The organism is Streptomyces sp. NPDC006309 (assembly GCF_040613095.1).
Lineage (GTDB): Bacteria > Actinomycetota > Actinomycetes > Streptomycetales > Streptomycetaceae > Streptomyces.
This window is the reverse complement of sequence record NZ_JBEXRO010000027.1, coordinates 1-56,542: the sequence shown is the minus strand read 5'-3', so window position 1 is coordinate 56,542 and position 56,542 is coordinate 1. Positions and strand designations below refer to the sequence as shown.

The 56,542-nt window shown below is 72.8% G+C and carries 51 protein-coding genes, 7 tRNA genes and 2 pseudogenes (1 of these 60 cut by a window edge); 44 read left to right on the top strand and 16 right to left on the bottom strand.

Annotated features, from left to right (window positions below):
• The 3 genes from ABZ117_RS28465 to ABZ117_RS28455 all read left to right on the top strand — a co-directional run.
• A protein-coding gene (locus ABZ117_RS28465; RefSeq protein WP_356824658.1) for a glycerophosphodiester phosphodiesterase crosses the window boundary here: on the top strand, positions 1-452 show its end. Its footprint begins 724 nt before the window's first position; 452 of the gene's 1,176 nt are visible here — the last part of the coding sequence; the start codon falls outside the window, past its left edge; the stop codon is at positions 450-452.
• Between the two features lie 92 nt (positions 453-544).
• Positions 545-1,051 carry a sigma-70 family RNA polymerase sigma factor gene (locus ABZ117_RS28460; protein WP_356824657.1) on the top strand — a complete coding sequence of 169 codons (507 nt, stop codon included), beginning with the start codon at positions 545-547 and terminating at the stop codon, positions 1,049-1,051.
• A 45-nt stretch (positions 1,052-1,096) separates the two neighbouring features.
• Entirely contained in the window at positions 1,097-1,594 is a 498-nt protein-coding gene (locus ABZ117_RS28455) for a GNAT family N-acetyltransferase (RefSeq protein WP_356824701.1), read from the top strand.
• Between the two features lie 68 nt (positions 1,595-1,662).
• Here ABZ117_RS28455 and ABZ117_RS28450 read toward each other — a convergent pair whose 3' ends face one another.
• On the bottom strand, positions 1,663-2,082 hold the full coding sequence (locus ABZ117_RS28450; protein WP_356824656.1) for a hypothetical protein: 420 nt from the start codon (positions 2,080-2,082) through the stop codon (positions 1,663-1,665).
• Position 2,083: 1 nt separating this feature from the next.
• A complete protein-coding gene (locus ABZ117_RS28445) occupies positions 2,084-2,443 on the bottom strand; it encodes a hypothetical protein (RefSeq protein WP_356824655.1) in 360 nt (119 codons plus the stop codon).
• A gap of 69 nt (positions 2,444-2,512) precedes the next feature.
• Here ABZ117_RS28445 and ABZ117_RS28440 point away from each other — a divergent pair, with 69 nt between their 5' ends.
• The 9 genes from ABZ117_RS28440 to ABZ117_RS28400 all read left to right on the top strand — a co-directional run bounded on the left by ABZ117_RS28440 (position 2,513) and on the right by ABZ117_RS28400 (position 15,437).
• Positions 2,513-3,163, top strand: a complete 651-nt coding sequence (locus ABZ117_RS28440) for an HAD family hydrolase (RefSeq protein ID WP_356824654.1) — start codon at positions 2,513-2,515, stop codon at positions 3,161-3,163.
• 386 nt (positions 3,164-3,549) lie between these two features.
• Complete coding sequence (locus ABZ117_RS28435) at positions 3,550-4,593, top strand: ATP-binding cassette domain-containing protein (protein WP_356824653.1); 1,044 nt, start codon at positions 3,550-3,552, stop codon at positions 4,591-4,593.
• Positions 4,590-5,327: a methionine ABC transporter permease gene (locus ABZ117_RS28430; protein WP_356824652.1), complete on the top strand. Its 738-nt coding sequence runs from the start codon at positions 4,590-4,592 to the stop codon at positions 5,325-5,327. The genes ABZ117_RS28435 and ABZ117_RS28430 overlap by 4 nt, the downstream gene beginning before the upstream one ends.
• A 66-nt stretch (positions 5,328-5,393) precedes the next feature.
• The gene (locus ABZ117_RS28425; protein WP_356824651.1) at positions 5,394-6,224 is read left to right on the top strand and encodes a MetQ/NlpA family ABC transporter substrate-binding protein; all 831 of its coding nucleotides are present in this window, start codon (positions 5,394-5,396) and stop codon (positions 6,222-6,224) included.
• Between the two features lie 170 nt (positions 6,225-6,394).
• Positions 6,395-7,033, top strand: coding sequence for a GNAT family N-acetyltransferase (locus tag ABZ117_RS28420; RefSeq protein WP_356824650.1), 639 nt, complete (start codon positions 6,395-6,397; stop codon positions 7,031-7,033).
• Between the two features lie 100 nt (positions 7,034-7,133).
• On the top strand, positions 7,134-8,345 hold the full coding sequence (cbiE, locus tag ABZ117_RS28415) for a precorrin-6y C5,15-methyltransferase (decarboxylating) subunit CbiE (protein ID WP_356824649.1): 1,212 nt from the start codon (positions 7,134-7,136) through the stop codon (positions 8,343-8,345).
• A gap of 341 nt (positions 8,346-8,686) precedes the next feature.
• A complete protein-coding gene (gene cobT / locus ABZ117_RS28410) occupies positions 8,687-13,132 on the top strand; it encodes a nicotinate-nucleotide--dimethylbenzimidazole phosphoribosyltransferase (protein ID WP_356824648.1) in 4,446 nt (1,481 codons plus the stop codon).
• A 169-nt stretch (positions 13,133-13,301) separates the two neighbouring features.
• Positions 13,302-14,534 carry a uroporphyrinogen-III C-methyltransferase gene (gene cobA, locus ABZ117_RS28405; RefSeq protein ID WP_356824647.1) on the top strand — a complete coding sequence of 411 codons (1,233 nt, stop codon included), beginning with the start codon at positions 13,302-13,304 and terminating at the stop codon, positions 14,532-14,534.
• 84 nt (positions 14,535-14,618) lie between these two features.
• Positions 14,619-15,437, top strand: coding sequence for an RNA methyltransferase (locus ABZ117_RS28400; RefSeq protein ID WP_356824646.1), 819 nt, complete (start codon positions 14,619-14,621; stop codon positions 15,435-15,437).
• A 565-nt stretch (positions 15,438-16,002) separates the two neighbouring features.
• Here the strand turns inward: ABZ117_RS28400 and ABZ117_RS28395 are convergent.
• Positions 16,003-17,460, bottom strand: coding sequence for a serine/threonine-protein kinase (locus ABZ117_RS28395; protein ID WP_356824645.1), 1,458 nt, complete (start codon positions 17,458-17,460; stop codon positions 16,003-16,005).
• Positions 17,461-18,063: 603 nt separating this feature from the next.
• Between ABZ117_RS28395 and ABZ117_RS28390 the strand changes: the two genes are divergently transcribed.
• The 3 genes from ABZ117_RS28390 to ABZ117_RS28380 all read left to right on the top strand — a co-directional run bounded on the left by ABZ117_RS28390 (position 18,064) and on the right by ABZ117_RS28380 (position 20,523).
• Entirely contained in the window at positions 18,064-18,240 is a 177-nt protein-coding gene (locus ABZ117_RS28390; protein ID WP_356824644.1) for a hypothetical protein, read from the top strand.
• Between the two features lie 964 nt (positions 18,241-19,204).
• Positions 19,205-20,146 carry an aminoglycoside phosphotransferase family protein gene (locus tag ABZ117_RS28385; protein ID WP_356824700.1) on the top strand — a complete coding sequence of 314 codons (942 nt, stop codon included), beginning with the start codon at positions 19,205-19,207 and terminating at the stop codon, positions 20,144-20,146.
• An 80-nt stretch (positions 20,147-20,226) separates the two neighbouring features.
• Positions 20,227-20,523: a zf-TFIIB domain-containing protein gene (locus ABZ117_RS28380; RefSeq protein ID WP_356824643.1), complete on the top strand. Its 297-nt coding sequence runs from the start codon at positions 20,227-20,229 to the stop codon at positions 20,521-20,523.
• Between the two features lie 52 nt (positions 20,524-20,575).
• Here ABZ117_RS28380 and ABZ117_RS28375 read toward each other — a convergent pair.
• From ABZ117_RS28375 to ABZ117_RS28355, 5 genes are all read right to left on the bottom strand, one after another.
• A tRNA-Val gene (locus ABZ117_RS28375) sits at positions 20,576-20,647 on the bottom strand.
• A 29-nt stretch (positions 20,648-20,676) separates the two neighbouring features.
• A tRNA-Val gene (locus tag ABZ117_RS28370) sits at positions 20,677-20,748 on the bottom strand.
• 35 nt (positions 20,749-20,783) lie between these two features.
• Positions 20,784-20,855 (bottom strand) — tRNA-Val (locus ABZ117_RS28365).
• A 1-nt stretch (position 20,856) separates the two neighbouring features.
• Positions 20,857-20,930: transfer RNA gene (locus ABZ117_RS28360), tRNA-Cys, on the bottom strand.
• Positions 20,931-20,968: 38 nt separating this feature from the next.
• Positions 20,969-21,041 (bottom strand) — tRNA-Gly (locus tag ABZ117_RS28355).
• 178 nt (positions 21,042-21,219) lie between these two features.
• Here ABZ117_RS28355 and ABZ117_RS28350 point away from each other — a divergent pair.
• The 3 genes from ABZ117_RS28350 to ABZ117_RS28340 are packed head-to-tail and all read left to right on the top strand — an operon-like array spanning position 21,220 to position 23,958.
• A complete protein-coding gene (locus tag ABZ117_RS28350) occupies positions 21,220-22,263 on the top strand; it encodes a chorismate-binding protein (protein ID WP_356824642.1) in 1,044 nt (347 codons plus the stop codon).
• A complete protein-coding gene (locus ABZ117_RS28345; RefSeq protein ID WP_356824641.1) occupies positions 22,260-23,081 on the top strand; it encodes an aminodeoxychorismate lyase in 822 nt (273 codons plus the stop codon). The genes ABZ117_RS28350 and ABZ117_RS28345 overlap by 4 nt, the downstream gene beginning before the upstream one ends.
• A gap of 52 nt (positions 23,082-23,133) precedes the next feature.
• A complete protein-coding gene (locus ABZ117_RS28340; RefSeq protein ID WP_356824640.1) occupies positions 23,134-23,958 on the top strand; it encodes a GNAT family N-acetyltransferase in 825 nt (274 codons plus the stop codon).
• A gap of 250 nt (positions 23,959-24,208) precedes the next feature.
• On the opposite strand, the gene ABZ117_RS28335 is transcribed toward ABZ117_RS28340, so the two are convergent.
• The gene (locus tag ABZ117_RS28335) at positions 24,209-24,733 is read right to left on the bottom strand and encodes a DsbA family protein (RefSeq protein ID WP_356824639.1); all 525 of its coding nucleotides are present in this window, start codon (positions 24,731-24,733) and stop codon (positions 24,209-24,211) included.
• A 205-nt stretch (positions 24,734-24,938) separates the two neighbouring features.
• Here ABZ117_RS28335 and ABZ117_RS28330 point away from each other — a divergent pair, with 205 nt between their 5' ends.
• Positions 24,939-25,376 carry a hypothetical protein gene (locus tag ABZ117_RS28330; protein ID WP_356824638.1) on the top strand — a complete coding sequence of 146 codons (438 nt, stop codon included), beginning with the start codon at positions 24,939-24,941 and terminating at the stop codon, positions 25,374-25,376.
• A gap of 155 nt (positions 25,377-25,531) precedes the next feature.
• Positions 25,532-25,687 carry a hypothetical protein gene (locus ABZ117_RS28325; protein ID WP_356824637.1) on the top strand — a complete coding sequence of 52 codons (156 nt, stop codon included), beginning with the start codon at positions 25,532-25,534 and terminating at the stop codon, positions 25,685-25,687.
• 70 nt (positions 25,688-25,757) lie between these two features.
• Here ABZ117_RS28325 and ABZ117_RS28320 read toward each other — a convergent pair whose 3' ends face one another.
• Positions 25,758-26,318, bottom strand: a complete 561-nt coding sequence (locus tag ABZ117_RS28320) for a CGNR zinc finger domain-containing protein (protein ID WP_356824636.1) — start codon at positions 26,316-26,318, stop codon at positions 25,758-25,760.
• Between the two features lie 280 nt (positions 26,319-26,598).
• Complete coding sequence (locus ABZ117_RS28315; protein ID WP_004002642.1) at positions 26,599-27,012, bottom strand: SsgA family sporulation/cell division regulator; 414 nt, start codon at positions 27,010-27,012, stop codon at positions 26,599-26,601.
• 190 nt (positions 27,013-27,202) lie between these two features.
• On the opposite strand from ABZ117_RS28315, the gene ABZ117_RS28310 reads away from it, so the two are divergent.
• Positions 27,203-27,667: a TIGR02611 family protein gene (locus ABZ117_RS28310; RefSeq protein WP_356824635.1), complete on the top strand. Its 465-nt coding sequence runs from the start codon at positions 27,203-27,205 to the stop codon at positions 27,665-27,667.
• Between the two features lie 85 nt (positions 27,668-27,752).
• Positions 27,753-27,824, top strand: a tRNA-Val gene (locus ABZ117_RS28305).
• A gap of 569 nt (positions 27,825-28,393) precedes the next feature.
• Here the strand turns inward: ABZ117_RS28305 and ABZ117_RS28300 are convergent.
• Complete coding sequence (locus tag ABZ117_RS28300) at positions 28,394-28,741, bottom strand: hypothetical protein (RefSeq protein WP_356824634.1); 348 nt, start codon at positions 28,739-28,741, stop codon at positions 28,394-28,396.
• Positions 28,742-29,034: 293 nt separating this feature from the next.
• Here ABZ117_RS28300 and ABZ117_RS28295 point away from each other — a divergent pair, with 293 nt between their 5' ends.
• Together ABZ117_RS28295 and ABZ117_RS28290 are read left to right on the top strand one after the other, a co-directional pair.
• A complete protein-coding gene (locus tag ABZ117_RS28295) occupies positions 29,035-29,481 on the top strand; it encodes an SRPBCC family protein (RefSeq protein WP_356824633.1) in 447 nt (148 codons plus the stop codon).
• A gap of 39 nt (positions 29,482-29,520) precedes the next feature.
• Positions 29,521-29,592, top strand: a tRNA-Val gene (locus ABZ117_RS28290).
• A 72-nt stretch (positions 29,593-29,664) separates the two neighbouring features.
• On the opposite strand, the gene ABZ117_RS28285 is transcribed toward ABZ117_RS28290, so the two are convergent.
• Entirely contained in the window at positions 29,665-30,390 is a 726-nt protein-coding gene (locus ABZ117_RS28285) for a 3'-5' exonuclease (protein WP_356824632.1), read from the bottom strand.
• A 169-nt stretch (positions 30,391-30,559) separates the two neighbouring features.
• Between ABZ117_RS28285 and ABZ117_RS28280 the strand changes: the two genes are divergently transcribed.
• The 4 genes and pseudogenes from ABZ117_RS28280 to ABZ117_RS28265 form a co-directional block, all read left to right on the top strand.
• A complete protein-coding gene (locus tag ABZ117_RS28280) occupies positions 30,560-31,126 on the top strand; it encodes a DUF4365 domain-containing protein (RefSeq protein WP_356824631.1) in 567 nt (188 codons plus the stop codon).
• Positions 31,123-32,394 carry a hypothetical protein gene (locus ABZ117_RS28275; RefSeq protein ID WP_356824630.1) on the top strand — a complete coding sequence of 424 codons (1,272 nt, stop codon included), beginning with the start codon at positions 31,123-31,125 and terminating at the stop codon, positions 32,392-32,394. The genes ABZ117_RS28280 and ABZ117_RS28275 overlap by 4 nt, the downstream gene beginning before the upstream one ends.
• 98 nt (positions 32,395-32,492) lie before the next feature.
• On the top strand, positions 32,493-34,469 hold the full coding sequence (thrS, locus tag ABZ117_RS28270; protein WP_356824629.1) for a threonine--tRNA ligase: 1,977 nt from the start codon (positions 32,493-32,495) through the stop codon (positions 34,467-34,469).
• A 314-nt stretch (positions 34,470-34,783) separates the two neighbouring features.
• Positions 34,784-34,882: pseudogene (locus tag ABZ117_RS28265) on the top strand (VOC family protein); the annotation flags it as partial.
• Here ABZ117_RS28265 and ABZ117_RS28260 read toward each other — a convergent pair.
• The gene (locus ABZ117_RS28260; RefSeq protein WP_356824628.1) at positions 34,881-35,540 is read right to left on the bottom strand and encodes a potassium channel family protein; all 660 of its coding nucleotides are present in this window, start codon (positions 35,538-35,540) and stop codon (positions 34,881-34,883) included. The pseudogene ABZ117_RS28265 and the gene ABZ117_RS28260 sit on opposite strands and share 2 nt — an antisense overlap.
• A gap of 67 nt (positions 35,541-35,607) precedes the next feature.
• Between ABZ117_RS28260 and ABZ117_RS28255 the strand changes: the two genes are divergently transcribed.
• Positions 35,608-36,168 carry an HIT domain-containing protein gene (locus ABZ117_RS28255; protein WP_356824627.1) on the top strand — a complete coding sequence of 187 codons (561 nt, stop codon included), beginning with the start codon at positions 35,608-35,610 and terminating at the stop codon, positions 36,166-36,168.
• 30 nt (positions 36,169-36,198) lie between these two features.
• Here ABZ117_RS28255 and ABZ117_RS28250 read toward each other — a convergent pair whose 3' ends face one another.
• Both ABZ117_RS28250 and ABZ117_RS28245 read right to left on the bottom strand, forming a co-directional pair.
• Positions 36,199-37,845, bottom strand: a complete 1,647-nt coding sequence (locus ABZ117_RS28250; RefSeq protein ID WP_356824626.1) for a hypothetical protein — start codon at positions 37,843-37,845, stop codon at positions 36,199-36,201.
• 218 nt (positions 37,846-38,063) lie between these two features.
• Positions 38,064-40,265: an elongation factor G-like protein EF-G2 gene (locus tag ABZ117_RS28245; protein WP_356824625.1), complete on the bottom strand. Its 2,202-nt coding sequence runs from the start codon at positions 40,263-40,265 to the stop codon at positions 38,064-38,066.
• Positions 40,266-40,515: 250 nt separating this feature from the next.
• Between ABZ117_RS28245 and pgsA the strand changes: the two are divergent.
• The 15 genes and pseudogenes from pgsA to ABZ117_RS28170 all read left to right on the top strand — a co-directional run bounded on the left by pgsA (position 40,516) and on the right by ABZ117_RS28170 (position 56,443).
• A pseudogene (pgsA, locus tag ABZ117_RS28240) lies at positions 40,516-41,236 on the top strand (phosphatidylinositol phosphate synthase).
• Positions 41,233-42,141, top strand: coding sequence for a phosphatidylinositol mannoside acyltransferase (locus ABZ117_RS28235; protein ID WP_356824624.1), 909 nt, complete (start codon positions 41,233-41,235; stop codon positions 42,139-42,141). Before pgsA ends, ABZ117_RS28235 begins: the two are co-directional and overlap by 4 nt.
• Positions 42,138-43,349, top strand: a complete 1,212-nt coding sequence (locus tag ABZ117_RS28230; RefSeq protein WP_356824623.1) for a glycosyltransferase family 4 protein — start codon at positions 42,138-42,140, stop codon at positions 43,347-43,349. Before ABZ117_RS28235 ends, ABZ117_RS28230 begins: the two co-directional genes overlap by 4 nt.
• A gap of 603 nt (positions 43,350-43,952) precedes the next feature.
• Positions 43,953-44,495, top strand: a complete 543-nt coding sequence (locus ABZ117_RS28225) for a hypothetical protein (protein ID WP_356824622.1) — start codon at positions 43,953-43,955, stop codon at positions 44,493-44,495.
• A 125-nt stretch (positions 44,496-44,620) separates the two neighbouring features.
• Positions 44,621-45,526 carry a pyridoxal 5'-phosphate synthase lyase subunit PdxS gene (pdxS, locus tag ABZ117_RS28220; protein ID WP_356824621.1) on the top strand — a complete coding sequence of 302 codons (906 nt, stop codon included), beginning with the start codon at positions 44,621-44,623 and terminating at the stop codon, positions 45,524-45,526.
• Between the two features lie 13 nt (positions 45,527-45,539).
• Positions 45,540-46,145 (top strand): pyridoxal 5'-phosphate synthase glutaminase subunit PdxT, encoded by a 606-nt coding sequence (pdxT, locus tag ABZ117_RS28215; RefSeq protein ID WP_356824620.1) that lies wholly within the window; start codon positions 45,540-45,542, stop codon positions 46,143-46,145.
• Positions 46,146-46,193: 48 nt separating this feature from the next.
• Positions 46,194-46,946 (top strand): YebC/PmpR family DNA-binding transcriptional regulator, encoded by a 753-nt coding sequence (locus ABZ117_RS28210; RefSeq protein WP_356824619.1) that lies wholly within the window; start codon positions 46,194-46,196, stop codon positions 46,944-46,946.
• A gap of 149 nt (positions 46,947-47,095) precedes the next feature.
• Positions 47,096-47,635 (top strand): crossover junction endodeoxyribonuclease RuvC, encoded by a 540-nt coding sequence (gene ruvC / locus ABZ117_RS28205; protein ID WP_356824618.1) that lies wholly within the window; start codon positions 47,096-47,098, stop codon positions 47,633-47,635.
• A complete protein-coding gene (gene ruvA / locus ABZ117_RS28200) occupies positions 47,632-48,237 on the top strand; it encodes a Holliday junction branch migration protein RuvA (protein WP_356824617.1) in 606 nt (201 codons plus the stop codon). The genes ruvC and ruvA overlap by 4 nt, the downstream gene beginning before the upstream one ends.
• A gap of 24 nt (positions 48,238-48,261) precedes the next feature.
• On the top strand, positions 48,262-49,341 hold the full coding sequence (gene ruvB / locus ABZ117_RS28195; RefSeq protein WP_356824616.1) for a Holliday junction branch migration DNA helicase RuvB: 1,080 nt from the start codon (positions 48,262-48,264) through the stop codon (positions 49,339-49,341).
• Positions 49,342-49,552: 211 nt separating this feature from the next.
• Positions 49,553-50,077: a preprotein translocase subunit YajC gene (yajC, locus tag ABZ117_RS28190; protein WP_356824615.1), complete on the top strand. Its 525-nt coding sequence runs from the start codon at positions 49,553-49,555 to the stop codon at positions 50,075-50,077.
• 144 nt (positions 50,078-50,221) lie between these two features.
• Positions 50,222-52,003 carry a protein translocase subunit SecD gene (secD, locus tag ABZ117_RS28185; protein WP_356824614.1) on the top strand — a complete coding sequence of 594 codons (1,782 nt, stop codon included), beginning with the start codon at positions 50,222-50,224 and terminating at the stop codon, positions 52,001-52,003.
• A 3-nt stretch (positions 52,004-52,006) separates the two neighbouring features.
• Positions 52,007-53,107 (top strand): protein translocase subunit SecF, encoded by a 1,101-nt coding sequence (gene secF / locus ABZ117_RS28180; RefSeq protein WP_356824613.1) that lies wholly within the window; start codon positions 52,007-52,009, stop codon positions 53,105-53,107.
• Positions 53,104-53,652, top strand: coding sequence for an adenine phosphoribosyltransferase (locus ABZ117_RS28175; protein ID WP_356824612.1), 549 nt, complete (start codon positions 53,104-53,106; stop codon positions 53,650-53,652). The genes secF and ABZ117_RS28175 overlap by 4 nt, the downstream gene beginning before the upstream one ends.
• A 253-nt stretch (positions 53,653-53,905) precedes the next feature.
• On the top strand, positions 53,906-56,443 hold the full coding sequence (locus tag ABZ117_RS28170) for a bifunctional (p)ppGpp synthetase/guanosine-3',5'-bis(diphosphate) 3'-pyrophosphohydrolase (RefSeq protein ID WP_356824611.1): 2,538 nt from the start codon (positions 53,906-53,908) through the stop codon (positions 56,441-56,443).
• Positions 56,444-56,542 lie beyond the last annotated feature (99 nt).

Genomic DNA, 56,542 nt, shown 5'->3' with positions numbered 1-56,542 from the left:
CCAGCATCCAGCGGCTGAACCGGCTGGTCGACAACCCGCTGGTCGTCCTGCTCTCCTCGGCGGACAGCCGCCCGTACGACTTCGTCGCGGCCGGCGACCCGCGTACGGTCGCCGACCTCATCACCCCCAGGGGGCTGCGGGAGATCGCCGGCTACGCGCAGGGCATAGGCCCGACCCTGGACCTGGTCATCCCCCGGAACACGGACGGCACCCTCGGCCGGCCCACCACGCTGGTCGCCGACGCGCACAGGGTGGGCCTGGTCCTGCACCCCTACACCATGCGCAACGAGAACCCCTTCCTGCCCGCCGAGTACCGCAAGGGCGGCGCGGCCGACGGGTACGGCGACGCCCTCGGCGCCTTCAGGACGTACTTCGCGACCGGCATCGACGGTGTCTTCACCGACAACGCCGACACCGGGCTCCTCGCCCGCGAGGACTTCCTGAACCGCTGAGCGCGTCAACCTGCGCACGCCCCGGCCCCCCGTCAGGGGTGACTCTGCGCCGCCCCGGCAACCCGCCGCCGGGGCGGCTCGTCGTTCCGCATATGACGCCCGACCTGGTAGCCGCCCTGCACCCCCTGCTCACCGCCGAGGCCTCCGCCGAGGCATATGCCTCCGGGAGCGAGCCGGGCGACCTGGAACAGGCGGTCTGGCTCCGCCTGCTGGAGCGGCTGGAGACCGACGGGCCGCCGCCGGACCCGCAGGGCTGGCTGCGCAGGGCCGTGCGCGCGGAGGCCCGCCGCACCCGCCGCACCATCCGCCTGGAACGTCCGTACGCCGTCGAGCCGGCCGACGACGCCCGTCCCGGCCCCGAGCAGGACGCCCTCACGGCCGCCCGGTACCGCGCGCTGCGGGACGCCGTCCGCCGCCTGCCCGGCCGCTGCCCCCGCCTCCTGGAGGCCCTGCTCTCCCCGAAGGACCCCACCTACCGGGAAATCGCGGGGGAGTTGGGTATCTCACAGGGCAGTCTCGGGCCGGAACGCTCCAGATGTCTGGGATGTCTGCGGCGTTTGCTCAGCCCGGAGGTTGCTTCCCGCGGAGCGCGGGGATAGGAGTGGGGGACGACAGGTGATCAGGTGAGCGGGAGGCGTGCGCACATGGGCATGAGCGTGACCATCTCGGTGGCGACCGGGCAGGACGCGGAGCAGATCTTCAGGCTCCAGTACCTGTGCTTCCAGAGTGAGGCGGCGCTGTACGGCAACTACCGCATCGACCCGCTCGTCCAGACCCTGGAGTCCGTCCGCCAGGAGGTCGACGGCGACTGCGTCTTCGTCGCCCGGCTCGGCGAGGAGGTGGTCGGCTCCGTGCGCGGCAGGGTCACCGACGACGGCGCCGCGGCCATCGGCAAGCTCTGCGTCCACCCGCGCCTCCAGGGCCACGGCATCGGTGCCCGTCTGCTGCGCGCGGCCGAGACGGCACTGGCCGGGGAGCGCGGCGCCACCCGGTTCCGCCTCGTCGCCGGCCACCGCAGCGAGGGCAACCTGCGGCTGTACCGCCGGGTGGGATACCAGACGGTGGGCCGGGCCAAGGGCGCCGACGGCGTCGACATGATCATCCTGGAGAAGCCGGCCGGGGAGTACGCGCAGACGGCCTGAGGCACGGTGCCCCGCGAGGGGTGCCCGGAACCGCGCGGCCGGCCCGCGCGGTCCCCGGGCCGTCGCCCTCAGGCGCCCTTGCGGTCCCGCGCCCTGCGCAGCCAGTACAAGGCGGACAGCGGCAGCAGCACGGGGATGAAGACGTAGCCCATGCCGTAGTCGGACCACACGGTGGCGTCCGGGAAGGCCGAGCGGTCGACCAGCGTCCACGTACCGACGAGCAGCACCCCGGCCAGCTCGGCGGCGCAGCACACCGACGCCGCCCGCCGGGCCGTCTCCCCGCCCCGCACCAGCGTGTACGTGATGAACGCGTACACGACACCGGCCACGGCCGACAGGGAGTACGCCAGCGGCGCCCGGTCGAACTCCGTGGCGATCTGGTACGCCGACCGCGACAGCGCGCCGACCACCATCACGCCGTAGAACCAGACGAGCAGCAGGCCAGGCCCGCTGATCAGCCGGACCGGCTTCTCCTCCACCGCGGTCACCTCAGCCTCCCCAGATGTCGTAGAGCCGCACTTCCAGCACGGCCAGCACCACGGCGCCGGCCGCGACCGTCACCGAACCCCAGCGCGTGCGCTCGGCCAGTGACATGAAACCCGCCGCCGGGACGCACGCGAACGCGCCCAGCAGATACGACACGAAGATCGTCGTGCCCTGCTCCGGCTTCTCGCCCCGGACCAGCAGCACGATCCCGGCCACCAGCTGGATCACCGCCAGCAGCGACACCACCGCCATGCCGATGAAATGCCAGTCCTTGGTCGGCTGGTCGCGGTACGCGGCCCAGCCGCACCAGGCGGCGAGCAACAGCGCGGCGACCCCGGTCACCAGCATCAGGACGTTGAGCATGCCGTGACCCTATTACGGCGGAAAAGGCCCACCGCCGCCGACCCCGGCGTACACCGTAGGGTCGCAACCATGACGATCCACGCACACGCCCTCCTGTTCGACAACGACGGCACCCTCGTCTCCTCCCTCGACTCCGTCGAGCGCTGCTGGACCCGCTGGGCGCGGGAGTACGGGATCACCGCGGAGGAGTTCGGGCGCGTGGAGCTGCACGGACGCACCGCGGTCGAGATAGTCGGCGACCTGCTGCCCGCCCGCCTGGTCCCCGAGGCCGTCGCCCGGGTCGAGCAGCTGGAGGTCGAGGACGTACCCGACGGCGGTGTGCGCCTGCTGCCCGGCACCCGGGCCTTCCTGGACTCCCTGCCGGCCGACCGCTGGGCCGTGGTCACCTCCGCCACCCGCCGCCTGGCCGAGGCCCGCCTGGCCGCCGTCGGCATCTCGCCGAAGGCCCTGGTCTCGGCGGACGACGTCACCCGCGGCAAGCCCGACCCCGAGCCCTACCTGCTCGCCGCCCGGCAGCTCGGCGTGGACCCGGCCCGCTGCGTCGTCTTCGAGGACGCCCCCGCCGGACTCCGGGCGGGCCGCGCGGCCGGCATGACCACCGTGGCATTGGCCACAACGCACCCGGCGCGCGAGCTGGACGCCGACCTGGTGGTGCCGGACCTGTCGGCCCTGTCGGCCCTGGTCACCGACGAAACCGTGGAGATCACCGTCCGCGGCTGAACCCTGTCCGCGGCTGTCCACTATCCGGACAGCGGCGACCGGTCAGGACCGTACGTCTGCTTTACTGATCGCATGACCACGACGAGCAGCCGCATCCTTGCGACCGAGGCGACCAGCACGCCCGGTGCTCGCTGTATGTGTCCGTGTCGAATGTGCGCCTTCTAGAGGGCCCCCGCACCAGCCGAGCCTCGCGCCCCGAAGCGAGAGCCGTGGCCCGTCCCGCGCCGGCACCCCGGCGCACGTGACCGAGGCCGCCGCGCGCACACGCCGTTCTCCCCGGTTCCCCCGCCACCCGAGAACCGTGCCGCGTCCCTGACCGAACGCACACCACGCATTCGTGCCCGGGCACACCCGCGCCCGCGCACTCGACAGTGACGGAAACCCACGTGATCACCACCTCGGGCCTGACCAAGGTCTACCGCTCCCGCGGCCGTGAGGTCACCGCCCTCGACGGCGTCGACCTGCACGTCCGCGAAGGCGAGGTCTACGGCGTCATCGGCCAGTCCGGCGCCGGCAAGTCCTCCCTCATCCGCTGCGTCAACCTGCTGGAGCGCCCCACCTCCGGCACCGTGACCGTCGCCGGGCAGGACCTCACCGCCCTGGCCGGCCGCGGCCCGCGCGCCGGCCGGGAACTGCGCCGCGCCCGCAGCCGGATCGGCATGGTCTTCCAGCACTTCAACCTGCTCTCCACGCGGACCGTCCAGGACAACGTCGAACTGCCGCTGGAGATCCTCGGCAAGTCCGGCAGGGAACGCTCCCGCAAGGCCCTGGAACTGCTGGACCTGGTCGGCCTCGGCGACAAGGCCAAGGCCTTCCCGGCCCAGCTCTCCGGCGGACAGAAGCAGCGCGTCGGCATCGCCCGCGCCCTCGCCGGCGACCCCAAGGTGCTGCTCTCCGACGAGGCCACCAGCGCCCTCGACCCCGAGACCACCCGCTCCATCCTCCAGCTGCTGCGCGACCTGAACCGGCAGCTCGGCCTCACCGTCCTGCTCATCACCCACGAGATGGACGTCGTGAAGTCGGTCTGCGATTCCGCCGCCCTGATGGAGCGGGGCCGCATCGTGGAATCCGGCACCGTCGGCGAACTGCTGGCCACGCCGGGCTCCACGCTCGCCGCCGCGCTGTTCCCGGTGGGCGGCGAGGCCTCCGGCACCGACCGGACCGTCCTCGACGTCACCTTCCACGGCGAGGCCGCCACCCAGCCGGTCATCTCCCAGCTCTCGCGCACCTACAACATCGACATCTCGATCCTCGGCGCCGCCATCGACACCGTCGGCGGCCTCCAGATCGGCCGGATGCGCATCGAACTGCCCGGCCGCTACGAGGACAACGTGGTGCCCGTCGGATTCCTGCGCGAGCAGGGCCTCCAGATCGATGTCATCGGCCACGAGGGCGACGAGTCCCCGCTGGTCAAGGAAGGTGCGAAGTGACCTGGTCCGAGATGTGGGAGCTGCTGGAGCCCGAGTGTTGGAACACCCTCTACATGGTCGGGTGGTCCACGCTCATCGCCGTCGTCGGCGGTCTGCCGCTGGGCATCCTGCTCGTCCTCACCGAACGCGGCGGCCTGCTCCAGAACGTCGTGGTGAACAAGGTCCTCGGGCAGGTCGTGAACATCACCCGCTCGATGCCGTTCATCATCCTCATGGTCGCGCTGACCAACGTCACCCGCTTCGTCACCGGCACCAGCATCGGCCGTGACGCGGCCATCGTGCCGCTGGCCATCGGCGCCATCCCGTTCTTCGCCCGGCTCGTCGAGACGGCTGTCCGCGAAGTGGACGGCGGGCTCGTCGAGGCCGTGCAGTCGATGGGCGGCAGCACCTTCACCATCGTCCGCAAGGTCCTGGTGCCCGAGGCCCTGCCCTCCCTGATCGCCTCGGCCACCACCACCCTCGTCGCGCTCATCGGCTACTCCGCGATGGCCGGCACCGTGGGCGCCGGCGGCCTCGGCGACCTCGCCGTCCGCTACGGCTACCAGCGCTTCGAGACCGGACTGATGTGGGTGATCGTGGCGATCCTCGCCGTCGTCATCACCGTCATCCAGTTCGCCGGCGACCTCGCGGCCCGCTCGCTGCACCGCCGCGGCGCCCGCTCCGGCCCCGGCCCCCGGCTCCGCCTGCTCAAGGCCAAGGAGCCCGCGGCGGCCGACATCGGCAAGGTCGCCTGACCGTCCCCCCGAAGACCCCCGTAACCCGACACGGGGTCGCACCACCCATAAGGAAAGGCACTTTTCGTGCGTAACACCGCCAAGCTCACCACCGCCGTCCTCGCCGCCGGAGCCCTCACCCTCGGGCTCACCGCCTGCGGCTCGGACAAGGGCTCCGGCTCCTCCGACCACAGCGGTCCGCTGGTCGTCGCCGCGAGCCCCACCCCGCACGCCGAGATCCTCAACTACGTCAAGAAGAACCTGGCGAAGAAGGCGGGCCTCGACCTGGAGGTCCGGGAGTTCACCGACTACATCACGCCGAACACGGCGACCGAAGACGGTGACGTGGACGCCAACTACTTCCAGAACCAGCCCTACCTCGACGACTTCAACAAGAAGCGCGGCACGCACATCGTGCCCGTCGTCACGGTGCACCTGGAGCCGCTCGGCCTCTACTCCCACAAGATCAAGAAGGCCGACGCCCTCAAGAGCGGTGCGACCATCGCCGTCCCGAACGACGCCGTCAACGAGGCCCGCGCCCTGAAGCTGCTCGCCTCCCACGGGCTGATCACCCTCAAGGGCGGCGTCGGCACCGAGGCCACCCCGCAGGACATCGCCAAGAACCCCAGGAACCTCAAGTTCAAGGAGGTCGAGGCGGCCCAGACCGCGCGCTCCCTGGACGACGTGGACGCGGCCGTGATCAACGGCAACTACGCCATCTCCGCCGGCATCAAGCCCGCGAAGGAGGCCCTGGTCCTGGAGTCCGCGAAGAACAGCCCGTACGGCAACTTCCTCGCCGTGAAGAAGGGCAACGAGACGGACCCGCGGGTCAAGAAGCTCGCCAAGCTCCTCACCTCGCCCGAGGTCAAGAAGTTCATCGAGGACAAGTACCAGGGTTCGGTCATCCCCTCCTTCTGATCCCCTCCTTCTGACCCTCCTTCCGGTCCGTCGCGCCTGATCCCCCGCTTCCGATCGCGACGGCGGTGGCACCGTCGGCCCCTCGGCCGCCGGTGCCACCGCCGTCCTATGCTGGCACTTCAGCAGGCCTGACGGTCTTTCGAGAACCACCGAAGGTTACGGAGCGGCGCATGACGAGCACCTTCCCCAACATCTCCATCAGCACGGAGCGGTTGGTGCTGCGCCCCTTCGACGAGGACGACGTCCCCGCCCTGGCCGAGATGATGAACGACGAACAGGTCATCGCCTGGACCACCGTCCCGCACCCCTACACCGAGGCCCACGCCCACGAGTGGATCACCCGGTCGGCTCCCGACGAGCGTACCGGGGGCCGGGGCATCGTCCTGGCCGTCACCGAGTTCCTCACCCAGCGGCTCGTCGGCACCGTGCATCTGAAGAACACGGACCGGCGCATCCGCTCCAGCGAGATCGCCTACGTCATCGCCCCCTGGGCCCGCGGCGAGGGATACGCCTCCGAATCCGTCCTCGCCATCGCCGAGTGGCTCTTCCACGACCAGAAGTTCGAGCGCCTCGAACTACGCACCGCCGCCGGCAACACCGCCTCCCAGCAGGTGGCCCAGCGGATCGGCTGCATCAGCGAGGGCGTCCTCCGCAACGCCTGGATAGCACGCGCCAGGACCGGGAACGGTTACTGGACCGAGGTACGCACGGACGTCATCCTCTGGAGCCTGCTGCCGGAGGACCTCGCCGGAGTCGGTGAGCAGCAGGCGGCCGCCGACGGATTCACGTCGTACCCGGACTGGAACTGAGCCCGCCGGCGCCCGGCCCCCGCACCCCACCGGGTACCCTCACGGAGCCCGCCCCGGGCCCCCTTGGAAGAGCCGCACAACCCACTGGAGACTGACGACGATGGCCGACCGGGTCACGGTGATCGGCTGGGACGGCTCGCCGCTGACCGCCGCGGCACGCGCCGCCCTCGGCGCCGCCACACTGGTGGCCGGCGCCGCCCACCACCTGGAACTCCCCGAGCTGCCTCCCACCGCCGAACGGGTCCGCCTCGGCAGCCCCGCCCTGGCCGCCCGCCGCATCGCGGCCCACCGCGGCACCGCGGTCGTGCTCGCCGACGGCGACCCCGGCTTCTTCGGTGTCGTACGCAGCCTGCGCGCGCCGGAGTTCGGCCTCGAGGTCGAGGTCGTCCCCGCGGTCTCCGCCGTCGCCGCCGCCTTCGCCCGCGCCGGCATGCCCTGGGACGACGCGCAGGTCGTCGTCGCCCACCCGCGCACCCTGCGCCGGGCCGTGAACGTCTGCCGCGCCCACACCAAGGTCGCCGTCCTGACCGCGCCGGGCGCCGGCCCCGCCGAACTCGGGCTCCTGCTGGAGGGCGTGCACCGCACCTTCGTCATCTGCGAGGAACTGGGCACCGCACGCGAACAGGTCAGCGTCGTCACCTCCGACAAGGCCGCCGACCACATCTGGCGCGACCCCAACGTCGTCATCGTCATCGGCGGACCGGCCGGCGCCGGCGAGGGCGGCGGCTGGATCGCCGGACGCGACCCGGGCGCCGGCCCGCGCGGCTGGGTGCAGCCCGACGAGACCTACGGCGGCGGACTCGGCGAGGGCGAGACGGAACTGCTGCGCGCCGCCCAACTCGCCCGGCTCGGGCCCCGGGCCGGCGACCTCGTCTGGGACATCGGCTGCGGCAGCGGCGCGTTCGCCACCGAGGCCGCGCTCGCCGGAGCGGCCGTCATCGCCGTCGACCACGACCCGGCGGCCTGCGCCCGCACCGAGGCCGCCGGCCACCGCGGCGGCATCCAGCTCCAGGTCGTCCACGGCAGCGCCCCGCACGTGCTGGAGGACCTGCCCGAACCGGACGTCGTGCGCGTCGGCGGCGGGGGACCGGCCGTCGTCCTCGCGGTCGCCGACCGGCGCCCGCAGCGCATCGTCACGCACGCCGCGACCCGGGACGCCGCCGAACGCGTCGGCCGCGACCTGTCCGAGCACGGATACCGGGTCGAATGCGCCCTGCTCCAGTCCGTCGAACTCGACACCCGGGCCTGGACGGAGACCGAGCGGAGTGTCGCGTTCCTGCTCAGCGGGGTACTTCCGGATCGCGCCCCGTGATCGGGTTGTCGTACCGCGCGCGGTAGGCTGGCAGATCGTTGTACCGCACCGGCGGCCCGAACTTCGTTCGCCAATGTCCGGAACGCACGCCCGTTTTGGGGTGGGTGTGGTACGGCGGACCGGAGGACGCGCAACGTGGCGCAGTCCACAGCGGGCTGTCGCGGATCACGCTGTCGCGACGGCGCGACGACCGGGACAATGCCACTGAATGGCTTTGTCGCCTTTTCCGGCGGGTCGTTCGTGCCGCTGGGCACGGACGCTCGTTCTCACTGCGGGGCGGGCGGTGCGCCGTTCCGGGTGAGCGGGTCGTAGGAGCATCAACCGATGGGCGAGGGGTACGCATGACGGACACCGGCCAGGTCCCGGGCGAGGGGCAGCCGGAGAGCGCAGGCATGGTGGAGCAGCCGGGCGTTCCCCCGCACGGTGCGTACACCTACCTCTCCGAGGCTCCCGCCGAGGACGAAGACCTGCTGCTGCCGGGTGCCCAGGGCGCGTGGGGCAACGAAGTGCCGCCCCCCGCCCCGGAACCGGTGGTGGAGGCCGTCCACGAGCCGGGCCCGCACGAGACGGCCGGCCGGGACACCGGCTCGGTCGACCTCAACGGTGTCCGCCTGCCCAGCTCGGGCCCGGCGTCCGTGCCGCCGTCCCCCATCCTCTCGGCGCCGCACGACCCCGCGTCCGCACCCCAGCCGCCGCGCCGTCCGCTGCACCTCGGCCCGCCGATCCCGGACGCCTCCGCGAGCCCGGTCCGCTCTCTCGCCGACCGCGGCCCCGCAGGAGTCCCGGTACGGCAGCCCGGACCGGCCGTCGCCGCCGGTCCCGAGTACCTCGACGCGCAGCCGCTGCGGGACATGGTTCCCCAGACCGCGGTCCCCTGGGGCGCGGCCCCGGCCCAGGTCCCGGCTGCCGAAACGGTTGACCCGGCCGACGCGGCTCAGGCCGCGATGACCCGCCTCGCCGGCCAGGCCGCGGCCGGGACACAGCCGGCCGACGCCCACTGGAGCCCGGAGCAGGCACCTGTCGTGCACGCCCACGACGTCCTGTCCGCCACGGCCGCCGGACAGGACGGCGGGGACGCACAGGCACCGGTGGCGGCTGGTACCGAGGGTGCGCAGGTGCCCCCGGCGGAGGCTGCCGACGGTGTTCAGGTGCCGGTGGCGCAGGGCGCCGAAGGAGTTCACGCGCCGGTGGCACAGACTGCCGGCGGCGTCCCGGTCCCGGTGGCGCAGGGCGCCGACGCGCCCGTCGCCGAGGCCGCGCACGTGCCGGCGGCGCCGGACGCCGACAGCGCGCACGCCGCCGACGGTGCGCAGACGCCCGTGGCCGGTGCGGAGGTGCCCGACGGCACCCTCCCGGCCGAGGTGTTCCCGCCTGCCCAGGCCGAGCCGGCTGCCGACGGCACCGCGAACGAGGGCCCGGTGTCCGTGCCGGACGAGGCCGCCGAGGCGCCGGGCGGCGCACCCGGCCCGGTGCACGCTCAGGGCGCCGGGACGGCCGCCGGGCAGGAGACCACTGGCCAGCTGCCCCCGGTCGCACAGGCGCCCGTGACGGACCCGGCCGCCCAGTACCTTCATGTCGAGGACCTTCCCGCCGAGGAGGTGCCGGACCACGCCGTACCGGCCGGGGCGCCGGACAGTGCGCTGTCCGCGGAGGCCGTTCCGGTTGCCGCGGACGCCTCGGAGGCGGGCCCGGTGACCGGGACGCCGCCGGCCGCGACGGCCCCGGCCGAGCCGATGGCTGCTGAGGCGCCGGCCGCCGAGGCGGCTCAGCCCGTCGCACCGGCCGAGCCGCACGCGGGCACCTGGCCGGACGCCGGTACCGAGCACGGCGACGCCGCGCCGGCCGAGGCCACCGGCCACATCGACGGTGCCGCGCAGCCCATCGGCGATTTCCAGCCGACCGACGCCGGGCAGACCGCCCACGCCGGGCAGGCCGCCGCAGCCGCGCACGCCGCTGAGGCCGCGCGGCCCCAGCCTCCCGCCGCCGCCCAGGCGCAGGCCGACACGCAGGCACCGCCCGTCGCCGTCGAGGCCGTGGTGGAGCCCGTCGACGCGGCCGGTGCCCGACACGCCGTCCAGGTCCCCGAAGCGCCGGCGGCCCCGGACGGCACCCAGATCCCCGGCACGGCTCCCGCACACGAAGCTGCCGGCGTCGCCGAGCCGACGGCCGCCCAGGCCGTCGAGGCCGTCGCCCCGCAGGGCGCGGCCGGGGGCCCCGGGGCAACCGCTCCGGTCCAGCCGGGTCCGGACGCCCCCGGCGCCGCACCGGTCGCCGAACCCGCCTTGGACCAGGCAGCGGAGGCAGCGGAGTCCGTGGCACCCGCGCCTGCCGCCCCGGCCCAGGACGCCGTACCCCTCCGAGCCGTGGGCGACAGTGCCCCCGAGGCCGCCGCCCCGGCCGAGCCGGTGGAGCCCGAGCCGATGGAGCCCACCGTGTTGCAGGCGCAGGGCCCGCAGGTCGTCGAGCACGCCCCGCACGGCGCCGAGACCCCGGCCGCCCCGGCTGCCGACCGGCCCGCCGGCCCGCAGCCTCTGCCGCAGGTTCCGGACACCGCCGTACCGGACACCGCGCACCCCGAACCGACGGACCCCGCGCCGGCCGCCACGCACACTCAGAACCCGGACCAGCCGCTGCCCTCGGCCGTCCCGGAGCAGCCGCTGCCCCCGGCCGTCCCGGCGCAGCCGCACGCGGAGCAGCCGCTGCCCTCGGCCATCCCGGAGCAGCCGTCGCCCCCCGTCATCTCGGAGCCCACGCACCCGGAGCAGTCGTTCGGGCAGTTCGTGCCGGTGCAGGGGCAGGTGCCCACCACCCCGCACCTGGCGCCGACCCCGCCCCACCCCATCGTCCTGCCCAGGGACGAACAGGCCCCCCAGGGGCCGCAGGAGCAGCCGGAGGCGGTGGCGGCCACCGTGCCCGCGCCCCGCGAGGGCGAGCCCGCCGCACCGGAGGCGGAGCCCGCCCCCGATGTCGTACAGCACGCGGAGGACCTGCCGACCAGGGCCGCCGACCAGGAAGAGAGCACGGCCGCAGTGGCAGAACCACGACAGTCCACCGGCCCGGCCGCACCCGGCTACGCCGACGCCGAGCGCGAGGCCGTCCTGAAGGTGATGCGCGAGCGCCGCGACATCCGCAACGGCTTCCGCAGCGACCCGATCCCGCACGAGGTGCTGCTGCGCGTCCTGGAGGCCGCGCACACCGCGCCCTCCGTGGGGCACTCGCAGCCCTGGGACTTCGTCGTCATCCGGTCCGCCGAGACCCGCCGGACCATGCACGAACTGGCGATGCGCCAGCGCGAGGCGTACGCCAAGTCGCTGCCGAAGGGCCGGGCGAAGCAGTTCAAGGAACTGAAGATCGAGGCCATCCTCGACACGCCGGTCAACATCGTCGTCACCGCCGACCCCACCCGCGGCGGCCGGCACACCCTCGGCCGTCACACCCAGCCGCAGATGGCGCCCTACTCCTCGGCGCTCGCGGTGGAGAACCTCTGGCTCGCCGCCCGTGCCGAAGGCCTCGGCGTGGGCTGGGTCAGCTTCTTCGACGAGCGGGAGATGGTCCGCGCGCTCGGCCTGCCCGAGCACCTGGAGGTCGTCGCCTACCTGTGTGTCGGGTACGTCGACGAGTTCCCGGACGAGCCCGAGCTGATGCAGGCCGGCTGGTCCAAGAGGCGCCCCCTGTCCTGGGTGGTGCACGAGGAGACGTACGGCCGCCGCGCCCTGCCCGGAGAGGACCCCCACGACCTGCTTGCCGAGACCGTCGCACAGATCCGCCCGCTCGACGCCAAGGCGCTCGGCGAGGCGTGGGAGCGTCAGAAGCGCATGACCAAGCCGGCCGGCGCCCTCGGCATGCTGGAGATCATCTCCGCGCAGCTGTCCGGGCTGTCCCGCCAGTGCCCGCCGCCGATCCCGGAGCCCGCCGCCGTGGCGATCTTCGCGGGCGACCACGGTGTGCACGCCCAGGGCGTCACCCCCTGGCCGCAGGAGGTCACCGCCCAGATGGTGGCCAACTTCCTGGGCGGGGGAGCGGTCTGCAACGCCTTCGCCGCCCAGGTCGGCGCCGAGGTGTGTGTCGTGGACGTGGGCGTCGTCGCCGACCTGCCCGCCACCCCCGGCCTGCTGCCCCGCAAGATCCGCGCCGGCACCTCCGACATGACCACCGGCCCCGCGATGAGCCGCGAGGAGGCCAGGGCGGCCATCGAGGTGGGCATCGAGACCGCCCGCGACCTGGTGGCGGCCGGCAACAAGGCGCTGCTCACCGGCGAGATGGGCATCGCCAACACCACGGCGTCCGCCGCGCTGATCTCCGTCTTCACCGGCGCCGACCCGGCGGAGGTGACCGGCCGCGGCACGGGCATCAACGACGAGACCCTGGCCCGCAAGACCGAGGTGGTCCGGCGCGCGCTGGAACTGCACCAGCCGGACCCGGCCGACCCGATCGGCGTCCTGGCCGCCATCGGCGGCTTCGAGCACGCGGCCATGGTCGGCCTGCTCCTCGGCGGCGCGTCGCTGCGTACGCCGGTGATCCTGGACGGCGTCAGCGCCGGTGCGGCCGCGCTCGTGGCCCGCGCCATCGCCCCCGAGGTGCTGGCGGCCTGCATCGCGGGCCACCGCAGCGCCGAGCCGGGCCACGTCGCCGCGCTGAACAAGCTGGGCCTGCGCCCGCTGGTCGACCTGGACCTCCGTCTCGGCGAGGGCACGGGCGCGCTGCTGGCCCTGCCGCTGGTGCAGAGCACGGCCCGGGCGATGCACGAGGTGGCCACGTTCGACTCGGCGGGAGTCACCGAGAAGTAGGCGTCACGGACATCCGAGAAGTAGGCGTCACGGACATCACGGGTGGCCCGGTGCTCAACTGCCGGACCACCCGTGTCGTCTGCTCCGCCCGCACCGTAAAATCCGCACGTCAGGGCCGCTCCGCAGTCGCAGCGGGCCCACCGCACCGCCGCAGGAGGAGCCGCCCCTCATGGCTGAACACCCCGCCTACCCCGTAGGCCTCCGCCTCTCCGGCCGCCGCGTGGTCGTCCTCGGTGGCGGCCAGGTCGCCCAGCGCCGGCTCCCGGCGCTCATCGCGGCCGGCGCGGACATCGTCCTCGTCTCCCCGCAGGCCACCCCGTCGGTGGAGGCCATGGCGGACGCGGGCGAGATCGCCTGGCTCCGGCGCCCGTACGAGGACGGCGACCTCGCCGAGGCCTGGTACGCCCTCATCGCCACCAGCGACACCGAGGCCAACACGCGGGCCTCCGCCGAGGCCGAACGGCACCGTGTCTGGTGCGTGCGTTCCGACGACGCCGAGCAGGCGACGGCGTGGACCCCGGCGACCGGTCACAGCGAGGGCGTCACCGTCGCCGTGCTCACCACCCACGCGCGCGGACGCGACCCCCGGCACACCGCCGCCATCCGGGACGCGGTCGTCGAGGGACTGCGCGACGGCACCCTCGTCGCCCCGCACCACCGCACCCGCACCACCGGTGTGGCCCTGGTCGGCGGCGGCCCCGGCGACCCCGACCTGATCACGGTCCGCGGCCGCCGGCTGCTCGCCGAGGCGGACGTCGTCATCGCCGACCGGCTGGGCCCGCGCGACCTGCTGGCCGAACTCCCGCCGCACGTCGAGGTGATCGACGCGGCGAAGATCCCGTACGGCCGGTACATGGCCCAGGAGGCCATCAACAACGCGCTCATCGAGCACGCCAAGCAGGGCAAGGCGGTCGTCCGGCTCAAGGGCGGCGACCCGTACGTCTTCGGGCGGGGCATGGAAGAGGTCCAGGCGCTCGCCGAGGCCGGCATCCCGTGCACGGTGGTCCCCGGTATCTCCAGCTCGATCTCGGTGCCGGGCGCGGCCGGCATCCCGGTCACCCACCGGGGCGTCGCCCACGAGTTCACCGTGGTCAGCGGCCATGTCGCCCCGGACGACGCACGCTCCCTGGTCGACTGGCCGTCGCTGGCCAGGCTCACGGGCACCCTGGTGGTCCTGATGGGCGTCGACAAGATCGGGAAGATCGCCGAGACGCTCGTCGCGCACGGCAAGTCCCCCGAGACGCCGGTCGCCCTGGTCCAGGAGGGGACCACGGCGGCGCAGCGGCGCGTGGACGCCACCCTCGCCACGGTCGCGGAGACGGTACGGACCGAGGACGTCAGGCCCCCGGCGGTCATCGTCATCGGCGAGGTCGTGCGCGCCGGCTCCACGCCCGGCGCATGACAGCGGTCTGATCCGCCCGACCCGCGGTAGCCCCATCCGTTCCCGGTCGTTCCCACCCCACCCAGGACAAGGCAGTATCACCCTGTGGCCGAGCTCATCACCCTCGACGATCCCGACGACCCGCGCCTGGCCGACTACACGGGCCTGACCGACGTCGAGCTGCGCCGCAGGCGCGAGCCCGCCGAGGGCCTGTTCATCGCCGAGGGCGAGAAGGTCATCCGCCGGGCCAGGGAAGCGGGCTACGAGACGCGCTCGATGCTGCTCTCGGCCAAGTGGGTCGACGTCATGCGCGACGTCATCGACGAACTCCCGGCCCCGGTGTACGCCGTGAGCCCCGAACTCGCCGAACGCGTCACCGGCTACCACGTGCACCGTGGCGCGCTCGCCTCTATGCAGCGCAAGCCGCTGCCGACGGCCGCTGAACTGCTCCGCACCGCCCGCCGGGTCGTCATCATGGAGTCGGTCAACGACCACACCAACATCGGCGCGATCTTCCGCTCGGCGGCGGCCCTCGGCATGGACGCGGTGCTGCTGTCACCCGACTGCGCCGACCCCTTGTACCGGCGGAGCGTCAAGGTCTCCATGGGCGCGGTGTTCTCGGTGCCGTACGCCCGCCTGGAGACCTGGCCGAAGGGGCTGGAGTCGGTCCGCGAGGCCGGCTTCACGCTCCTCGCCCTCACGCCGGACGAGAAGGCCGTCACCCTCGACGAGGCCGCCCCGCACACCAGGGACCGGGTCGCGCTGATGCTGGGCGCCGAGGGCGACGGGCTGTCCGGGCGGGCGCTGGCCGCCGCCGACACATGGGTACGCATCCCGATGTCGCACGGCGTCGACTCGCTCAACGTGGGCGCGGCTGCCGCGGTCGCGTTCTACGCGGTGGCGACAGGCCGACCGAGCGTCTGATCCGTCGGAACGCTGATCCAGGCGGCCCGGCCGTCACCCGCCGCCCGCCTCGGGGCCTCTCCCCGGCGGGCCGCCCTGCCTGGCGTGACGGCATGGAAGCCGGTGTCCGGGTGGGCCGTCGTACCGAGGCGGGCGGTCATGCCCGGCCGGCTGCGTGGGAGTGCGGGCCGGGGCGGTCCGTCATGCCTGCTCCACCGCCTGGAGGTCTCTGCCTGGCGGGCCGTCACGCCTGGGCTTGCCGCTTGGGAGCCGGTGTCCGGGCGGCCGTCGTACCGAGGCGGGCGGTCATGCCCGGCCGGCCGCCTGGGAGTGCGGGCCGGGGCGGTCCGTCATGTCTGTTCCACCGCCTGGAGGTCTCTGCCTGGCGGGCGGGCCGTCACGCCTGGGCTTGCCGCGTGGAAGCCGGTGTCCGGGTGGGCCGTCGTACCGAGGCGGGCGGTCATGCCCGGCCGGCTGCCTGGGAGTGCGGGCCGGGGCGGTCCGTCATGCCTGCCCGACCGCCTGGGGCTTCTCCCCGGCGGCCGTCTGGCGTCCCGCCCCCGGGGGCTGTTGTTCCGGGAGGCGCTCACTTGCCGGCGTCGCGGCTCAGTGTCGAGGTGTACCGGTCGGACATGAGCTTGCCGTTCTCCAGCGGCGGGTAGCTCGGCTGCGCGTCCTGCTGCCGCTGTACGCCGCCGTCACGGCCGTCGCCGCCCAGCCCGCGCGCCGGCCCCTGGCAGCCCTGGGCCACCGCGATCCCGAGCGCCACCAGCAGCGTCACCACCACGAACACGAACAACCGCTGCCGCAGCAGCCGCGGATTGGCCGGCCGCCGCCCGGTCCGCGACGGGCGCTGCCCCGGCCGCCGGGAATCGCCGCGCGGAGCGGGCCGGCCGCCACTGCCTGAGCGCGGAGCACCACCGCGCGGCGCCGGTGTGGGGCGTGCCCTGCCCGGCCGGGCGGCGGCACCCGCGCCGCGCGCACCGCTGCCCCCGCGCGAGGCGACCCCGCCGCGGAACGGCCCGTCACTCCGTGAGGGCATCCCGCCGCGCGACGGCTCACCGCTCCGGGAGGGGGCGCCCGCGCGCGGCAGCGGCGTACCGGAGGAGGTACGCCGCTGGACGCGCTGCTGTTCGGGATAGGTGTCGGCGAGCCGCCCGGTGGGCCGGTCCGCCTCGGCGGCGCGCGGCGCGGGCGGCCGTGCGCCGTCCAGGCCCTGCGCCTCCCGCGCGGCGATCTCCTTGAGCCGCAGCGACAGCTGGAGGGTGCTGGGCCGGTCCTCGGGATCCTTGGCCAGGCAGGCCCGGATCAGCGGGGCCAGCGCGTCCGGTACGCCGTACAGCTGCGCTTCCTCGTGCACCACCCGGTACAGCATCACCTCGGAACTGCCGTGCCCGAAGGGCGAGTCACCGGTCGAGGCGTACGCCAGGGTCGCGCCGAGGGAGAACACGTCCGTCGCCGGGGTGACCGCCGCGCCGCGGACCTGCTCGGGCGCGAGGAAGCCGGGGGAGCCGACCGCGGTGCCCACGTGGGTGAGGGTGGAGGCACCGGTGGCCCAGGCGATGCCGAAGTCGATGATCCGCGGCCCCTTGGGGGACAGCAGAATGTTGGACGGTTTCAGATCCCGGTGGACGACACCCGCCTCGTGCACGGCGACCAGTCCCTCGGAGAGGGCCGCGCCGACCGCCGCGGTGTCCGCCGCGGAGAGGGGGCCCTCGTCGGCGACCTTGTCGTGCAGGGAGGGGCCGGGCACGTACTGGGTGGCGAACCAGGGCCGCTCGGCCTCCAGGTCCGCGGCGACCAGGCGGGCCGTGCATCCGCCGCGGATGCGCCGGGCCGCCGACACCTCGCGCGCGAACCGCGACCGGAACTCCTGGTCCTCCGCGAGGTCGGGCCGGATCACCTTCAGCGCGACGCGCTGCCCCTTCTTGTCGGAGCCGAGATAGACCACGCCCATCCCGCCCGCGCCGAGCCGTCGGTGAAGCCTGAACGAGCCGACGACGCGCGGGTCCTCGCGCCTCAGGCGCATCATCGCCATGTTCATCCCCGCTGCCCGGTCCCTGTGACGTGGCACAGCTTACGTTTCCACGGCCGCCTGCGCGCAGAGGCCGCGCCCTCTCGGCCTGGCGGATTGTGTACGCCGTTCGGGGGAGGTGAAACCGGGTCAGCGGGCCGTGAGACACAGCCGGTTGGCGGGACGTACGACGGCAACCCCCGCATATGACGCAGAAGTTGGGCTCCCGTGAGGGTGTCGGGTGTCGCGCGGTACGGTCGCCGGTGAGGTGCCGTGGGCAGCCCCCGGGCCGCGTCGGGCACCGGATCGCGCTCCACCTCCCGCCCCCCTCCCGGCCCCGTCACGGGTGATCGAAGTCTCACTCCACCGGGCGTGCCGGACGCGTCGGACATGCCCGGACACAGCGGGCAGCCCCCTCCGGGAAGACCCCGAGACCCGCACCCGCGCCTCCACCCAGGGGAGTAGTCCGCAGGTCGTGGCTCATCCTCCGGGAGGCCCGGCAATCGGTACGAGGGCATGACGCCCGGTGTCCGCCGCGCACCTAGATTTGAGGTCAAGCGGCGGGTGCAGCACTCGTCCCCCGAGGTCAGACACCCGCCGCCTATGACAACCGAAACGGTCAGGAGAGGGACCATGGCCCACCCGGCACCGCGGCGCACCGTGTTCGCCTCCCGCCGGACGGGCCGTCGCCACCCACTGGTGGCGACGCTCATGGCCCTTCCCCTGGCGGCCCTGCTCCTGCTCGTCTTCGACGGCTGGGAGACGGTGGCCACACAGGCGTCGTCCGTGGGTGCGATGCTGGGGCGCTGAGCGGCGCCCCCAGGCCCGGAAGAGCGGTCCGGGCGGGGACATCTATCCATGAAACCCCGTGGGGACGGGGGTGCGGCGGACGGCACAGATGCCGGCGCAGCTGGGGAGCTGCGCCGGCATTAGCCGTTCCCCGGCACACGGACAACCGGCGCCGACATCAGCGATCCCTCGCGCCCGAACGCGGCACGCCGCCACGACCGTCCCCCTCCGGCGAGCGAACTGTGCGGCCCGAGCCGGGCTCCCACGAGCGCGCCGCGTCGGCGTCTGCCTCCGCCCTCCGCGAGCGAGCTGTGCCGCCTGAGCGGTTCCCCTTTCCCACGAGCGCCCCGCGTTGGCGTCTGTTTCTACCTCCCGCGCACCGCGCCCCCATGCCCACGGGGCACCGGCCCAGACACGCCGGCCCGGTGGCGGCCGCCTCCCCGCATGCCGCCCGTCTCTCTGTCGGCACTCGCTGCTCCGTAAGCGGCAGCCCGCCGGGCGAGGCGGGCTGCCAGGCAAGACGCCTCCTGCCTGCGGGCCCCTGGCCTTGCGAGCCGTCTTCAGTCTGGCGGGGCCCCGGCCCAGGAAGCCGCCTTCCCCCTGGCAAGGCCCGCTCCGCGGCAAGCCGCCCTCGCCCGGGACGCTCGCCGTCCCGCCGCCGTACCCCCGCCCGGCAGGCCCGCTGTCCCGACGGTGGTCCACCGAGACAGTGTCCGGCTCCGCTGCAAGCCGCCCCCGCCCGGAACGTCCGCCGTCCCGTCGCCGTACCCGACAGTGATCCCCTGAGGCGGGCCCGGCTCCGCTGCGAGTCGCCCCCGCCCCGCCGACGCCCCCACCGGACGCGGCCCCGCCGCCGACCCCGCCCGCACCACCCGCCACCCCCTGGCGATCTCCCGGCGATCTCCCGCCCAGTACCCTCGGCCGAACAGCCCACCCCCCCGAGGCAGCCTTGACCGCAGACGCGTCCGCCCCCGCCCCCGCCCTGATGACCGCGCTGACCGCACAAGCGAAAGCCGCCGCCCACCCCCGCGTCCTCACCACCCCCTGCGCCTGCGTCAGCACCCCCCTGGCCGACCGGGAGGACGCCACGGTCGTGCGGCATGCCGGCACCGTCGCCAAGGCCCACGCCCCGGAGACCGACCGCGCCGCGCTGGTCCGGCGCCTCGCCACGGCCGCCGGCCACCCCGACGTGCTGCTTCCCCCGCTCACTCCCACCCCGGTCCCCCTGCGCGACCGTCTGGTGACCTTCTGGCCGTACGGCGCCCCGGTGGACCCGGACGATCCGGACGCGGCCCCCTGGGAGGCCGCCGCCACCCTCCTGGCGAACCTGCACCGCTGTCCCGCCCCCGCCGGCCTGCCCCCGATGCGCGGTCCCGTCAAGGCCGCCCGCGCCCTCGCCCGGCTCCACGCGGCCCTCCGTGCCACCGCCCCCACAGGTCACCCGGCCGCCCGTCCCGTCCTGGACGCCTGGGCCGGCCTGCCCGCCTGGGCCCGCGGGAAGGCGCCGATGCCCGGCCCGCCGGCCCTCTGCCACGGTGATCTCCACCTCGGCCAGCTGGTCCGGCACCCGGCACCGGACGGCCCCTGGAAGCTGATCGACGTCGACGACCTGGGGTCCGGCGTGCCGGCCTGGGACCTCGCCCGCCCAGCCGCCTGGTACGCCTGCGGGCTCCTCCCGCCCGACGAGTGGACCCGCTTCCTGGCCGCCTACCGGCACGCAGGCGGCCCGGCCGTGCCCGCGGACGGCGACCCCTGGGCCACCCTGGACGTGCCGGCCCGCGCCCTCACCGCGCAGACGGCCGCGCTCGCGTTGACGAAGGCGCTCGCGGCGGACCGCCCGCTGGACGAGGTGGAGCAGGCCCTGGTCGACGCGTGCGCGCGGATGCCCTCCGTACCCCCTCGGCCCACGCCCGTTCCGGCGGACTAGGCTGCAACCGCCCGGGGCCGGACGGAGTCTGTCCTGGGGAAACGCGAAGCAGGACCGACCGGCGAGGAGTTGAGCCGACCATGCAGTGTCCGAAGTGCCATGCGCCGATGCACACCTACAACCGCAACGGCGTTCAGATCGAGCAGTGCAGCGGCTGCCGCGGCATCTTCCTCGACTACGGCGAGCTGGAGGCGCTGACCCGGCTGGAGAGCCAGTGGTCCCAGCCCGCTCCGCCGCCCCCGCCGGCCCCGCAGTCGTACCCGGCCCCGCCCGCACCCGCCTGGGGCGCCCCGCACGGCGGTCATCACGGTGGTGGCCACGGTCACTACGAGCACCACCGCCACAAGAGCTTCGGTCACATGCTCTTCTCCAGCTGAGCGCACGAAGAAGCCCCCGGCCGTACGAGACGGCCGGGGGCTTCCTGCTGTGTGGACGATACTGGGATTGAACCAGTGACCTCTTCCGTGTCAGGGAAGCGCTCTCCCGCTGAGCTAATCGTCCGCGGACCGTGACGCGTGCGTCACAGGCGGTGCGCGATACTGGGATTGAACCAGTGACCTCTTCCGTGTCAGGGAAGCGCTCTCCCGCTGAGCTAATCGCGCGGGACGGATCATGCCGTACAGACCGGCGGATCCAGTGGACGATACTGGGATTGAACCAGTGACCTCTTCCGTGTCAGGGAAGCGCTCTCCCGCTGAGCTAATCGTCCTTGGAGGTGGAGACGGGATTTGAACCCGTGTAGACGGCTTTGCAGGCCGTTGCCTCGCCTCTCGGCCACTCCACCAGGAGTGTAGGGGACCGGAACGACCCCTTCTTCCTTCGAGCGGACGACGAGGCTCGAACTCGCGACCTCAACCTTGGCAAGGTTGCGCTCTACCAACTGAGCTACGTCCGCCTGTCGTTTCGGAGCGCTTCCGCGTCCCGGCGACGTGTTGAACTCTAGCGGATTCCCGGGCCAGTACAAAAACGCGTTTGCGCAGCGTGCTGCGGTGCGCCCGCCGGAGCCGCCGGTCCCGGTCCCCTCCGGGACATCCCGAGGTCGACTTTCGGATACCCGTCCTAGACTCGACCACGTGTCCCACCACGCTCCTCTGGCCCGCTTCGGCGACCGCGTCGCCACCGGCCTCCTCGACGTCACCAGCGATCCGGCCGCCCTGGACTCCACCGGCTTCTGGGCCGTCTGCGCGGACTTCGAGGGCCGGCTGACCTGCGCCCGCTTCGCGGACGTACGCCAGGAGCCGGTGCCCGCCCCGGTGCCTGGCGCCTGGCACGGCCCGGCACCGGGGGACTGGACCTCCTCCCTGGACCGGGCCGCGTACACGGCGGCCGTCCGCGGGATCCGCGAGCGTATCGCCGCCGGCGACGTCTACCAGGTCAACCTCTGCCGGGTGCTCGGCGCGCCGGTCGCCCCGGACGCCGACGTGGACGCCCTGACCGCCCTGCTGGCCCGCGGCAACCCGGCGCCGTACGCGGGCACGGTCCGCCTGCCGGAGCACGGTGTGGAGATCGCCACCGCCTCGCCCGAGCTGTTCCTGAGCCGCGACGGCCGCGTCGTCGAGTCGGGGCCGATCAAGGGCACCGGGCGCACCGAGGCGGACCTCCTGGAGAAGGACTACGCCGAGAACGTGATGATCGTGGACCTGGTCCGCAACGACATCGGGCGCGTCTGCGCGACCGGCAGCGTGACCGTCCCCGACCTGTGTGTCGTGGAGAAGCACCCCGGCCTCGTCCACCTCGTCTCCACCGTGCGCGGCGAGCTGCGCGAGGAAGCCGGCTGGCCGGAGCTGCTGGCCGCCGCCTTCCCGGCCGGCTCGATCACCGGCGCGCCGAAGCCGAGCGCCCTAGGGATCATCGCGGAACTGGAGACGGCACCGCGCGGCCCGTACTGCGGCGGGATCGGCTGGGTCGACGCCGACCGCGGCACCGGCGAGCTGGCCGTGGGCATCCGCACCTTCTGGATCGACCGTGCCGACGGCACCCTGCGCTTCGGCACCGGCGCCGGTATCACCTGGGGCTCCGACCCCGAGGGGGAGTGGCGGGAGACCGAGCTGAAGGCGTCCCGGCTGCTCGCGGTAGCGTCGGGATCGTACGAGGACACGGAAAGGGCGCTCACATGAGGATCTGGCTGGACGGCGGGCTGCGGGACTCGGACGCCGCCCGGGTCTCCGTCTTCGACCACGGGCTGACCGTCGGTGACGGCGTCTTCGAGACCGTGAAGGCGGTCGACGGCAGGCCGTTCGCACTCCCCCGGCACCTCGACCGGCTGACCCGCTCGGCCCGCGGCCTCGGCCTGCCCGACCCCCGCCACGACGAGATCCGCGAGGCCTGCGCGGCCGTGCTCGCCGCCAATCCGATGCCGCTCGGCCGGCTGCGGATCACCTACACCGGCGGCCACGGCCCGCTCGGCTCCGACCGCGGCGCGCACGGTCCCACCCTCGTCGTCGCCCTCGGCGAGGTCACCCGCCGCCCGGACACCACCGCGGTGATCACCGTCCCGTGGACCCGCAACGAGCGCGGCGCCCTCACCGGCCTGAAGACCACCTCGTACGCCGAGAACGTCGTCGCCCTGGCCCGCGCCCACCGGCACGGCGCCTCCGAGGCGTTGTTCGGCAACACGGTCGGGCAGCTGTGCGAGGGCACCGGGTCCAACGTCTTCGTCGTCCTCGACGGCGAGATCCACACCCCGCCGGTCGCCTCCGGCTGCCTGCCCGGCATCACCCGCGCCCTGACGGTCGAGTGGACGGGCGCCAGGGAGACGGACCTGCCCCTGGACGTCGTGCAGCGCGCCGACGAGATCTTCCTGACCTCCACCTTGCGGGACGTGCAGGCCGTGCACCGGGTCGACGGCCGTGAACTGGCCGGCACGCCCGGACCGGTGACCGCCAAGGCCATGCGGATCTTCGACGAGCGGTCCGGGCAGGACCTGGATCCCTGACCCCGGTGGAAGAGGCTGACCCGACGGGGCCGTCGTGGGTAGAACAGCTGTGATGACGACGACCCTGCGGCCGGCCGAGCCGCTCCAGCAGAACCCCGACGGCACGCGTTCACGCCGCTACCAGGTGTGCGTCAACAGCCGTCCCGTCGGCGAGATCCGTCTCGGCACCTCGCCGGACCTCGGTGACTCGGTGGCCCGCATCATCGACCTGCGGATCGCCGAGCCGGACCGGCGGCGCGGCCGGGGCACCGTGGCCGCGCTCGCCGCGGAGGAGGTGGCGCGCGGCTGGGGCTGCACCCGGATCGAGACCACCGTGCCCGCCACGGCGGACGCCGGGCTGCGCCTGCTCGCGGCCCTCGGCTACACCGTGCGCAACCGCCGCATGGAGAAACGCCTCGGCACCACCCCGCCCGAACTGCCGTCGGGCGGCCGTGCGCGGCCCATGACCGAGGCCGAGTTCGAGGTCTGGCGGGTCACGGAGAGCGAGCGGTACGCGCGCACGTGGAGCGAACGGGGCGTCCCCGAGGCCGCGGCCCGCGCCAAGGCCCGCGACGACCACAGGCGGTTGCTGCCGCACGGGCTCGCGACGGACGGCGTGCTCTTCAGCGTGCTGGAGCACGGGGGCAGCCGGGTGGGCGTCCTCTGGGTGGCCCTCAGGGATGACGGGGCGTTCGTGTTCGACGTCGAGACCGACGCGGCCCACCGAGGCCGGGGACACGGCCGTACGCTGATGCTGCTGGCGGAACGCCAGGCGATCGAGGCCCGCCTGCCGGTCCTCGGCCTCAACGTGTTCGCGGGCAACACCCCGGCCGAGCGGCTGTACGCGTCGCTGGGCTACGAGCCGGTGACCCACTCCCTGACCAAGCCCCTGCTGTAGGGGAGCCGGGCGGCCCCACCGGAGAGTCCGGGGCGCCCCGGAAGGGTCCGGGGCGCCCCGGACGGCTCGGGGCGCGCCGGGACGTGTGGATCCGCAGACCCCCGGACGAGTCCGGGCAGGGCCGGGCGTGGGGCTCCGCGGGCGGGGCGGACGGGTTCGGGAGGGACGGGCGTGCGGGCTCCCGGGGTGTGCCGGAACGTGTCGTCTCCCGGCGTGTGCCCGTAGGGGTGCCCGGGGGGCTGCGGGCCGCTCAGGCCGGCCCGTCGGCCAGCAGCCGGTCCGCGATGCCCTCGATGCGTTCGCGCAGCCCCTCCTGGCTCTTGCCGCCGTCGAGGCGTTCGCCGCCGATGACGTACGTGGGGGTGCCGCTCACGCCGATCGCCTTGCCCTCGGCCTGGTCGGCGTCGACGACCAGGATGTGCCGGCCGTCGATCAGCGCCGTGTCGAACTCCTCGGCGTCCAGTCCGAGTTCCCGGGCCACCTCCACCAGGAAGGATTCGCCCCTGCGGTCCAGCTCCTCCACCCGCTCCAGCACGGCCTCCACGTACGCCCAGCCCTTGCCCTGCTCCAGCGCCTCCTCGGCGGCCTGGGCGGCGGCGAAGGCGTGCTGGTGCTTCTCCAGGGGGAAGTGCCGCAGACGCGGTTGCAGCCGGTCGCCGTAGCGGGCGCGCAGGGCGCGGACGTCGTCGAGGGCGCCGCGGCAGTCGGGGCACTGAAGTTCGCACCAGACGTCGAGGACGACGGCGTCGGTGCGTACGGGTGAGGAGTCGCTCATGGGCTCCAGTCTTCCAGGCGGGACCCGGGCGGCCCAATCGGGACGCCGGGCACCGGCCGGGTCCGGGCGCGGGCTCCGAGACCGCGTCCGGCGCTCCAGGAGGGGCCGACCCGGAGATGTCCCTGAAGTGTGCCCGGAGCATGGCATCGCGGGGACGCGGCGGTGCAGGATGGAAGGACCGAACGAGCCCTGCCAGGAGGACCGGATGATTGCCGAGACCGTCTGCTCCGCCGTGTCCGCGGCGGGCCTGGGCATCGCGGTGGTCACGGCCTACCGCAAGCGGTATCTGGCCGCCGCCCGCCTCGCGGCCTACTCCCTCGTGCCGGTCGCCCTGGTGATGACCGGGATAGTCGGCTGGCTCGCGGGCACCGCCCTGAGCCCCACCGCCTGGGCGGGCTTCGGCCTGCTGGGCGCGGCCTGGCTCCTGTTCGCCGGCACGCGTGCCGTGGAGCGCCGGCGCGCCGGTGACGGTTCCGGGCGCAGGGCGGCCCGGCGGCCCGGACCGGATGCGGTGGCCCCGGAGGCCTCGGCGCCCTCCCTGGGCCAGGGCCGGGCACCCCGCCCCGCAACGACCCCCCGGCCGACCGGCCAGGGGGACGACTTCAGCGACATCGAGGCCATCCTCAAGAAGCACGGCATATGACAGTCACATGACTCGCTGAAACGACACAGTGGGTCCGGGGACGTCCGGAATCGTTCACCAGCCGAACGAGACCTCACGGCATTCGGCGAACTCCCGCAAGATCCGTGAGCGGTGATCGCGTTCGAGGTCCCGGGTACGCCATCATCTGCCGCGAGATGCTGGACACACCCCCACAGAGCGAGGCCGCGCCGCCGAAGGACGAGCCGCGCGGATGCCTCTTCGCCCTTTCCCAGCCACCGCTGATGATCTTCCTAGCGGTGATCGGATGCCTCATCCTCATGGCTGCGCTGCACGACCTGCTGCTGCTGTGAGCCGTACACGTCCGTCCCGGCGCCACCCGCCGGGACCGACGTCGCACCGGACGCCGTACGTCTTCTCCGCTCAGCCCGTCGCTTCCTTGCGCCGGGCCCGGTAGGCGGCGACATGCAGCCGGTTCCCGCACGTCCGGCTGTCGCAGTAGCGGCGCGAGCGGTTGCGGGAGAGATCGACGAAGGCGCGCCGGCAGTCCGGTGCCTCACAGCGCCGCAGCCGTTCCTGCTCCCCGGCCACCACGAAGAAGGCGAGCGCCATCCCGCAGTCGGCGGCGAGATGGTCGGCGACCGAGGCGCCCGGCGCGAAGTAGTGCACATGCCAGTCGTAGCCGTCATGGTCCGTCAGGCGGGGGGTGGTGCCCGCCCCGGCGACCAGCTCGTTGATCAGCGTGGCCGCCGACCGGGCGTCGGGGGCCGCGAAGACCGAGGCGAACCGCCCCCGGATGCGGCGCACCGCCGAGAGGTCGAACTCCGACAGTACGCCGACGTCGCTGATCTGGTGGTTCCGCACGAACTCCGCGAGAGCCCGCAGGTCGGGCAGTCCGTCCGCCGCCGCGTCCTCCTCCGGCGCGGAGTTCACCAGATCGACCACGGTGTCGAGGGCGCACCGGGTGTCGTGGGTGATCAGCACGTTTCGCTCCCTGGCCTGGGGGGTCGGGCGGACGCCCGCCGATGCTGGCCGATGGTAGCGACAACCGCGCCCGGTGCACCGGTCACCGTCCGTCCCGGTCGCAGGAGGCTCCGCTCCCCGCCCTCCGCGGGCCGGCCGTCCCGCGCAGCCGGCCCGCACAGGCCGGCGCCGTCCCCGCGATCGCTCACGGTGACGGCGCCGGCCAGTGCCGTATGCGGTTGGCTTGGCCCGAGCCGTCTCCCCGAGTGGACGGCACCGGGCTGCTTCGAGGGGCCGCGACCTAGCTCTCCGCCAGGATGTGCGACAGCTCCTGGTCAAGATCGAAGTGCCGGTGCTCCGTGCCGGGCGGCACGGCGGCGTCGGTTCGCTTCAGGAAGGACTCGAGGGCCCGCGCCGGGGCCTCGAGCAGGGCCTCCCCCTCCGGGGAGCTGAGGGCGATGCACACGACGCCCTGACCATGACTGCGCGATGGCCAGACGCGGACGTCTCCGGTGCCGGTGGGCCGGTGCAGCCCCTCGGCGAGGAGGTCGCGGGCGAACACCCACTCGACGGTCTCCTCGGCTCCGGTGTGGAAGGTGGCGTGCACGGCGTAGGGGTCGGCCGTGTCGTACCGCAGGCCTGCGGGGACAGGCAGGGAAGACTCGCTCGACACAACGAGGCGCAGGTGCAGCTCGCAGCTGACCGTGGTGTTCATAAGCGCCAGGGCCTTTCGCTCAGTGTGCGCTCGGGGATTCGCACGTCGGCGAAATCGACATGCCACCTACGGTGCCGTTGTAAACCCCTCTGAGGGTTTTGCGTGGGTTTACGTAACTCTTCCGGCCGAGAACTCGTACCGGATCCAGGACCATTCCGGTGACCGATTCACTACGGTAGGGTTTGTCTGTGTGAATACGGGGAGTGACGGTCTGGGTGAGGTCGCGGTGGCAGTGGACGAGGCGAAGGCGGACGGGCACGTGGGCGAGGAAGGTGCCGAGCGGGGGCTCGGCTCCCGGGCGCCGGAGTACGTCAGGGAGCGCCGGCTCCTGCACCTGAGCTGGCAGGTGGGTGTCTTCGTGATCGGGCTGGCGGTCGTCGCCGCCGGCATCGTCATGCTGCCCCTGCCGGGTCCCGGCTGGGTGGTCATCTTCGGCGGCATGGCGATCTGGGCGACCGAGTTCGTCTGGGCCCAGCTCGTGCTCCGCTGGACCAAGCGCAAGGTCACCGAGGCGGCCCAGCGGGCCCTCGACCCCAAGGTGCGGCGCCGCAACATCACCCTCACCGTCATCGGGCTCCTGATCATCGGCGTACTCGCCGGGTTCTACCTGTGGAAGTTCGGCGCCGTCATGCCGTGGAAGATCAAGGACCAGTGACACGGCCGCGGGGACGGGCCGCCCCGCCGTCCCGTCCCGGGTTCGGAAGCACCCCCTGACTTGGGGTAATGTTCTTCCTGCGCCCGGGCGATTAGCTCAGTGGGAGAGCGCTTCGTTCACACCGAAGAGGTCACTGGTTCGAACCCAGTATCGCCCACCCGGACCGACGGCCCATCTGCGACAAGCAGGTGGGCCGTCGACGTGTACGCCCTCTTCCGGGCGCCGCCGGGCGGCCGACGGGCACGCCGAGCCGGGGGCTCGAACCCGGCCGAGGAGGCGTCTCGGCGTGCGCGATCGGCAGGGCCGGGAGCGGGCGCTTCGGCTGGAGCGGCTCCTCGCGTGGGGTGATGGGCGGGTTCTGCGGGCTGCCTCAGCGGCTCGGGCGCCTGACCGTTAGAGGGGGCGGGTGAGCGGTCAGCCACCCGTCGTGGGGGCGGTGGCGACGGGCTGTCGCTCGGGGACGGACCTGCCGCCGCTCCTCATCCCGTGCGCTGGAGCACCACTCGGCCAACCTTTCACCGCAGTCCCGGGCGGTCTCTTCCCCGGCCTCGGGCGTGCGGTACGAGCAGCGCGGCCGGACTGCCGTGCGCTGCCGGGAAGGCCGGCCGCGCGAACCGGCGGAGATCTTGGGACGCGTTCGATCCTGAGGGCGGCCGGGGCCGGGCTCGCCGCAGCGACCGGATGCGGGGGCGGCGGCGGTTCCGGGAACGGGGCGGTGACGATCCGTTACGCCTGGTAGGCGTCGAGGAGCGGGTCAAGAAGATCGACCACGGCACCACGCTGTTCGAGAAGAAGCACCCGGAGGTCAGCGTCAAGACCTACTTTCAGACGTACGAGTCCTTCTGGAAGAAGTGCCGGACGCAGGCCACGGGCGGAAATCCCCCGGACGTTTTCCAAAGCGGCCGTCACTTTCCTGCGGAAGTACGACAAACGCGGAATTCTCCTCGATCTTCGGTCGTAGGACAGGGCGGATATCTGAGCCTGGATCAGTTCTGAAAGAACGTCACGAAGGTGGGCGAGGCTGCTGCAAGCAGCTCGGAATTCCCGTCGGTCGAACACCATGGCGCTCGTCACCGACAAGAAGGTCCACCCACGGCGGATCGGCTTCCGCAGGGCGGACCTGACGGAGTGGTGGACGGAGGGCTGCGACCGGCCGAGCGGGCCCGGGCCGACTTCCACGGCTCCGACGGCTGCACCGAGGCTTCCCCGTGGCGTGCCGAGAACCTCGCCGGGCCGGCCACCCTGGTCGCGGGCGGCGAGGACGCCCGCCTGACCCGGCCGGGGGAGCACCGTCGCACGGGCGGCGGCCCTCGTGCCGGCTCCGGCGGTCCTCCGCTGCGGGCGGCCACCGCGGGCACACTCACCCCATGGACTGGAACCACTACCGCTTCCGCAGCCTGTGGCCCCTGCCCGCCCCGCCGGCCGCGGTGTACGCGGCACTGGAGCGCCCCGAGGACTATCCCCGCTGGTGGCCGCAGGTGCGGGCGGTGACCCGGGGGGACGGCCGCACCGGCGTGATCACCATCCGGTCCGCGCTGCCGTACGGCATCACCCTCACCGTGCGGGAGACCCGCCGGGACCCGGCCGCCGGCGTCCTTCAGGTCGCTCTCTCCGGTGACATGGAGGGCTGGGCGCGCTGGACGGTCACCGCCGGCGGCCCCGGCGCGCTCGTCCGCTACGACCAGGAGGTCGATGTGCGCAAACCCCTGCTCAGGCTGCTCGCCGTCCCCGGACGGCCCGTCTTCCGCGCCAACCACCGGCTGATGATGCGCGCCGGACGGCGCGGACTGCGGCGGCACCTGGGAGCGGTTTGAACGAAGGGCGCCCGGACCTGTATGGTTCAGTGCGTTCCCGGGCGATTAGCTCAGTGGGAGAGCGCTTCGTTCACACCGAAGAGGTCACTGGTTCGAACCCAGTATCGCCCACCGGGAGAGAGCCGGTCCGCAGCAGCGGACCGGCTCTTCGCGTGTCCCGGGCCCTGCCGCCCCGACCGGTGGTCACGCCGCCGCGGGAAGCTCCGGCCTGAGCGGCCAGTCCGTGCACACCGTCTCCTCCGAGCCGCTGCGCGCGAACCACGCCTGCAACCCCCGCGCCTGCGCCGCGTGCCAGTTCGTCTGGAGTGCGTGCAGCTCGGTGGGGGACAGCCGCTCCAGCCGGGCCGCGAACCGGCGGCCCAGCGCCCGTACGACGTCCAGCGCGGCCAGTGCGTCCGCCGCCGCGTCGTGCGCGTCCTGGAGCGGCACGTCGTAGTGCGCGCACAGGTCGGTCAGCGTCCGGCGTCCCTTGCGGTACCGGTCCAGGTGCTTGTCCAGCACCCGCGGGTCCAGCACCCTCAGCGGCACCGACTCGAACCAGCGGTCCAGCGGCGACGCCCGGTGCCGGCGCAGCTCCCGGTCCAGCAGCGTCAGGTCGAACGGCGCGTTCATCACCACCAGCGGCCGGCCCAGTGCCGCGTGTTCGGCCAGCTGCTCCGCTATCTCGTACATCACCGGCGCCGGCCACCGCCCGTTGCGGTGCAGGTGATCCTCCGTCAGCCCGTGCACCGCGGTCGCCGCCTCGGGCACCGGCACACCCGGATTCACCAGCCAGCGGGACGCCCGGGGCCGGGTCCCCGGCGCGTCCTGGACGACGACGGCGGCCGACACGATCCGGTCGGTCTCGACGTCCACGCCCGTCGTCTCCGTGTCGAAGGCGGCCAGCGGCCCCTCGTACCAGGTCGTCATTCCCACCCAACTCCTCGTTCTCCCGCGACAGATGACTTTCCGTCCCCTGTCCGGTTCGGTGATACCCGGGCTGTTTGCGCCGTACGCCGGGAGGAGACAACAGGAGTACGGGTCTTTGCAGTTCAGCGGCCCGCCGCAGGAAAACACCGGGCTGGGAGGGCTGTTGGTCATGGCCGTAGCGCAGCCCGAGCGGGGCGGGTTGCTGCCCGACCGCCCGGGCACCCTCCGCGGCACGCTCGCCACCACCGCCTGCATGGAGACGTTGCAGGTCGGCTATCTGCACGCGGTCGCCGCCGCGGCCGGCTGCTCGCTGTCCCAGCCGTTCCCCGACAACGGCATCGACTGGCACGTCAGCCACAGCGCACCCGGGCACACCGTCGACGACGAGGTCACCGTCAAGGTGCAGCTGAAGGCCACCTACCAGGTCGCGCCCGACCCCCCGGGACCCTTCTTCTCCTTCACCCTCGACAACGCCCACCTGCGCAAACTCGCCCGCACCCCGGTGTCGGTCCACAAGATCCTGGTGGTCATGCTCGTCCCGCGCTCCCCGGACGACTGGCTGCGCGCCGGCCACGAACGGCTCGAACTCAGGCACTGCTGCTACTGGATCAACCTCGCCGGCCACCCCGTCACCGGCCGGCACCGGACCACCGTGCGGATACCGACCTCGCGCATCTTCGACGACCGGGCGCTGTGCGCGATCATGGCGCGGGTCGGGACGGGAGGCAGGCCATGAGGAACCGTCCCCCCGACGAGCCGCCGGTACGGCGGGTCCTCGACGAGCCGGTACGGCGGGTCCGGCCGGAACCCGGCGACATCCCCCGTGACCCCTCGCCGCGGCCCGCCGACGTCGACCCCGCCGTCCTCGGCGCCCTGCTGCGCCGGCACGGCTGGCAGCGGCGCGGGGGAGCGGCCGGGCACTACGGCCGCTGGACCCCGCCCGGGCCGGGCACCGCCGCGACCAGCCTGCTCGTGCCGGAGAGCCGCGCCTTCCCGGACAGCGACGACCTGCTCGGCGAGGCCATCGAAGCCCTCGCCCGCAGCGACACCCCGTCCGCCCGCGAGGTGCTGCTCTGCCTCGCCGTACCCAGCGACGAGATCCGCTTCTGGCGCGACACCCCGGCCGGTCCCGCCGGAGCCGCGCCCTGGGCCGCAGACGCGCAGCTGCGCGGCGCCGCCCGCCGGATCCTGCTCGCCGCCGCGCTCGCCACCCGCGAGCCCGCCGGCTACCACGGCGCACGCCACCGCCGCTCCGCCGCCGCGCTCGTCGGGGGCGTCCTCGTCGGCCCCGCCGCCGAGGACCACGCCCTCACCGCCTTCGTCCCCGTCCCCGCGGGACGCGCGCTCTCCGTCCGCCTCCACCAAGCCCTCCACGCCGCCCGCGAGGCCATCGACTACCAGCGGGCCACCGGCGGCATGGACGCCTTCGACGGCGCCGTCGAGGCCGGCGTCAGCCATGAACTGACCGAGGCGCTCTCCGCGCTGGTGCGCGGCACCGAGGGCGCCCGCGTCGCCGTCGCCTGGGCCCCCGGCACCGGCGTCCCGGACGGCTGCGCCGCCTTCGCCGACCCCGTCGAGTTCTCACCCGGCGACCTGCCCGTGCTGCGCGAGGCCGCCGCCCGCTACCTCCGCGCGGAGCCTTCCGTCCCGGTCAGCGTCACCGGCGCCGTCGTCCGCATGCGCCGCTCCGGGCCCGGCGGTCAGGGCACCGTACGCCTGCGCGTCCTCGCCGGCGCCGAGGTGCCGCACCTCCGCGTCACCCTGGACGAGGAGGACTACCGCGTCGCCGGCCACGCCCACCTCGTCGGACTCCCGGTGCGCGTGCACGGCCGGCTGGAGCGGCGGGGCGGCTTCCGCCGGCTCACCGGCGCCCGCGGCGTCGTCCCCGTACAGGTCGACGACGCCGAACGCGACCGGCTGCTGAAGTCCCTCCACGAGAACCTCGACTTCTTCGACGGGACCTGCGACGAGCCAGGTGAGGAGGCGTACGGGCAGGACGACTGAAGGAAACCGTTTCGCGGTGGGTGCCGTCGGGTCGGTACGATCGCCTGAGCGCGCGCTCCTCGTACGGCGCCGCACCCACCTTCAGTCAGGAGAGACCGGTGTCAGACGTCCGTGTGATCATCCAACGCGATTCCGAGCGGGAAGAACGCGTGGTGGCGACGGGCACTACGGCTGCCGACCTCTTCGCGGGCGAGCGTTCCGTCATCGCCGCGCGCGTGGGCGGCGAGCTGAGGGACCTCGCGTGGGAGCTGTCCGACGGTGACGAGGTCGAGGGCGTCGAGATCTCCTCCGAGGACGGCCTGAACATCCTGCGCCACTCCACCGCGCACGTCATGGCGCAGGCCGTGCAGGAGCTGTTCCCCGAGGCCAAGCTGGGCATCGGCCCGCCCGTGAAGGACGGCTTCTACTACGACTTCGACGTCGAGAAGCCGTTCACGCCCGAGGATCTCAAGGCCGTCGAGAAGAAGATGCAGGAGATCCAGAAGCGCGGGCAGAAGTTCGCCCGCCGTGTCGTCACCGACGAGGCGGCCCGCGCCGAGCTGGCCTCCGAGCCGTACAAGCTGGAGCTGATCGGCCTCAAGGGCTCGGCGTCGCACGACGACGGCGCGGACGTCGAGGTCGGCGCCGGCGAGCTGACGATCTACGACAACCTGGACGCCAAGACCGGCGAGCTGTGCTGGAAGGACCTCTGCCGCGGTCCGCACCTGCCCTCGACCCGGCTGATCCCGGCGTTCAAGCTGATGCGCAACGCCGCCGCCTACTGGCGCGGCAGCGAGAAGAACCCGATGCTCCAGCGCATCTACGGCACCGCCTGGCCGTCCAAGGACGAGCTGAAGGCGCATCTGGAGTTCCTCGCCGAGGCCGAGAAGCGTGACCACCGCAAGCTCGGCAGCGAGCTGGACCTCTTCTCCATCCCCGAGCAGATCGGCTCCGGCCTCGCCGTCTTCCACCCCAAGGGCGGCATCATCCGCCGGGTCATGGAGGACTACTCGCGCCGCCGCCACGAGGAGGAGGGCTACGAGTTCGTCTACACCCCGCACGCGACGAAGGGGAAGCTCTTCGAGACCTCGGGCCACCTGGACTGGTACGCCGACGGCATGTACCCGCCCATGCAGCTCGACGAGGGCGTGGACTACTACCTCAAGCCCATGAACTGCCCGATGCACAACCTGATCTTCGACGCGCGCGGCCGGTCGTACCGTGAACTGCCCCTGCGCTTCTTCGAGTTCGGGACCGTGTACCGGTACGAGAAGTCCGGTGTCGTGCACGGCCTCACCCGGGCCCGCGGCTTCACCCAGGACGACGCGCACATCTACTGCACCCGCGAGCAGATGTCCGGGGAACTGGACAGCACGCTCACCTTCGTGCTGAACCTGCTGCGCGACTACGGCCTGACCGACTTCTACCTGGAGCTGTCCACCAAGGACCCGGAGAAGTTCGTCGGCTCCGACGAGGCATGGGAGGAGGCGACCGAGACCCTGCGCCAGGTCGCCGAGAAGCAGGGCCTGCCCCTCGTGCCCGACCCCGGCGGCGCCGCCTTCTACGGTCCGAAGATCTCCGTCCAGGCCAAGGACGCGATCGGCCGCACCTGGCAGATGTCAACCATCCAGCTCGACTTCAACCTGCCCGAGCGGTTCAACCTGGAGTACACCGGCCCGGACGGCTCCAAGCAGCGTCCCGTCATGATCCACCGGGCCCTGTTCGGCAGCATCGAGCGGTTCTTCGCGGTGCTCCTGGAGCACTACGCGGGCGCCTTCCCGGCCTGGCTGGCCCCCGTCCAGGCGCTCGGCATCCCGGTCGGCGACGCGCACGTCGAGTACCTGGAGAAGTTCGCCGCCGCGGCCCGGAAGAAGGGCCTGCGGGTCGAGGTGGACTCCTCCTCGGACCGTATGCAGAAGAAGATCAGGACGGCCCAGAAGCAGAAGGTGCCGTTCATGGTCATCGTCGGTGACGAGGACATGAACGCCGGCACCGTGTCCTTCCGCTACCGGGACGGCTCGCAGGAGAACGGCATCCCGTTCGACGAGGCCATCGCCAAGATCGTCAAGGTCGTGGAGGAGCGGACCCAGGTCTGATCCGCACCGGCCAGGGAGTCCCGGGAGTGAGCCTGACGCCGGCCGTCACGACCCGACGTGGTCGTGACGGCCGACGCAGTGTCCGGGGAGAGCCCCGGTCCCGCCGCACGCCGGCGGCCGCCCGGACCGGCGGCCCGACGGCGTCGCCGTGCCGCACGGTCAAGTACCAGGGTCAGCCGGTGACCGCCGGGTCGGCCAGAGGCCGTGCACGAGTGGGGTACCCGGCCTCGGCGTGAGCACGAGGCGGACGAGAGCCCCGCCGTCTCTCCGCGTGCTCCCTCCCAGCGCCCGCACGCGGCGCTCCGCAGCGGATCCAGGACCGGTTCGACGCCGTGATCGCCCGCCTGGAGACGGCCGGGGTCACCTGTCACGCCGGCCCCCACCACACCGAACCCGGCCGGATGAACCGGATCACCTCCCCGGGGGCCGTTCGTCGCTCTCCCGGGAGAACGTCTGCATGAGCCAGGACGAGAACGAACCCGTCACCGCGCCGAGCAGGCCCAGCCCGCAGGCCATCATCCCGGTCGCGATCATCCGGCCGAGCGGGGTCACCGGGGTGATGTCGCCGTAGCCGACCGTGCTCAGGGTCGAGGAGGCCCACCACACCGCGTCCCCGAAGGTGCGCATGTTGCTGCCGGGCGCCCCGCGTTCCTGCTGGTAGACCGCGAGGGCGCCGGAGAAGCCGAGCAGCACCGTGGACAGGCTCGCGTACGCGATCACCCGCGCGTGCAGGGACAGCCGGGGATCTCCCTGCCGGCGCTGGATGACGTCGTACAGCGGGACGATCCGCAGCGGGCGCAGCAACGGCAGCAGCACCACGGCCGTGTGCAGCAGATGCGTGGTGGCGAAGCGCAGGAAGCCCTGCCCGCCGAGCCGCCAGCGCACCGCGTAGTCGAGGGCGAACAGCACCCACAGGACGAGCATCAGGACCCCGCACAGGTTGCGCCAGCCCCAGGGCAGGCTCACGGCCAGGACCCGGGTGGCATAGGCGGCCATGAAGACCAGGGACGCCAGGAACAGGGGGATCTCGGTGCGCTGCTCCCAGCGAACCACGGGGCTGTCGTCGTCCACCGGCCAAGCTTGGCCGGAGACGACTGCCGGGGTCCCCCGGCGACACGCCGGGATCGGGCGAAGCCATATGCTGCCTAGCATGACGAGTGAGCCGGAACAGCAGATCGGAGTGGGGACGCAGGACGCGTTCCAGCGCCTGTGGACGCCCCACCGGATGGCCTACATCCAGGGCGAGAACAAGCCGAGCGGTCCGGGGGCCGACGACGGCTGTCCCTTCTGCTCCATCCCGGCGAAGTCGGACGAGGACGGGCTCGTCGTCCGGCGCGGAGACCACGTGTACGCCGTCCTCAACCTGTACCCCTACACCGGGGGTCACCTGATGACCGTGCCGTACCGGCATGTGGCCGACTACACCGACCTGACCCCGGCGGAGACCGTCGAGCTGGCGGAGCTGACCAAGCAGGCGATGACGGCTCTGCGCGCGGCGTCCGGCGCGCACGGGTTCAACATCGGCATGAACCAGGGCGCGGTGGCGGGCGCCGGTATCGCGGCCCATCTGCACCAGCACATCGTTCCCCGCTGGGGCGGGGACACCAACTTCATGCCGGTCGTCGGCCACACCAGGGTGCTGCCGCAGCTGCTGGCCGACACCCGCGGGATGCTCGCGGAGGCGTGGCCGGCCGGCTGATCCGCCGGGGCAGGCCGGACCGGCGCGGGCCTACGCGTCGTACAGGTCGGCCTTCCGGGGCGTCGGGTCCTGGACGTTGCCGCTGAGGAACGCCGAGCGGGCACCGAACTTCTCCGTGTCCACGCCGTTCTCCCGCAGCACCTTGATCGCGGCCGAGTGCACCACCCGCAGCACCGGTGTCGCCGCGCGCAGGGCGTCGTCGGCCATGAAGCGGTGGCGCCAGGGCTGGTCGGCCCAGGCGTGCCGCAGGCCGAACGGCTCGGGCAGGCCGAGGGAGCCGCCCAGCCACTTGAGCAGCGGCGGATACCACGTCAGCGGGGCGCGCACGGCGAGCCGGACGACCTCGTCGGTGCCGACCAGGGGCAGCTTGACCGTGCGGGTCTCCCAGGGCTTGAAGGACTTGGTGACCTCCTTGGCCGGCGCCTCCGGTTTCGTGGTGAACAGGGAGTTCACCGGCCCCAGCGCATGACCCGTGACCTCGATGCGCAGCGTCTCGTGCAGCACGGTGACGGTGATCAGCATCGTGATGACCAGCTGTCCGTCCCACAGCGTCCACTGCACGCCCAGATAGTGCCGGTCACCGCTGCCGAACTGCTGCTTGTTGCAGATGTCCTGTATGGCGTGCGGTTTGATCTGGAAGGCTTCGACGTCGGTGCCCTCGGGCCGGGAGACGGCCGTGGCCTTCTCCCCGATGGGGGTGACGATCCAGTGCCGTATCGACGGCTTCGGGAAGCCGCCGGTGTTCAGCGGGCCGCGCTCCAGGAGGGCCAGCTGGTCGTGGATCGCGCGTATCACGTCCCAGCTGCGGAACGGGTGGATCTCCCGGGTGGGGTCGGCGGGCACGAGGTCCTCGGCGAGCTGCCACGAGCCCCAGCGGGTGCCCATGCCCAGTATGCCCTTGGGGCCGGCGTAGAAGACGGAGTTGGACCGCTGTTCCGCCCGGAGCCGGGCCAGGGACTGCCGCAGCTCCTCGGCGGCGGTCTGGCCGGGGGCGCGGGGCACGGCCTCCGGGACCTTGGCGCCGACGCTGCTGCCGGACAGCAGCCCCGCCCAGCGGCCCCGCAGGTCCTGGGCGGTGCGCTCGCAGATCCGCTTGGCCCAGAACCAGCCGAGCACGGGCACGACGACGGTCGCGCGGGCGTACCAGGCCCAGAAGCCGGAGAACGGCATCTTGACCAGGAACAGCGCGGCGAGGATGCCGACGCCCAGCAGCAGCACGGTGCCCAGCGCCCCGGCCCGCCGGTCGTCACTGCGGGCGACGAGACCGCGCAGCTGGAAGACGAGCAGCCAGCAGAGCATCCCCGGCAGGAAGAGTAGGCCGCACACGACGGTGACGACGGTGAGCCGGTTGTCGCGCTCCCGGCGGATGTTGTTCGCGGCGAGGGCGTGTTCCACGACGAACTGGGGCTCGGAGCCGAAGGACTGGATGAGCGGCTTGCGGCCGGGAGCGAGCATCCGGTCGACCACGGCACGCGAGAACGCCTCACCGAGATTCGGCCGGAACATCTTCATCCTGCCGGCCTTCACGGCCGACTGGTGCCACTCGTTGTCGGCCTTCTTGATCTCCTCGACCGGGCTGTCCCGGTACGCCGCGGACGCCAGCGCGGAGGTCGCCGCCTGCCCCTCGTCGCCCGAGACGGGCACCTGGGGCCCGTCCCACTCCGTTCCAAACGACATTCCCGCCCCCATCGCCGCCGGTGTCGCTCCTGCGGCCTTCCCGACTTCTGTGCCCCGCACACCTGTTGGACGGCTCGTCGTGCCGGTACCGGACGAAAGCCGGACGGCCGCGGCACGACGCGCTCCGGTGATCAGCGTATCCGCCGGCACCGACAGCCCGGGGGCGGACGGCTGAAGCCGCCCGCCCGCACACCGGCGCCGGACCCCGGCCTGCCGGACTACCCGTCGTCCCCCGCCTGTTCGCGGATGCGCTCGGCGATCTGCGGCGGCATCGGCTCGTGGCGGGCGTAGCTCCGGTCGAAGCGGGCCGTGCCGTGGGAGAGCGAGCGCAGGTCGACCGCGTACCGGCCGATCTCGAACTCCGGTACCTCGGCGCGGATCAGGGTGCGCCCCGAGCCGACCTGTTCGGTGCCCAGCAGCCGGCCGCGCCGGCCGGACAGGTCGCTCATCACGGCACCCACGTAGTCGTCACCGACCAGCACGGTGACCTCGGCGACCGGCTCCAGCAGATGGATCCGCGCCTCGACGGCCGCCTCCCGCAGGGCGAGCGCGCCCGCCGTCTGGAAGGCGGCGTCGGAGGAGTCCACCGAGTGCGCCTTGCCGTCCACCAGCGTGACCCGCACGTCGACGAGCGGATAACCGGCGGCGACGCCCTTGGCGGCCTGCGCCCGCACGCCCTTCTCGACGGACGGGACGAACTGCCGGGGCACGGCGCCGCCGACGACCTTGTCCACGAACTCGATGCCCGAGCCGCCCGGCAGCGGCTCCACCTCGATCTCGCAGATCGCGAACTGGCCGTGCCCGCCGGACTGCTTGACGTGCCGGCCCCGCCCGGCGGACCGGTCCGCGAACGTCTCGCGCAGGGACACCCGGTGCGGTACGACGTCGACCTGGACGCCGTAGCGGCTGCGCAGCCGTTCCAGGGCGACGTCGGCGTGGGCCTCGCCCAGGCACCACAGGACGATCTGGTGGGTGTCCTGGTTGTGCTCCAGGCGCATGGTCGGGTCCTCGGCGACCAGCCGGGCCAGGCCCTGGGAGAGCTTGTCCTCGTCGGCCTTGCTGTGCGCCTGGATGGCGAGCGGCAGGAGCGGGTCCGGCATCTGCCAGGGCTCCATCAGCAGCGGGTCGTCCTTGGCGGAGAGCGTGTCGCCGGTCTCCGCGCGGCCGAGCCTCGCCACGCACACCAGGTCGCCGGCGACGGCATGGGGCACCGGGCGCTGCTGCCGGCCGAAGGGCATGGACAGGGCGCCGGTCTTCTCGTCGACGTCGTGGTCCTCGTGGCCGCGGTCGGCGAGGCCGTGCCCGGAGACGTGCACGGGCTGGTCGGGGCGCAGGGTGCCGGAGAAGACGCGGACCAGCGAGATCCGGCCGACGTAGGGGTCGGAGGAGGTCTTGACGACCTCGGCGACCAGCGGGCCGTCCGTGTCGCACGGCTTCAGCTCGCGCGGCTCCCCGTCGACGGTGGTGACGCCGGGCAGGGGGTGTTCGCACGGGGTCGGGAAACCGCCGGTGATCAGCTGGAGCAGCTCGACCGTGCCGAGACCCTGCCGGGCGCCCTCGGCGGCGGGGGCGGCGGCCAGGACGGGGAAGAAGCTGCCGCGGGCGACGGCCCGCTCCAGGTCCTCGATCAGGGTCTTGGTGTCGACCTGCTCGCCGCCCAGATAGCGGTCCATGAGGGTCTCGTCCTCGCTCTCCGAGATGATCCCCTCGATGAGCCGGTCACGGGCCTCCTCGATGTCCGGCAGCTGGTCCTCGCCGGGCTCGGACTCCTTGCGCTCCCCGGACGCGTAGTCGGACAGCTTCTTCGACAGCAGCCCGACCAGCCCGGTCACGCACGCGTGCCCGTCGGGGCTCTCGGGGCCGCGCAGCGGCAGGTACAGGGGCAGTACGGCGTCGGGATCGTCGCCGCCGAAGGCCTCCGCGCAGATCCGGGTCATCTCCTCGAAGTCCGCGCGCGCGGCCTCCAGATGCGTGACCACGATCGCGCGGGGCATGCCGACAGCCGCGCACTCCTCCCACACCATCCGGGTCGTCCCGTCGACGCCGTCCGAGGCCGAGACGACGAAGAGGGCCGCGTCCGCGGCGCGCAGACCGGCCCGCAGCTCCCCGACGAAGTCGGCGTATCCGGGGGTGTCCAGCAGGTTGATCTTGATGCCGTCCCAGGCGACCGGCACCAGGGAGAGCTGGACCGAGCGCTGCTGGCGGTGCTCGATGTCGTCGTAGTCGGAGACGGTGCCGCCGTCCTCCACGCGGCCCGCCCGGTTCACCGCCCCCGCGGTCAGTGCGAGGGCCTCCACCAGGGTGGTCTTGCCCGAGCCCGAGTGGCCGACCAGCACCACGTTCCGTACGGACGCGGGCCGGTCGGCCGCCAGAGCCCTGCCGGCGGCCCCGGGGTGGTGTGTCTGTGCCTTGTCGCCCATGATCCTGCCTCCCGTGCACGGTGAGGTCACTGTGGGCGCGGACGTACCGCATCCGCGTGCTGGGCGGTTGTGGCGACGCCCGCGGTCATTCGAGCTTTCCACTCCCGTCACGCCGCGTCCATACGAAGGGCTACGAAGGGTGCGTACGGGACATCGATCGCGTGACGAACGCCCCGCCCGCCGTGGCGTACACCGCTTCGCGGCGCGGCTGCGGGTGCCCGCCCGCCACGCACGCGCGTGCCTGGCTACGATGGGCCAGCCGGTGGCCACCAGGGGCCGCGGCGACACCGACCGTCGGGAAGGCCATGCTGAACAAGTACGCGCGTGCATTTTTCACGCGTGTCCTCACACCGTTCGCCGCGTTTCTCATCCGCCGGGGCGTGAGCCCCGACACGGTCACACTCCTCGGCACGGCCGGTGTGGTCGCGGGCGCGCTGGTCTTCTACCCCCGGGGCGAGTTCTTCTGGGGCACGGTCGTGATCACCCTGTTCGTCTTCTCCGACCTGGTCGACGGCAACATGGCTCGCCAGCTGGGCCGTTCCAGCCGCTGGGGCGCCTTCCTGGACTCCACCCTGGACCGGGTCGCCGACGGCGCGGTCTTCGGCGGGTTCGCGCTCTGGTACGCGGGCCACGGCGACGACAACATGCTGTGCGCGGTGTCGATCTTCTGCCTGGCCAGCGGACAGGTCGTGTCGTACACCAAGGCGCGCGGCGAGTCGATCGGGCTGCCGGTCGCCGTCAACGGGCTCGTCGAGCGCGCCGAGCGGCTGGTGATCTCGCTGGTCGCGGCCGGCTTGGCCGGCCTGCACAAGTTCGGTGTGCCGGGCATCCAGTGGCTGCTGCCGATCGCCCTGTGGATCGTCGCCGTCGGCAGCCTCGTCACGCTCGTCCAGCGGGTCGTCACCGTGCGCCGCGAGTCCGCCGAGGCGGAGGCGGCCACTCGGCCGACCGCCGGCGAGGCGGCCCAGTGAGCGGCGCCGACCGGCTCACCGACGCGCTGTACGGCGCCGGCTGGAGCACCGTCAAGAAACTCCCCGAGCCCGCCGCGGCGCGCCTGGGCCGGACCATCGCCGACCTCGCCTGGAAACGGCGCGGCAAGGGCGTACAGCGCCTGGAGTCCAACTACGCGCGCGTGGTGCCCGGCGCGAGCCCCGAGCGGCTCGCCGAACTGTCCCGCGCGGGCATGCGGTCCTACCTGCGCTACTGGATGGAGTCCTTCCGGCTGCCGGCCTGGAGCGCCGAGCGGATCACGTCGGGCTTCGAGGCCAAGGACCTGCACCATCTGACCGACGGCCTGGCCGCCGGCCGGGGCGTGGTCCTCGCGCTGCCGCACCTGGCCAACTGGGACCTGGCCGGCGCCTGGGTCACCACCGCCCTCCGGACGCCGTTCACGACGGTCGCCGAACGCCTCAAGCCCGAGACGCTCTACGACCGCTTCGTCGCCTACCGCGAGGGTCTCGGCATGGAGGTCCTGCCGCACAGCGGCGGATCCGCCTTCGGCACCCTGGCCCGCAGGCTGCGCGACGGCGGTCTGGTCTGCCTGGTCGCCGACCGTGACCTGTCCGCCTCCGGTGTCGAGGTCGACTTCTTCGGCGAGCGGGCCCGCATGCCCGCGGGCCCCGCCCTGCTCGCCCAGCAGACCGGCGCGCTGCTGCTGCCCGCCACCCTCTGGTACGACGACTCGCCCGTCATGCGGGGCCGGGTGCATCCGCCCGTCGAGGTCCCCGCGTCCGGCACGCGCACCGAGAAGACGGCCGTCATGACGCAGGCGCTGGCCGACGCCTTCGCCGGCGGGATCGCCGACCACCCCGAGGACTGGCACATGCTCCAGCGCCTGTGGCTCGCCGACCTCGACCCCACGAAGGGACCCGCGTGAGAATCGGGATCGTCTGCCCGTACTCCTGGGACGTGCCCGGTGGCGTCCAGTTCCACATCCGCGACCTCGCCGAGTACTTCCTCCGCCTCGGCCACGAGGTGTCCGTCCTCGCCCCGGCCGACGACGACACCCCGCTGCCGCCCTACGTCGTCTCCGCCGGCCGCGCCGTCCCGGTGCCGTACAACGGCTCGGTGGCCCGGCTGAACTTCGGGTTCCTGTCGGCGGCGCGGGTGCGGCGCTGGCTGCACGACGGCGAGTTCGACGTGGTCCACATCCACGAGCCGACCTCGCCCTCGCTCGGCCTGCTGGCCTGCTGGGCGGCGTCCGGCCCGATCGTGGCCACCTTCCACACCTCCAACCCGCGCTCGCGCGCGATGATCGCCGCCTACGCGATCCTCCAGGCCGCCCTGGAGAAGATCAGCGCGCGGATCGCGGTGAGCGAGTACGCCCGCCGCACCCTCGTCGAGCACCTGGGCGGGGACGCGGTGGTCATCCCCAACGGCGTCGACGTCGACTTCTTCGCCAAGGCCGACCCCGACCCGCGGTGGCAGGGCGACACCATCGGCTTCATCGGCCGCATCGACGAGCCCCGCAAGGGCCTGCCGGTGCTGATGAAGGCCCTGCCGGACATCGTGGCCGCCCGGCCGGGCACCCGGCTGCTGGTGGCGGGCCGGGGCGACGAGGAGGCTGCCGTCGAGGACCTGCCGAAGGAGCTGCGCTCGCACGTCGAGTTCCTCGGCATGATCAGCGACGACGACAAGGCACGCCTGCTGCGCAGCGTCGACCTGTACGTCGCGCCCAACACCGGCGGCGAGAGCTTCGGCATCATCCTCGTCGAGGCGATGTCCGCGGGCGCCCCCGTCCTCGCCTCCGACCTGGACGCCTTCGTCCAGGTCCTCGACCAGGGCGAGGCCGGCGAGATCTTCGCCAACGAGAACGCGGCCGCGCTGGCGGAGGCGGCCGTAGGGCTGCTGGCCGACCCGGCGCGCCGGACCCTGCTGCGCGAGCGCGGCAGCGCCCACGTGCGGCGGTTCGACTGGTCCACGGTCGGCGCGGACATCCTGTCCGTCTACGAGACGGTGACGGCCGGCGCGGCGGCGGTCGCCGCGGACGAGCGGACGACGGGCCTGCGGGCCCGCTTCGGCCTGACCCGCGACTGGAGCGGCAACACCCGCGAACAGCCGACGGCTCCGGGGCTGAGGGACTGAGACGGGGCCATGCGCCCGGGCTCGGTGACCGGGCAGGGGAGCGACGCTCCGGATTCCGGGACCGAAGCAGAGACGCACGGAGCGAATTCGACTGCCGCCGGCTTTCGGGTGGAGTGCGGCGGTACGGGCTGGCCGCCGGTTTCCGGGTTGCGGTACGGGGGGCTGTGGGGACTGAGGCGGGAGTGGTCGGGGCGGCGTGCGGGTCGCCGGCGGCTTCCGCGGTGGGGTGCGGTGGTACGGGTCGGCCGGCGGTCTTCGGGTTGCGGTACGGGGGGCTGTGGGGACTCAGGCGGGGGCGGGTGGGGCGGTAGGCGGGTCGCCGTCGGGTTCGTGCGGTCGGCCGGCGGTCTTCGGGTTGCGGTACGGGGGGCCGTGGGGACTGAGGCGGGAGCGGCCGGAACGGTGGGCGGATCGCCGGCGGGCTCGTGCGGTCGGCCGGCGGCCTCTGAGCTGCGGACGCCGGGGCCGGAGGCAGGGGTGCCGGGGATCAGGGGCGCGCCGGGTTCCCGGTCCGGGCGGGGCCGCGGCAGCCGCCGGGCACCGGGGCGGCGGCCTCCCGGAGTGCGGCGGAGGCGTTCGCGGAGCAGCCGATAGCCTTCCGCCGTGACCCTAACCCTCATCTGGATCCTCCTCGCGCTCGTCGCCGTCGGCGTGTACCTGAGCTGGACGGCCGGACGGCTCGACCGGCTGCACGTGCGGATGGACGCCGCCCGGGCCGCCCTCGACGCCCAGCTGCTGCGGCGGGCCTCCGTGGCGCAGGAGCTGGCCACCTCGGGCGTCCTGGACCCGGCCGCCTCGATCGTGCTGTACGAGGCCGCGCACGCCGCCCGGCAGGCAGAGGAGGAGCACCGGGAGGTCGCCGAGAGCGAGCTGAGCCAGGCACTGCGCGCGGTGTTCGCGCATCCGGCGCAGGTGGAGGCCGTACGGGAGGCGCCGGGCGGCGAGGAGGCGGCCCGGGAGCTGGCCGAGGCCGTCCGCCGGGTGCCGATGGCCCGCCGCTTCCACAACGACGTGGTGGGGGCGGCGCGCAGGCTGCGGGAACACCGTAAGGTGCGCTGGTTCCGGCTGGCCGGCCACGCCCCCTTCCCGCTGGCCGTCGAGATGGACGACGAGCCGCCCGCGGCGCTGGTGGAACGGGTCTCCTGACCGTCCGCCGACGGCCCGGTGGACCAAAACGATCCACCGGCTTGCCATTGGCCCTTGCTTTGGACTGGTCCGTTCGCGTTTCCTCAGCGGTGCAGAAGCCTTCTTCCCCACCAGTGAGGTCACCCGTGTCCACCATCGACAACCAGGCTCCCGAGACCGGCACCGCCCGCGTGAAGCGCGGTATGGCCGAGCAGCTCAAGGGCGGCGTCATCATGGACGTCGTCACGCCGGAGCAGGCGAAGATCGCCGAGGACGCGGGCGCCGTCGCGGTCATGGCCCTGGAGCGGGTCCCCGCGGACATCCGCAAGGACGGCGGCGTGGCCCGCATGTCCGACCCGGACATGATCGAGGGCATCATCGAGGCCGTCTCGATCCCGGTCATGGCCAAGTCCCGCATCGGCCACTTCGTCGAGGCCCAGGTGCTCCAGTCCCTCGGCGTCGACTACATCGACGAGTCCGAGGTGCTGACCCCGGCCGACGAGGTCAACCACTCCGACAAGTGGTCGTTCACCACCCCCTTCGTGTGCGGTGCGACCAACCTGGGCGAGGCCCTGCGCCGCATCGCCGAGGGCGCCGCGATGATCCGTTCCAAGGGCGAGGCCGGCACCGGCAACGTCGTCGAGGCCGTCCGCCACCTGCGCCAGATCAAGAACGAGATCGCCCGGCTGCGCGGCTACGACAACCACGAGCTGTACGCGGCGGCCAAGGAGCTGCGCGCTCCGTACGAGCTGGTCAAGGAGGTCGCCGAGCTGGGCAAGCTCCCGGTGGTCCTCTTCTCCGCCGGCGGTGTCGCCACCCCGGCCGACGCCGCTCTGATGCGCCAGCTCGGTGCCGAGGGCGTGTTCGTCGGCTCCGGCATCTTCAAGTCGGGCGACCCGGCCAAGCGCGCCGCCGCCATCGTGAAGGCCACCACCTTCTACGACGACCCGAAGATCATCGCGGACGCGTCCCGCAACCTGGGCGAGGCCATGGTCGGCATCAACTGCGACACCCTCCCCGAGACCGAGCGCTACGCGAACCGCGGCTGGTAAGGCACCGGAACACATGAACACCCCCGTCATAGGCGTCCTGGCCCTCCAGGGCGACGTACGGGAGCACCTCATCGCCCTGGCCGCGGCGGACGCCGTGGCCAGGCCGGTGCGGCGCCCCGAGGAACTCGCCGAGGTCGACGGCCTCGTGCTGCCCGGCGGCGAGTCCACCACCATCTCCAAGCTGGCCGTCCTCTTCGGGGTGATGGAGCCGCTCCGCGCGCGCGTGCGCGCCGGCCTGCCCGTCTACGGCACCTGCGCCGGGATGATCCTGCTCGCCGACAAGATCCTCGACCCGCGCTCGGGCCAGGAGACCATCGGCGGCATCGACATGATCGTGCGCCGCAACGCCTTCGGGCGGCAGAACGAGTCGTTCGAGGCCGCGGTCGACGTGCGGGGCGTCGCGGGCGAGCCTGTGGAGGGCGTCTTCATCCGCGCCCCCTGGGTGGAGTCCGTGGGCGCCGGCACCGAGGTGCTCGCCGAGCACGAGGGCCACATCGTCGCGGTGCGCCAGGGCAACGTGCTCGCCACCTCCTTCCACCCTGAACTGACCGGCGACCACCGGGTTCACTCCCTGTTCGTCGACATGGTGCGCGCCGATCGGACACCGGAGTCCTTGTAGGATCGCTGCCGTTCGTACAGAGATGGGTTACGCGAAGGAGACAGGCAGATGTCCGGCCACTCTAAATGGGCCACGACGAAGCACAAGAAGGCCGTGATCGACGCCAAACGCGGCAAGCTCTTCGCGAAGCTGATCAAGAACATCGAGGTCGCCTCGCGGACGGGCGGCGCCGACCCGGACGGCAACCCGACGCTGTACGACGCCATCCAGAAGGCGAAGAAGTCGTCGGTCCCGAACAAGAACATCGACTCCGCGGTCAAGCGCGGCGCGGGTCTCGAGGCCGGCGGCGCCGACTACGAGACGATCATGTACGAGGGCTACGGTCCCAACGGTGTCGCGGTGCTCATCGAGTGCCTCACCGACAACCGCAACCGCGCCGCCTCCGAGGTCCGCGTCGCCATGACCCGCAACGGCGGCTCCATGGCGGACCCGGGTTCGGTGTCGTACCTGTTCAACCGCAAGGGCGTGGTGATCGTCCCCAAGGGTGAGCTGTCCGAGGACGACGTGCTCGGCGCGGTGCTCGACGCCGGCGCCGAGGAGGTCAACGACCTCGGCGACACCTTCGAGGTCATCAGCGAGGCCACCGACATGGTCGCGGTCCGCACCGCCCTCCAGGACGCCGGCATCGACTACGACTCCGCCGAGGCCAACTTCGTCCCCACCATGCAGGTCGAGCTGGACGAGGACGGCGCGCGGAAGATCTTCAAGCTCATCGACGCGCTGGAGGACAGCGACGACGTGCAGAACGTCTTCGCCAACTTCGACGTGAGCGACGAGATCATGGAGAAGGTCGACGCGTAACGCGCACGGCTGATCACGGGCCGACGGGACATCCCCCGTCGGCCCGTCGCGTTGCCGGGCGCCGCCCGCCCGCCCGGGCGGCGGGTGCGGGGCGTTGTCGGTGGCACCCGATAGCCTGCACGAACAGGCCGTCGAACGGAGGGGGCGCGGTGCGCGTACTGGGGGTGGACCCCGGGCTGACCCGGTGTGGGGTCGGTGTCGTGGAGGGGGTCGCGGGCCGCCCGCTCACGATGCTCGGCGTCGGCGTCGTACGGACAGCCGCGGACGCCGACCTCAGCCACCGGCTGCTCGGTGTCGAGCAGGGCATCGAGCAGTGGCTGGACGAGCACCGGCCCGAGTTCGTCGCCGTGGAGCGCGTCTTCAGCCAGCACAACGTGCGTACGGTCATGGGCACCGCCCAGGCCAGCGCCGTCGCCATGCTGTGCGCCGCCCGGCGCGGCATCCCCGTCGCCCTGCACACCCCCAGCGAGGTCAAGGCCGCCGTTACCGGCAGCGGTCGCGCCGACAAGGCGCAGGTGGGCGCCATGGTCACCCGGCTGCTCCGGCTGTCGGCGCCGCCCAGGCCCGCCGACGCCGCCGACGCCCTCGCGCTCGCCATCTGCCACATCTGGCGTGCCCCCGCGCAGAACCGGCTCCAGCGGGCCGTCGCCCTGCACACCGCCCACGCAACGAAAGGCCGTACGGCATGATCGCCTTCGTCAGCGGCACGGTCGCCGCACTCGCCCCCGACACAGCGGTCGTCGAGGTCGGGGGCGTCGGCATGGCCGTCCAGTGCACGCCGAACACGCTCTCGACGCTCCGGACCGGTCAGCCGGCCAGACTGCACACCTCCCTCGTCGTCCGCGAGGACTCGCTCACCCTCTACGGCTTCGCGGACGACGACGAACGCCAGACCTTCGAGCTGCTTCAGACCGCGAGCGGGGTCGGCCCCCGCCTCGCCCAGGCGATGCTCGCCGTGCACACCCCGGACGCCCTGCGCCGCGCGGTCGCGGGCGGCGACGAGAAGGCCCTCACGGCCGTCCCCGGCATCGGCAGGAAGGGCGCCCAGAAGCTGCTGCTGGAGCTCAAGGACCGGCTCGGCGCGCCGGTCGGTGCCCCCGCCGTAGGCGCGCCCGCCGGCCAGGGCTGGCGCGACCAGCTGCACGCGGCCCTGCTCGGCCTCGGCTACGCCACCCGCGAGGCCGACGAGGCGGTCGCCGCCGTCGCCCCCCAGGCCGAGGCGGCCGAGGGCACCCCCGAGGTGGGCCGGCTGCTGAAGGCCGCCCTCCAGACGCTGAACCGAGCCCGCTGACCGAGACCGTCGTAAGGCACACACATGAACTGGGACGATCCGACCGGCACCCCCGCCCCCGACCGGCTGGTGGGCCCGGTCGCCGACGGGGAGGACCAGGCCGTCGAGGCCGCCCTGCGCCCCAAGGACCTCGGTGAGTTCATCGGCCAGGAGAAGGTCCGCGAACAGCTCGACCTGGTGCTGCGCGCCGCACGCGCGCGCGGCGCCACCGCCGACCACGTCCTGCTCTCCGGCGCGCCCGGCCTGGGCAAGACCACCCTGTCGATGATCATCGCGGCCGAGATGGGCGCCCCCATCCGCATCACCTCGGGCCCCGCCATCCAGCACGCCGGCGACCTCGCCGCGATCCTGTCCTCGCTCCAGGAGGGCGAGGTGCTCTTCCTCGACGAGATCCACCGCATGTCCCGGCCCGCCGAGGAGATGCTGTACATGGCCATGGAGGACTTCCGCGTCGACGTCATCGTCGGCAAGGGCCCCGGCGCCACCGCGATCCCGCTGGAACTGCCTCCCTTCACCCTGGTCGGCGCCACCACCCGCGCGGGCCTGCTGCCGCCCCCGCTGCGCGACCGCTTCGGCTTCACCGCGCACATGGAGTTCTACGAGCCGCACGAACTGGAGCGGGTGGTGCACCGCTCGGCGCACCTGCTGGATGTCGAGATCGACCCGGCCGGCGCCGCGGAGATCGCCGGCCGCTCCCGCGGCACGCCCCGCATCGCCAACCGCCTGCTGCGCCGCGTCCGCGACTACGCGCAGGTCAAGGCCGACGGCGTCGTCACCCGCGACATCGCCGCCGCCGCCCTCGCGGTGTACGAGGTCGACGCGCGTGGCCTGGACCGGCTCGACCGCGCCGTCCTGCAAGCCCTGCTGAAGCTGTTCGGTGGCGGCCCGGTCGGCCTGTCGACCCTCGCGGTCGCGGTGGGGGAGGAGCGGGAGACGGTCGAGGAGGTCGCCGAACCGTTCCTGGTCCGGGAGGGCCTGCTCGCCCGGACCCCGCGCGGCCGGGTCGCCACCCCCGCCGCCTGGGCCCACCTCGGTCTCACCCCGCCCCGCTCGGCTCCCGGAGGCGCCGGGGGAGGCGCACAGCCAGACCTGTTCGGGGCGTGACGGCGGCCTGATGCCCGCCCGATGGCCACGTGATGCCGTGGTGACAGCGGGGACATTGGCCTCGGCAGGAACCCAGGTGCCATGCTGAGCGTTGTTCCATGCGCGCGGACTCGCTTAGACTCCGCCGATGCCGCCCTTGCGGGTGGCGCCGACCACGCCCCCATCCCAATGGCCGCTGTCCGTCGCGGTCGCGCGAAGGAAATCCCGTCCCGTGAATACCTTGACCCTTCTCCCCTTCATCGTGCTCATCGCGGCCATGTTCCTGATGACGCGCTCGGCCAAGAAGAAGCAGCAGCAGGCCGCCCAGATGCGGAACGAGATGCAGCCCGGCTCCGGTGTCCGCACGATCGGGGGGATCTACGCGACGGTCAAGGAGGTCAACGAGGAGACGGTCCTCCTCGACGCCGGCCCCGGCGTGGACCTGCTGTTCGCGAAGAACGCCATCGGTGCCGTCCTCTCCGACGACGAGTACAACCGCATCGTCCACGGCGTCGAGCACGACCTGAAGTCCGACGCCACCGTCGTCCCGGACGACGCGTCCTCCCTCACCGAGACCGACGAGACCGACGGGCCCGCCGCTGCCGCCGCCTCCGACGACAAGATCGACCTCGGTAAGAAGGACGCCGCCGAGCGCGGGGACGACGCGATCCGGGCCGCCGAGGACAAGGCCCAGGCCGCCGAGGCCAGGACGGAAGACGAGCCGAAGAAGACCGACGGCGACTCCGGCACGAAGTAGTCACGCCCCGGGACGCGCGGCGGGGGCACCACCAGCCCCGCCCCGCGCACCCCGGGCACGGCTGTCTCGCACGGGAGCCCGACACCATGTCATGGCCGACCGCGCCGACCGGGCGCGGGGCGGCCCGAGAGGGAGTACGAGAAGGTGGCAGCACCTAAGAGGGGCCGGAGCGCGAGCGCCCAGAGCAAGCCAGGGCGCTCGCTGGCCCTCATCCTGATCGCCATCGTGGCGCTCACCGGAGGGATGTTCGCCTCAGGGCACACCACTCCGCGTCTCGGTATCGACCTCGCCGGTGGTACGAGCATCACGCTCAAGGCGAAGGCCGACCAGGGGTCCGCGATCAACAAGGCCAACATGGACACCGCGGTCGACATCATGAACCGCCGTGTCAACGGCCTCGGCGTCTCCGAGGCGGAGGTGCAGACCCAGGGGACCGACAACATCATCGTCAACATCCCCAAGGGCACCAACTCCGCGGAGGCCCAGCAGCAGGTCGGCACCACCGCCAAGCTGTACTTCCGTCCGGTCCTGGCCAGCGAGCCCAGCGGCGCCGCCGCGCAGAGCCCCTCGCCGAGCGCCTCCTCCAGCGGCGGCTCCTCGCCCAAGCCGGGCGCGAGCCCCTCGGGCAGTGCCTCCCCGCAGCAGGCGACGTCCGGCTCCGCGTCCCCCACGGGCACCGCGACCTCCCAGGGCCGCGCCGTCACCGACGCGCTCAAGGCCGGCTCCACCCCCTCGCCGAGCGGCTCCGCCTCCGGCAGCGCCAAGCCGTCGGCCACCCCCTCGGCCCCGTCGAGCGGCAAGCCCTCCGGCGACACCGCGCTCCAGGCCCGGTACGCGGCCCTGAACTGCGCCAAGCCCGCCGACCGCGCCAACGCCGGCAAGAACGCCAGGCCCGGCCAGCCCACCGTGGCCTGCGGTGAGAACGACGGTGCGTGGTTCAAGTACCTGCTCGGCCCGGCCGCCGTGGACGGCACCGAGGTGAAGAAGGCGCAGGCCGTCTTCGACACCCAGGGCGCCTCCGGCTGGCAGGTCCAGATGACCTTCACCTCCGGCGGGGGCAAGAAGTTCGCGGACATCACCGGCGAGCTGGCCAAGAACCAGACCCCGCAGAACGAGTTCGGCATCGTCCTGGACGGCGAGGTCGTCTCCAGCCCGTTCGTGCACGGTGCCATCACCGGCGGCCAGGCGGAGATTTCCGGCAGCTTCAAGCAGGAGGAGGCCCAGAACCTCGCCAACATGCTGTCGTACGGCGCCCTCCCGCTCTCCTTCCGCGAGGAGTCCGTCACCACCGTCACCGCCGCGCTCGGCGGCGAGCAGCTGCGCGCCGGCCTGCTCGCCGGCGCCATCGGTCTCGCGCTGGTCGTGATCTACCTGGTGGTGTACTACCGCGGCCTGTCCCTCGTGGCCATGGCCTCCCTGGTGGTCTCCGCGATGCTCACCTACCTGATCATGACGCTGCTCGGCCCGGCCATCGGCTTCGCGCTGAACCTGCCCGCGGTCTGCGGTGCCATCGTCGCGATCGGTATCACCGCGGACTCGTTCATCGTGTACTTCGAACGCATCCGTGACGAGATCCGCGAGGGCCGCTCGCTGCGCCCCGCCGTGGAGCGGGCCTGGCCGCGCGCCCGGCGCACCATCCTGGTCTCGGACTTCGTGTCGTTCCTCGCCGCCGCGGTGCTGTTCATCGTCACCGTCGGCAAGGTGCAGGGCTTCGCCTTCACCCTCGGCCTGACCACCCTGCTCGACGTGGTCGTCGTCTTCCTCTTCACCAAGCCGCTCATGACGCTGCTCGCCCGCCGCAAGTTCTTCGCGGACGGCCACAAGTGGTCCGGGCTCGACCCGAAGGGCCTGGGCGCCAAGCCGCCTCTGCGCCGTACCCGCCGTTCCGCCGGTCCCGCCGGCCCTGCCGACCCGAAGGAGGCATGAGCGATGTCGAAACTCGGCAGCCTCGGCGCTCGACTGCACCGCGGCGAGATCAGCTACGACTTCGTCGGCAAGCGCAAGATCTGGTACGGCGTCTCGATCCTGATCACCATCACGGCCATCGTCGGCCTGGCGGTGCGCGGCCTGAACATGGGCATCGAGTTCCAGGGCGGCGCGGTCTTCACCACGCCGACCAGGATGAGCACCTCGGTGGCCCAGGCCGAGACGTACGCCAAGGACGCCGCCGGCCATGAGGCGATCGTGCAGAAGCTCGGCAACGGTAGCCTGCGCATCCAGATCGCCGGCATCGAGACCGACCAGTCCGACCGGATCAAGAAGGAGCTGGCGAAGGACCTGAACCTCGACCCCGAGAAGCTCGCCGCCGACCTGGTCGGCCCGAGCTGGGGCGAGCAGATCGCCAACAAGGCCTGGGAGGGCCTGGCGATCTTCATGGTCCTCGTCGTGATCTACCTGGCCATCGCCTTCGAGTGGCGCATGGCCATCGCGGCGCTGGTCGCGCTGATCCACGACATCACCATCACGACCGGTATCTACGCCCTGGTCGGCTTCGAGGTCACCCCCGGCACCGTCATCGGCCTGCTGACCATCCTCGGTTACTCGCTCTACGACACGGTCGTCGTCTTCGACAGCCTCAAGGAGCAGACCAAGGACATCACCAAGCAGACCCGCTGGACCTACAGCGACATCGCCAACCGGTCGATCAACGGCACCCTGGTCCGCTCCATCAACACCACGGTCGTCGCCCTGCTGCCGGTGGCCGGTCTGCTCTTCATCGGCGGCGGCTTCCTCGGCGCGGGCACGCTCAACGACATCTCGCTGTCGCTGTTCGTCGGTCTCGCGGCCGGTGCCTACTCCTCGATCTTCATCGCCACCCCGCTCGTCGCCGACCTCAAGGAGCGCGAGCCGGCGATGAAGGCCCTCACCAAGCGGGTCCTGGCCAAGCGCGCCCAGGCCGCGGCCGGCGGGGACTCCGCGGAGTCGCCCGCCACCCCGGGCGACGACGCCGCCCCGGCCGTGGTGGGTCCGCGCAACCAGCCCGAGTCGCGCGGCCGGGGCCGCGGCCGGACCTCGGGGAAGCGCCCATGACCGAGCTGACGGACATCTCGACGCTGCTGCTCAGCCGCATCCGTGACGTCGCCGACTACCCGGAGCCGGGCGTGATGTTCAAGGACATCACCCCGCTCCTGGCCGACCCGGCGGCCTTCGCGGCGCTCACCGACGCCCTCGCCGGGATCGCCGCCGCCACCGGCGCGACCAAGGTCATCGGGCTGGAGGCCCGGGGCTTCATCCTCGGCGCCCCGGTCGCCGTCCGCGCGGGACTGGGCTTCATCCCGGTCCGCAAGGCCGGCAAGCTGCCGGGGGCCACCCTGCGCCAGGCCTACGACCTGGAGTACGGCTCGGCCGAGATCGAGGTGCACGCCGAGGACCTGGCCTCCGGGGACCGCGTCCTGATCGTGGACGACGTCCTGGCCACCGGCGGCACCGCCGAGGCCGCGGTCCAGCTCGTCCACCGGGCCGGCGCCGAGGTCTGCGGGATCGCCGTGCTGATGGAGCTGGGCTTCCTCGACGGCCGCGCCCGCCTGGAGCCGGCTCTGGGCGGCGCGCCGGTTGAGGCGCTCCTCAGGATCTGACCGGCCCGCACACCGAACGGCCGCCCCGGTGCCACCGGGGCGGCCGTCGCCGTACCGGGCCCGGCACAGCCCGGCACGGCACGGCACCCGCGGGGAGCGCCCGGGGACGGCCGTGGAATCCTTCAGGCGCTCCGTCCGTTGCACGGGTAGACGGTCCTCACCGCGGCCTGGAGGCGATGACCGGGCGCAGGATGGCTACCATGGGATGTCCGGAGCCTGACCGGGGGACCCGGATCGCGCACGAGGAGTCCTCTTGCCAGACGAGGCCCAGCCACTGACCGCCGCCAAGCCCGAGCCCGCCTCGGCACCCGCGGCGAAGCCCGCGCCGAACGCGTCCCAGGTGAAGAACGACACCCGCGGACCGGTCGAGCACGCCCAGTCCGCGCCCGTCGAGAAGAGCGCCGAGGCCTCGCGTCCCAAGCCCGCCCCCGCGGAGCGCCCCGCGCAGCCGCCGGTCGTGCGCCAGCCCCCCACCCCGTCGGCCCGCACCGGTTCCTCCAACCGCGTCCGGGCCCGCCTCGCCCGCCTGGGCGTCCAGCGCGCGAACCCGTACAACCCCGTCCTGGAGCCGCTGCTGCGGATAGTGCGCAGCAACGACCCCAAGACCGAGAACTCCACGCTGCGCCAGATCGAGAGCGCCTACCAGGTCGCCGAGCGCTGGCACCGCGGCCAGAAGCGCAAGAGCGGCGACCCGTACATCACGCACCCGCTCGCCGTCACCACCATCCTGGCCGAGCTGGGCATGGACCCGGCCACGCTGATGGCCGGCCTGCTGCACGACACCGTCGAGGACACCGAGTACGGCCTCGACCAGCTGCGCCGCGACTTCGGCGACACCGTCGCCCTGCTCGTCGACGGCGTCACCAAGCTGGACAAGGTCAAGTTCGGCGAGGCCGCGCAGGCCGAGACCGTGCGCAAGATGGTCGTCGCCATGGCCAAGGACCCCCGCGTCCTGGTCATCAAGCTCGCCGACCGCCTGCACAACATGCGCACCATGCGCTACCTCAAGCGCGAGAAGCAGGAGAAGAAGGCGCGCGAGACGCTGGAGATCTACGCGCCGCTCGCCCACCGCCTCGGCATGAACACCATCAAGTGGGAGCTGGAGGACCTCGCGTTCGCGATCCTCTACCCCAAGATGTACGACGAGATCGTACGGCTGGTGGCCGAGCGGGCGCCGAAGCGTGACGAGTACCTGGCCATAGTGACCGACGAGGTCCAGGCCGACCTGCGGGCCGCCCGCATCAAGGCGACCGTCACCGGCCGCCCGAAGCACTACTACAGCGTCTACCAGAAGATGATCGTGCGGGGCCGCGACTTCGCCGAGATCTACGACCTGGTCGGCATCCGCGTCCTCGTCGACACGGTCCGCGACTGCTACGCCGCCCTCGGCACCGTCCACGCGCGATGGAACCCGGTCCCCGGCCGGTTCAAGGACTACATCGCGATGCCGAAGTTCAACATGTACCAGTCGCTGCACACGACGGTCATCGGGCCCAACGGCAAGCCGGTCGAACTCCAGATCCGCACGTTCGACATGCACCGCCGCGCCGAGTACGGCATCGCCGCGCACTGGAAGTACAAGCAGGAGGCCGTCGCCAGGGCCTCCAAGGTCCGCACCGACGTGCCGAAGGCCTCCGGCAAGGACAAGGACGCCATCAACGACATGGCGTGGCTGCGGCAGCTGCTGGACTGGCAGAAGGAGACCGAGGACCCCAGCGAGTTCCTGGAGTCCCTGCGCTTCGACCTGTCCCGCAACGAGGTCTTCGTCTTCACGCCCAAGGGCGACGTCATAGCGCTGCCGGCCGGGTCCACCCCGGTGGACTTCGCGTTCGCGGTCCATACCGAGGTCGGCTACCGCACCATAGGAGCGCGGGTCAACGGCCGCCTCGTGCCGCTCGAATCCACCCTGGACAACGGCGACCTGGTGGAGGTCTTCACCTCCAAGGCGACCGGCGCCGGCCCGTCCCGCGACTGGCTCGGCTTCGTCAAGTCGCCGCGGGCACGCAACAAGATCCGCGCCTGGTTCTCCAAGGAACGCCGCGACGAGGCGATCGAGCACGGCAAGGACGCCATCGTGCGGGCCATGCGCAAGCAGAACCTGCCGATCCAGCGCATCCTCACCGGCGACTCCCTCGTCACGCTCGCCCACGAGATGCGCTACTCGGACATCTCCGCGCTGTACGCGGCGATCGGCGAGGGCCATGTCTCCGCGCAGAACATCGTCCAGAAACTGGTGCAGGCCCTGGGCGGCGAGGAGGCCGCCACCGAGGAGATCGACGAGTCGGTCCCGCCGGCGCGCGGACGCAGCCGCAAACGCCGCTCCAGCGCCGACCCGGGCGTCGTCGTCAAGGGTGTCGACGACGTGTGGGTCAAGCTGGCCCGCTGCTGCACACCGGTCCCCGGCGACCCGGTCATCGGCTTCGTCACGCGCGGCAGCGGCGTCTCGGTGCACCGCAGCGACTGCGTCAACGTCGACTCGCTCTCCCGTGAGCCGGAGCGCATCCTCGAGGTCGAGTGGGCACCCACCCAGTCCTCGGTCTTCCTGGTCGCCATCCAGGTCGAGGCGCTGGACCGCTCCCGCCTGCTGTCGGACGTCACCCGCGTCCTGTCCGACCAGCACGTCAACATCCTCTCCGCCGCGGTGCAGACCTCCCGCGACCGGGTCGCCACCTCCCGCTTCACCTTCGAGATGGGCGACCCGAAGCACCTCGGTCACGTCCTGAAGGCCGTCCGGGGCGTGGAGGGCGTGTACGACGTGTACCGCGTGACCTCCGGACGCAGCCGGTCGTAGCCGCTCACGCGGAAGGGCCCCGTACGCGCGTACGGGGCCCTTCCGCGTGAGCGGCGGGCCCAGGTCGGTCCCGCCCACCCACGAGCCCGAGGCGAAGCC

Coding starts and splice junctions, on each gene's coding strand:
- ABZ117_RS28460 (WP_356824657.1), top strand. CDS start 545: ATGACGCCCGACCTGGTAGCCGCCCTGCACCCCCTGCTCACCGCCGAG.
- ABZ117_RS28455 (WP_356824701.1), top strand. CDS start 1,097: ATGGGCATGAGCGTGACCATCTCGGTGGCGACCGGGCAGGACGCGGAG.
- ABZ117_RS28445 (WP_356824655.1), bottom strand. CDS start 2,443: ATGCTCAACGTCCTGATGCTGGTGACCGGGGTCGCCGCGCTGTTGCTC.
- ABZ117_RS28440 (WP_356824654.1), top strand. CDS start 2,513: ATGACGATCCACGCACACGCCCTCCTGTTCGACAACGACGGCACCCTC.
- ABZ117_RS28420 (WP_356824650.1), top strand. CDS start 6,395: ATGACGAGCACCTTCCCCAACATCTCCATCAGCACGGAGCGGTTGGTG.
- cbiE (WP_356824649.1), top strand. CDS start 7,134: ATGGCCGACCGGGTCACGGTGATCGGCTGGGACGGCTCGCCGCTGACC.
- cobT (WP_356824648.1), top strand. CDS start 8,687: ATGACGGACACCGGCCAGGTCCCGGGCGAGGGGCAGCCGGAGAGCGCA.
- cobA (WP_356824647.1), top strand. CDS start 13,302: ATGGCTGAACACCCCGCCTACCCCGTAGGCCTCCGCCTCTCCGGCCGC.
- ABZ117_RS28395 (WP_356824645.1), bottom strand. CDS start 17,460: ATGAACATGGCGATGATGCGCCTGAGGCGCGAGGACCCGCGCGTCGTC.
- ABZ117_RS28390 (WP_356824644.1), top strand. CDS start 18,064: ATGGCCCACCCGGCACCGCGGCGCACCGTGTTCGCCTCCCGCCGGACG.
- ABZ117_RS28385 (WP_356824700.1), top strand. CDS start 19,205: ATGACCGCGCTGACCGCACAAGCGAAAGCCGCCGCCCACCCCCGCGTC.
- ABZ117_RS28380 (WP_356824643.1), top strand. CDS start 20,227: ATGCAGTGTCCGAAGTGCCATGCGCCGATGCACACCTACAACCGCAAC.
- ABZ117_RS28345 (WP_356824641.1), top strand. CDS start 22,260: ATGAGGATCTGGCTGGACGGCGGGCTGCGGGACTCGGACGCCGCCCGG.
- ABZ117_RS28340 (WP_356824640.1), top strand. CDS start 23,134: ATGACGACGACCCTGCGGCCGGCCGAGCCGCTCCAGCAGAACCCCGAC.
- ABZ117_RS28335 (WP_356824639.1), bottom strand. CDS start 24,733: ATGAGCGACTCCTCACCCGTACGCACCGACGCCGTCGTCCTCGACGTC.
- ABZ117_RS28330 (WP_356824638.1), top strand. CDS start 24,939: ATGATTGCCGAGACCGTCTGCTCCGCCGTGTCCGCGGCGGGCCTGGGC.
- ABZ117_RS28325 (WP_356824637.1), top strand. CDS start 25,532: ATGCTGGACACACCCCCACAGAGCGAGGCCGCGCCGCCGAAGGACGAG.
- ABZ117_RS28315 (WP_004002642.1), bottom strand. CDS start 27,012: ATGAACACCACGGTCAGCTGCGAGCTGCACCTGCGCCTCGTTGTGTCG.
- ABZ117_RS28295 (WP_356824633.1), top strand. CDS start 29,035: ATGGACTGGAACCACTACCGCTTCCGCAGCCTGTGGCCCCTGCCCGCC.
- ABZ117_RS28285 (WP_356824632.1), bottom strand. CDS start 30,390: ATGACGACCTGGTACGAGGGGCCGCTGGCCGCCTTCGACACGGAGACG.
- ABZ117_RS28280 (WP_356824631.1), top strand. CDS start 30,560: ATGGCCGTAGCGCAGCCCGAGCGGGGCGGGTTGCTGCCCGACCGCCCG.
- ABZ117_RS28275 (WP_356824630.1), top strand. CDS start 31,123: ATGAGGAACCGTCCCCCCGACGAGCCGCCGGTACGGCGGGTCCTCGAC.
- ABZ117_RS28255 (WP_356824627.1), top strand. CDS start 35,608: ATGCTGCCTAGCATGACGAGTGAGCCGGAACAGCAGATCGGAGTGGGG.
- ABZ117_RS28250 (WP_356824626.1), bottom strand. CDS start 37,845: ATGTCGTTTGGAACGGAGTGGGACGGGCCCCAGGTGCCCGTCTCGGGC.
- ABZ117_RS28245 (WP_356824625.1), bottom strand. CDS start 40,265: ATGGGCGACAAGGCACAGACACACCACCCCGGGGCCGCCGGCAGGGCT.
- pdxT (WP_356824620.1), top strand. CDS start 45,540: ATGAACACCCCCGTCATAGGCGTCCTGGCCCTCCAGGGCGACGTACGG.
- ABZ117_RS28210 (WP_356824619.1), top strand. CDS start 46,194: ATGTCCGGCCACTCTAAATGGGCCACGACGAAGCACAAGAAGGCCGTG.
- ruvA (WP_356824617.1), top strand. CDS start 47,632: ATGATCGCCTTCGTCAGCGGCACGGTCGCCGCACTCGCCCCCGACACA.
- ruvB (WP_356824616.1), top strand. CDS start 48,262: ATGAACTGGGACGATCCGACCGGCACCCCCGCCCCCGACCGGCTGGTG.
- secF (WP_356824613.1), top strand. CDS start 52,007: ATGTCGAAACTCGGCAGCCTCGGCGCTCGACTGCACCGCGGCGAGATC.
- ABZ117_RS28175 (WP_356824612.1), top strand. CDS start 53,104: ATGACCGAGCTGACGGACATCTCGACGCTGCTGCTCAGCCGCATCCGT.